We start from the raw sequence: 45,108 nt of genomic DNA, 5'->3' as shown, positions 1-45,108 counted from the left end.
ACGGAGCGGGCGCAGTTTATTATGCGGTCGTTGTTGCAGCGTGCTGGTGCGCAGTCGGTGGGGGTGCCGATGGTGACGACGACTGATTATGTGAATACGATTCCGGTGGATCAGGAGCCGGTGTTTCCCGGGGATGAGGAGATTGAGCGGCGGTATCGGGCGTGGTTGCGGTGGAATGCTGCGGTGTTGGTCCATCGTGCGCAGCGGCCCGGTATTGGGGTGGGGGGTCATATTTCGACGTATGCCGGTGCGGCGACCCTGTATGAGGTGGGGTTGAATCATTTCTTTCGGGGTAAGGATCATCCCGGTGGTGGTGATCAGGTGTTTTTCCAGGGTCATGCTTCGCCGGGGATGTATGCGCGGGCGTTTTTGGAGGGCCGGCTGTCTCAGGAGGATTTGAACGGGTTCCGGCAGGAGGCCTCGGCCGGTGAGCATGGGATTTCGTCGTATCCGCATCCGCGGTCGATGCCGCATTTTTGGGAGTTTCCCACGGTGTCGATGGGGATCGGGCCGATGAATGCGATTTATCAGGCCCAGTCGAACCGGTATCTGCACAACCGGGGGATGAAGGACACCTCCCAGCAGCAGGTGTGGGCGTTCCTGGGGGATGGGGAGATGGATGAGCCCGAGTCGCGGGGGTTGTTGCAGCTGGCCGCCAATGAGCAGTTGGATAATCTCACGTTCGTGGTCAACTGTAATCTGCAGCGTCTCGATGGGCCGGTCCGTGGTAATGGCAAGATTATGCAGGAGTTGGAGGCCTTCTTCCGCGGGGCCGGCTGGAACGTGATCAAGGTCGTGTGGGGCCGCGAATGGGACGAACTGTTGGCCAAAGACTCCGACGGGGCGCTGGTCGATATTATGAATTCGACCCCGGATGGGGATTATCAGACGTATAAGGCCGAGTCCGGCGGGTTCGTCAAGGAACACTTCTTCGGCAAAACACCGCAGACCAAGGACATGGTCGCGGACATGTCTGATGAGCAGGTGTGGGGTCTGAAGCGCGGCGGCCATGACTACCGCAAGATCTATGCCGCGTACAAGGCCGCCACCGAGGCCACCGGGCAGCCGACGGTGATCCTGACCAAGACCGTCAAGGGATACGGGCTGGGCACCAACTTCGAGGGCCGTAACGCGACCCACCAGATGAAGAAACTCACCGTCGATGACCTCAAAGACTTCCGCGACCACCTGCGGATCCCGATCAGCGACGAAGCACTCGAGGCCAACCCCAAGGAACCGCCCTACTACCACCCCGGGGCCGACGCGCCCGAAATCAAATACCTCACCGAACGCCGCCACAAACTCGGCGGCTACGTCCCCGAACGCCGCGAACAGGTCAACGAGATCCACCTTCCGGACGAGAAGGCCTACGAGGCTGCCTGGCGCGGCTCCGGCAAGCAGGAAGCAGCCACCACGATGGCGTTCGTGCGGCTGCTCAAGGACCTGATGCGGGACAAGGAATTCGGCAAACGCATCGTGCCGATTATTCCGGACGAGGCCCGCACCTTCGGGATGGATTCCTTCTTCCCGACGGCGAAAATTTACAACCCGAAGGGGCAGAACTACCTGTCGGTGGACCGGGAGCTGGTGCTGGCCTACAAGGAATCAGAACAGGGCCAAATCCTGCACCTGGGAATCAACGAAGCCGGTTCAATCGCCGCGTTCACGGCCGCCGGAACCTCCTACGCCACCCAGGGCGAGCCGCTGATCCCGATCTACATCTTCTACTCGATGTTCGGATTCCAGCGCACCGGCGACTTCATCTGGGCCGCAGCGGACCAAATGACCCGCGGCTTCCTGATCGGAGCGACCGCCGGCCGGACCACGCTGACCGGTGAAGGGCTGCAGCACGCCGACGGACAGTCTCCCGTGCTGGCCTCCACCAATCCCGCCGTCGTCAGCTACGACCCCGCCTACGGGTACGAGATCGGCCACATCATGCGGGATGGCCTGAACCGGATGTATGGACCGGACTCGGAAGACCGGAACCTGATCTATTACCTCACCGCCTACAACGAACCGATCGTCCAGCCGCCCGCGCCTGAGGAAACCGATGTGGAAGGAATCCTCAAGGGCATTTACCTGCTGAAGCCGGCAGACATCGACGGACCGCGCACCCAGCTGCTGGCCTCCGGCGTCGCCGTGCCCTGGGCCGTCGAAGCCCAACGGCTGCTGGCAGAGGATTGGGGGGTTTCGGCCGACGTCTGGTCGGTCACCTCATGGACCGAATTGCGCCGCGACGGACTGGCCGCCGAGGAAGAAGCCTTCCTCGACCCATCGGCCGCGGCGCGCACTCCCTTCGTGACTCAGCAGATGGCCGGCGCCACGGGTCCCATCGTGGCCGTCACGGATTTCATGAAGGCCGTTCCGGACCAGATCCGCCAGTTCCTGCCCAATGAATTCGCCACTTTGGGCGCCGACGGGTTCGGCTTTGCCGACACCCGCGCCGCCGCCCGCCGCTACTTCAAGATCGACAGCCACTCCATGGTCGTCCGCGCCCTGGAGATGCTCGCCCGCCGTGGCGAAGTCGATTGGCGCGCTCCGGGTGAGGCTATGGACAAGTACCAGCTGCTCGACGTCAACGCGGGCAGTTCGGGAGCCGCCGGCGGAGCCGAGTAGGGAGCAGGAGTAGCCGGGCTTCAGGCGACAGGCTCAGGCGCCCGGCTCTTCCAAACGTTGGTTTCTCGAATGCAGCGGTCTGGCTCCCAGCTGCGTGCCTTCAACGCTGTCGCTATGAGGTGCAGCGCCGCCTGCCCGCACCCATAGCAGCAGCGCACCGGCTGCAGCGACGGAACCCAGCGCCCCGGCCAGGAGGTCAGCCATGGTATCCAGATAGGTCGCTGGCGGATCGTCGGTGTTGATGTCCTTGTAGATCCACTCCATGATTTCCCAAATCAGCGCGACGCTCATCCCCAGCGAGGCCGTCTGCACCGTGACGCGGGTCCGATAGAGCGGCCGGTCGGATTCGAACAGACGGTCGACCAGCCCCCAGGCAGCCACCATCAGGGACAGCATGGCGGCAGCGGAACCGGTTGTGACAAAGTGGGCCACCTTGTCCCACCACATGACATGTTCGTACCAACCGATCGCCCCGGTCAGCGTTGAGACAAGCATCGTCAGGGCGAGAGCCGCGTCGAAAGGCCCCGGCATCCTCATCACACGAGGAATCAGCAAAATCCCGGTCACAGCCAGGAACGCAATGACTTTGTCCGGCCCCCAAAAGACCAGAGCCAATCCGGCGCATAGCAACGTCACAATCCGGCAGATATCTGCGCAGATGACCCAGGCCCCCGGCCACGGAGTCAAAAACGATTGGCTCATGCGTCCACCCTATCGGCACCGACTTTGCTTGCCGGCAATTGTAGGCTTCGCACAAATCGCGATTGGCCCGCCTCAGGACGTAAGCTCGGGGCATGGATGCTTCCCGCCGTACAACGCAGTCGGCACCCAAGTCTCAAACACTGGCACGACTGCGGTCCAATATCGGGTCCTTGTCCACCACCACATTGCGGCAATTGGACGCGTCGCTGCCGTGGTACCGGCATCTCCGCGCCGATGAGCGCTCTGCGCTGGGCCTGATCGCCCAAAAGGGAATATCGTCCTTCGTCAGCTGGTATGAGCATCCGTCGTCACCGGCGTGGGTGCTCAGTGACGTGTTCGGCGCCGCACCGACGGAGCTGACTCGTTCGATTTCCCTGCAGAAGGCGCTCCAGTTGATACGCACCGTCGTCCAGGTTGTCGAGGACCAGGTTCCGGATCTGGCCCCGGAAGCCGACCAGCCTGATCTGCGCGAAGCCGTGCTGCGCTATTCCCGCGAAGTGGCCTTCGCCGCCGCGGATGTCTACGCACGAGCCGCCGAAACGCGCGGCTCCTGGGATACGCGGCTGGAAGCCCTGGTGGTCGACGCCATCCTGCGTGGAGAGAGTTCCGACGCGCTGCGCTCCAGGATCGCCGCTGTCGGATGGACCGCGCAATCGGCCATCACCGTCATCGTGGGCTCCTCCCCTTCCGATCCCAGTCCCTCCTTTGTCAGCGAGCTGAGGCGGGCGACTGCACGCTTCGCCACCGACACCCTGGTGGGTATCCAAGGCGACCGGCTGATTCTGGTGCTGGGCGGGATGAAAGGACACGAATCGGCTTACCAGCGGATCAGTGAACTCTTCGGGCCGGGGCCGGTGGTGCATGGCCCGATCGCCGATTCGCTCGCTGAGGCCAGCGGATCGGCGCAGGCAGCATTCGCCGGGTTGGTGGCGGCCCGCGGCTGGCCCATGGCGCCCCGCCCGGTGGCGGCAGACGACCTGTTGCCGGAGCGCGTGATGTCCGGCGATGACGCCGCAGGCCGGGCCTTGGTGGCCGGCATCTACCGCCCCCTGCTTGCCGCTTCGAACGGGTTGGTTGAAACGTTGTCCAGCTACTTGAGCCTGGGCCATTCGCTCGAAGCCACCGCCCGGGAACTGTTCGTCCACGCCAACACGGTCCGCTACCGGCTGCGCAGGGTCACCGAAGTCACCGGTTGGGATCCACTGCTGCCCCGCGAGGCCTTCGTGCTGCAAACAGCTCTCGTCATGGGCCGGCTGGCCACGGTGGAAGAGGCCCAACACGAACGGCAAAACGGCCGCAGTAAGTAGCGTGAAGTTGTAGACTTCCTACAACGTGTCCGGATCAGCTTCGTCATCCGAAACACGCGCCGTCCCTCTATTGTTTGGAAAGCTTGAATGGTGCTTGCAATTGTCTGTCCCGGCCAGGGCTCCCAAAGTCCTGGTTTCCTCGCCCCGTGGCTCGAGCTGCCCGGCGTCGCCGATCACCTGCAACAGTTGAGCGATATGGCGGGAATCGACCTCGTCCTGCACGGGACAAAGTCGGATGCCGAGACCATCAAGGACACCGCCGTCGCGCAGCCGTTAATCGTCGCCGCGGGACTGGTGGCCGCCAGAGTGCTGCTCGACGGCGAAGCTGTTTCCCACCCGCGGGCGTCCGAAATCGTCTTCGCAGGGCATTCGGTGGGCGAAATCACAGCCTCGGCATTGTCCGGCGCTCTCACTGAGGCCGACGCCATGGCATTCGTACGCCGGCGGGCCAACTCCATGGCTGACGCTGCAGCGCAGACACCAACCGGGATGAGCGCAGTATTGGGCGGAGATCAGCACGAAGTAGCAGCCGCCATCGAATCGGCCGGGCTGACAGCAGCCAACGTCAACGCTGCCGGGCAAACCGTCGCCGCCGGCACACTGGAACAGTTGCAGGCGCTGGCAGACAACCCTCCTGCAAAGGCACGTGTGATGCCGCTGAAGGTTGCCGGCGCTTTCCATACCGAACATATGGCACCCGCACTTGGTGCTTTGGAACAGCTGCGTCCCCAACTGCAGCCGCGCGACCCGGCAGTGACCTTGCTGTCCAACTACGATGGCGGGATGGTCGTTGATGGCCACGCCAACCTGGACAGCTTGGTAGCCCAGGTTTCCCGCCCGGTCCGTTGGGACCTGTGCATGGAGCGGTTCACGACCATGGGCGTCAATGGCCTGATTGAGCTTCCGCCGGCAGGTACACTGGCGGGTCTGGCTAAACGTGGCCTGCCCGGCGCCACCGCTGCCGCGGTGAAGACTCCCGACGACCTCACCGCAGCACGTGACCTGATGACGACCGAAGCCGCAGAGGAAGGCGCGTAAACGATGAAGCAAACACCCCTGCGGGAACACACCAGGATCATGGGGTTCGGCTCGTACCGCCCGAGCGTCACCGTGACCAACGACGACGTCTGCCAGTGGATCGATTCCTCGGACGAATGGATCCGTCAACGCACCGGAATCGTCACCCGCCACCGGGCGCCGGCCGACGTTTCAGTCATTGATATGGCCGAAGGTGCCGCCCGGGACGCCTTGGAATCAGCGGGCATTGAAGGTTCCCAGCTGGGAGCTGTCATCGTCTCGACGGTCACCCACCCGTACCCGACGCCATCGAGCGCATCCCTGCTGGCGGAGAAGCTGGGAGCCGCCCCCGCCCCTGCCTTCGATATCTCGGCGGCCTGTGCAGGATACTGCTACGGGGTCGCCCAAGGCGACGCACTGGTGCACAGCGGCATGGCTGAATACACCCTGGTGGTCGGGGTGGAGAAGCTCTCCGACTACATTGACAACTCCGAACGGAGCATTTCGTTCCTGCTGGGAGACGGCGCCGGCGCCGTCGTCATTGGCCCCTCCGACACGCCCGCCATCGGACCTTCGGTGTGGGGCTCCGAAGGCAGCAAGTGGGAAACCATCAACATGACCGATTCCCAGCTGGTGCTGCGCGACCACGGGCCGGCCGGCAAGGCCGCCGGCAGGAGCGCTGCCGCCAATGGTGGCGACGAGAGCCGCTGGCCAACCCTGTACCAGGACGGGCCAAGCGTGTTCCGCTGGGCCGTGTGGGAGATGGCCAAGGTGGCACAGCAAGCCCTCGACGCCGCTGAGGTGAGGGCCGCCGATCTCGCTGCGTTCGTCCCCCACCAGGCCAATATGCGTATCATCGACGAACTGGCGAAGCAGTTGCAGCTGCCCGATTCCGTAGTCATCGGACGTGACATTGCGGATGCGGGCAATACCTCCGCCGCTTCCATCCCGCTGGCCACACACCGCCTGTTGAACGAAAATCCGGAGCTGTCCGGAGGTTTGTCGCTGCAGATTGGTTTCGGGGCAGGGCTCGTCTATGGTGCCCAGGTGGTGGAACTGCCCTGAGCAGAAGCTGCATCAGTCTTTCCACAGCAGACCCTGGTTTGTGAACAATATCCACGTCAATAACGGCAAAGAAAGAAAAGGAGCCATCCATGGCCAGCAATGAAGAAATCCAGTCCGGACTCGCAGAGATCGTCAACGAAGAGACCGGGCTGGCCCCTGAGGCCGTAGAGGCCGACAAGTCCTTCACCGACGATTTGGACATTGACTCCATCTCCATGATGACCATCGTCGTCAACGCTGAGGAGAAGTTCGGCGTGCGCATCCCCGACGAAGAGGTGAAGAACCTCAAGACCGTCGGTGACGCCGTCAACTACATCTCCAACGCCCAGCAGGGCTAAGGACTGGCTTCGGCCAACGACTGGCTTGATATGTGCCGGGCCGACCGATGCACCCAGATGCCCGGTCGGCCCGACAGCGCAGTTTGTGACTGGCCGGTACCAGCCCCTCCACATAATGTGTGACGGGCGGGTACCGGCCAGTCATTCCATAGAGTTTTGAAACCGCCGGCGAAGCGGCCGGCACACACATCGGCGGAGAGAGTGAATTAATGGCACGCAAAGTAGTCATTACCGGCCTGGGCGCCACGAGTCCCATCGGCGGTGATGTCCCGACAACCTGGAAGAACTCCTTGCAGGGTGTCTCCGGTGCGCGCACCCTGGAAGACGATTGGGTCGAGGAATACAATCTGCCTGTCCACTTCGCCGCACGGGTCAGTACGCCGGCCTCCGAGGTTCTCAGCCGCGTCGAGGCCAAGCGCATGGACCCGTCCACGCAGTTCGCCATCATCTCCGCACGGGAGGCATGGAAGGATTCCGGGCTGGAAGAGAACCTGGACCAGGAACGCTTCGCCGTGTCGTTCGCCACCGGTATCGGAGGCGTATGGACGTTGCTTGATGCCTGGGACACGCTGCGGGAAAAGGGACCGCGGCGGGTGCTTCCGATGACGGTCCCCATGCTGATGCCCAACGGCCCCGCTGCTGCGGTGAGCCTCGACCTGGGTGCGCGTGCGGGCGCGTTCACTCCGGTGTCTGCCTGCGCTTCAGGAACTGAGTCCCTCCATCAAGGGCTGGATCTGATCCGCTCCGGTCGTGCCGACGTCGTCGTATCCGGCGGCGCCGAAGCTGCCATCCACCCCATGCCTTTGGCAGCGTTCAACTCCATGCAGGCGCTCTCCCGCCGCAACGACGACCCGGAGCACGCGTCGCGTCCGTACGACGTTGACCGCGATGGGTTCGTGATGGGTGAAGGCGCCGGCGCACTGGTGCTGGAGGCTGAAGAGCATGCCAAGGCCCGCGGCGCGCGCATTTACGGCGAGCTCGCCGGTACTGCAGTCACCTCCGACTCGTACCACATCACCGCACCGGATCCGGAGGGTCTGGGCGCCACCCGGGCGCTTAAGGCCGCCATGTTCGATGCTCGGGTGCAGCCGAACGACGTCGTTCATGTCAACGCCCACGCCACTGCCACGCCCGTTGGCGACAAGCCAGAGTACACAGCCCTGCGGGAGGCCCTGGGCAAGCACGTTGACAACGTTGGTGTCTCGGCGACCAAGTCGCAGACGGGGCACCTGCTGGGAGCTTCCGGTGCGGTGGAGGCTGTGCTCACGGTTTTGGCGGTCCACGAACGCCAAGCGCCGATGACCATCAACCTCGACAATCAGGATCCCGAGATCCCGCTCGACGTCATCACCTCCGAACGACAACTGCCCGACGGCGACGTGGTGGCACTGAGTAATTCGTTCGGATTTGGTGGCCACAACGCGGTGATTGCAATCCGCAACGCATAAGGGACAACGGCCCAGCAGGCCACCTGCCTCGAACTGGTGCACCTCGCCCTCGCGCGATTCCGGAAGATGTGGTGCCAATGGGATCCGGACTCATCACGTCCGGGTTCAACACAGGCGACACGCGTAAAGGACGGCCGGATCCGCCAGGACCGGCCGTCCTTCTTGCTATGGAGTCATTGCGCGTGCATGTGCATCAGGCATCAACCGACCTGATGAAGCCACCGTACGGGCGCCCCTTCGGCGGCGTGGCGGAACGGTTCGAGCTCTTCGTCCCATGCCTCCCCTAAAGCAAGGGAAAGCTCGTGGTATACAGCTGACGGATCCCCGGCACCATTCTCATAGGCGTAGCGAATGCGGTCCTCGGAGACCATGATGTTGCCGTGCACATCCGTTGTGGCGTGAAATATGCCAAGTTCGGGTGTGTGGGACCAGCGTCCACCATCGACACCCGCGCTTGGCTCTTCAGTCACCTCATACCGCAAATGTGCCCATCCGCGCAGGGCCGACGCGAGTCGTGACCCGGTGCCCTGCTTGCCCGTCCAGGACAGTTCGGCACGGAACATTCCCGGAGAAGCCGGTTGCTCGGTCCACTCAAGATCCGTTCGCTTATCCACGACGGATCCGATGGCCCACTCGACATGCGGACATAACGCAGTCGGGGCCGAGTGCACGAACAAGACACCGCGCGTCGCTGCAACAGACATTCCATCCTCCATAGCTGTAGGTACGTCTTCCCCAACGACCTTCAGCTCTCGATGAAGTTCTGCGCTATCGTGCGGTCCGTTTCAATTCAGCCCACAGTCCTGCTCTCCCATATTCTGCCGTACAAACAGGAATTGCGCCAGTGCAATTAGCACCACTGACAAATTTAGTCGACACGCTCGAGTATAACGCGCTTCGGCAATGTCGACGCCGCATTTAGGCCGCGCATTGTTGCCACTGCTGTCACGGGTTAGCGTATTGCCATGGCCGGATACATGAAACACCGCCCGAATGCCCCCTCAGGCTTCTTTCCCTATGAGGCCGCATCTCTGCAATGGCTGGACGCGGCGCCAGGGGGCGCAGCCTGCGCGCAGGTAATCGCGGTGGACGAATCATCCTTGGAATTGGAGCGATTGACTGCCGCCAGACCCACTCGGCAAGCGGCCAAACTATTCGGCCGACAGCTTGCGCACACCCATGATGCAGGTGCCACGGCATTCGGAGCCGCACCGGAACATTGGACGGGCGATGGCTACTTCGGCCCACTGTCAGAGCCACTTCCGGTATCACTGGAGCACTACGACCACTGGGGTGACTTTATGTCCAACTCCCGCCTCCGGCCAATGATTGATACAGCGGTGCACAGGGCTGACATGGATGCCCGGGAACGCAGGGTGCTGGAATCAGTGGCCGACCGTCTTGCGGGCGGCGATTTCGACGACGGCGACGGCCCGGCACGAATCCATGGCGATTTATGGTCCGGCAACGTTATGTGGACGGAGTCAGGGGTGGTCTTGATCGATCCGGCGGCACACGGTGGACACCGTGAGTCCGACTTGGCGATGATGGCGCTGTTTGGTCTGCCCCACCTCGAAACCGTCGTCGACGCCTATCAGGAGGTCCATCCGCTGGTGGACGGTTGGGAGGATCGGGTGGAACTTCATCAACTGTTTCCGCTACTGGTACACGCCATCCTCTTCGGCGGTGGCTATATGCAGCAGACCGTCGCGGCAGCATCCCGGTACGCCTGAATCGCGTCGCGAAACGACGGAGTAGCGTACCCGGGATGCGTGACTGTTGAAAGGTGCAAGCGCTCCTCTTCACCAGACAAGAGGCGATTGTCCGGGCTGCCTTCACCGGCTGGAGTGCCGTACCAGCTGAACCATCTGACCTCGCGTCGTGTTTATCCGGTGTCGGCGAGTTCGATTTTGGTTTGCCGGTGGTTCGGCCGGTGGGGTGTGCGGTTGAAGTAGTGGTTGCGGATTGGTCGTCGGTCGGGGTCGACGTATGCCGGTGGGGTGAACCAGGGAACCCCGTGGTGGACGGTGATGGCCCATTTTTCCTTGTGGATGAGGTGGTGATGGAAACTGCACAGCAGGCACCCGTTATCAGTCGAGGTCTCTCCGTCGTCGGAGGCGTATTGAATGTGATGAGCCTCGGTCCAGGGTGCGGGCATGGTGCAGCCCGGAAAGGCGCATCCGCCATCTCGGGCGACGAGGCCCCGGCGCAGGTTCGGCGGGAAGATCCGTCGGCCGGTGCCCAGGTCGAGGATTTGGCCGTTGCCGGCCAGCACGGCCGGGATGATCTCGGCGTCGCAGGCCAACTGGCGGATATTCGCGGCGTGGACCGGCCCGGAAAACACGTACGACCCGGTCCCGCCGGTGGCCCCGGCGCCGGCATCCGGACCGTAGCGTCCGGTGCTGAAGACTGTGCCCGTCCCCGCCCCGTCACCGCAGGTACCGCCTTTTGCTTCGGTAAGTTGGGTGAGGAGTTCCTGGTAGTCGATCACGGCCATGATTTGGGGCCGGTGCCCGCCGGTGTCGGGCAGCCCTCCGGTGGCCAGGGCGGCGTCGCAGGCGGCGACCAGCCCGTCGAGGCGCTTCTGCGCTATTGCCCGCCGATCAACCGCCGCCACCGGCACCGGGCCACCATCTCCGGCATCCGAGCCAGTGCCATCGCCGGCGCCAGTGTCGCCGGTGGGGGCCGAACCGGTCGAGGCACCGGTACCGTCTGAGTTGTTGCTACCGGCACCATCTGTGCTCTCCACGCCGCTGGTGCTTTCCGTGGCGCTGCTGCTACTGGCGCTGGTGGTTCCCGCGCCGTTTCCGGGACGGATGCCGCTGTCGCTGTTTCCGCCCTCACCGCTGGCGGCCCTGTTGCCGGTGTCGGTGTTGGGTCCGCAGCCGCGGGCTCTGGGGTTGGCGGCGGCATTCATGGTGGTGATCAGATGTTCGTATTGGTCGTCGGTGGCCAGGATCTCCATCCGGTGCAACCCGGACCGCTTACCGCGCAGGAACACTCCCTGCCGGTGGCGTAGTTCGGCCTCGCAGGGTTCGGGCCCGTCCTGATCAATATGGTTCAACCACCTCGCGGCGGCCACGGCCACGAACTGCGGATCCCGCTCGACAGCCACCCGGGCCAGTGATTCCTCCATTGCCTCCAGTGTTTCGGGCCAGCCCCGGTAGCCTTGGCCTTACCCAGCGCAGTCTGGGCGGCCACCGCGGCGGCGGCCGGGACCCGCCCGTGGGCCATCGCCACCGCCAACTGCTCATGAGCCGGCGGCACCGGCTGACCCGCCAACCCCGCCGCCGGCAACAACCCGGCCGCCAACTTCAGCCGCCTGGCCGCCTCGGGACGGTTCACCCGCACCACGTCACGCAAATAATCGGCAGTATTGCGGTACTCGCCCTGCCGCTTGCCTTCCGGCGTCACCCAACAATCAGCCGTACCCGATGTTTCGGCCTCATCGCGGACCTGCTCCAACCGGCCCGCGGCCACCACCTGCAAATGCTCCACCGTCCGCGAGAGCTCCTCAACCGAGGCCGCGAACCGCGCCGCAGCCTCCGCCGTGACCACACCCGACTGCCCCGACACCGCCCGACGGGAAAAGTTCTGCAGCGCGGCAGTGACCTCAACAACCAGACCAGACTCAGACCCAACCGGTGCCCGAACCCGGCCGGCAGCAGCATCCGCCGCCGGGGACCCCGACGACGAAACCACTGCTGCAACTGACCTGTTCTCCATACCACCAACACTAGAACCGACCACCGACAAAATAGGAACAGATGCCTGATTAGAGATAACAGACAGATAACGTATTGGCGATTCCCATCCCCGTGTCGACCGATGGCTACGAGCTGATGCAATCGCAGGGCAATACCTCGCGTAGCTACGGATTAAGCTCGTGGATGGGCCTGCTGGTAACTCTGCCGCAATCTCTCAACCGACACATGCGTATAGATCTGCGTGGTGGCGAGACTATTGTGGCCGAGGATCTCCTGAACTGCTCTCAAATCCGCGCCACCGTCGAGCAGATGCGTTGCGGTACTGTGCCGCAAGGCATGAGGGCTCGTTGCTGCCGTATCGCCAAGCGCGCTCAGGTGCCGTTCCACGACATCCCGCGCTTGCCGTTGATCGATTCTCCGCCCCCGCTTTCCCAGGAATATCGCCGCACCGCTATTGCTGGTGCTAAGCGCAGGGCGCCCTCTCCGGAGCCAATCATCCATCGCCACCGCTGCCGGAACGCCGAATGGAACCGTCCGCTCTTTGTCTCCCTTACCCAGCACCCTCACGGTGCGGCGTTCAGGATCCACATCGTCGATGTCCAAGCCCGCCATTTCCCCGACCCGGAGCCCCGTAGCATACAACAATTCGACAAGCGCACGATTCCGGACCGCAAGTGGCTCTCCGCTTTCCGCGGCATCCGCCAAGGACCCAAACATGCGTGACATTTGCTGTTGGTGAAGAACGTGCGGCAACGGGCTGTTCTTTTTCGGCGCCTTCAAACGTATGGAGGGGTCGACCTCAATGAGACCCTCCCTCAGAGCCCAGGACATAAAGGTCCGGACTGTGGCCGCCCGGCGCGCGAGGGTGGATCGGGCAAGTCCAGAACTGCTGAGTTCGCCCAGCCAGCTACGCAGCACGGACAGGTCGATATCCGGGAGCCTTGCCACTCCCCCGACGGCCGCATAGCCGAAAAGACTATGCAGGTCCGTGGCATAGGCCCTGGCAGTGTGTTTGGACCGACCGCGTTCAGCAGTTATATACCTGCCGAATTCATCGACGGCTTGCTGGAAGGGGTGCTCGGCCGCCGCTGCACCGTGACTGCCGGCGTCGCCGGTGCCTGCGGCCATGCCCCGGCCGTACCCCGTGGCACCCATATCCGCACCTCCCGTAAATGCCCTTGGCTTCATCATATGTGCCATGTCGGCGCTGGTGTTGAAGCCGGCCTCCGGCATGCCGGTATTCGTTCATCCGGCGCGCTTGATCCGTCGCCATGCTCCGCCGGCTGACTCAGCCAAGCCTGCCAACTGCAATCGCCCCAAGCCCGCCAGTACGGCGTCATGGCCCAACCCGGCCACAGAGGCGAGCTTTTCGGACTGTGCTGCTGCTCTGACGGGCAATGCGTCCAGCAGCAAGAGATCCTCCAAGTTCAGCCCATCGTGGTCGGCAGTCTTGCCTTTTGGCTCCGAGGGCAATTGCTGTCCCATCGATCCAGCCAACTCCGCGATTTCGCCGGCGTCTGTCACGCAGATGGCGGATCCCTCCCGAAGCAAACGATGACAACCTGCTGAATTAGCCGAATGAACTGAGCCGGGAACGGCGGCGACTTGCCGGCTTAAATCAGCGGCATGGTGTGCTGTATTCAGCGCACCTGAACGCCAGCGTGCTTCCACGACCACCGTGACCGAGCACAAGGCCGCGATCAGTCTGTTCCGCTGCAAGAACCGCCACCGCGTTGGCGAGGATCCTGGAGGGACTTCCGCCAGCAACATACCTTGATGGCTGATGGCCCGCAGCAGATCCTCGTTTCCGGACGGGTAATACCGATCGAGCCCGCAGGCGGAGACCGCGATGGTTGGCAGCTCGTCCGACCTGCCCGCGACGGTGAGGGCGGCCCGATGGGCCTGCGAATCGATTCCGTAGGCTCCCCCTGAGACGACGCTCATACCGCGGTGAGCCAGTCCTGCTGCTAAGTCCCCGGTGACGCTGTTGCCGTAGTTCGTGCTGTCACGGGACCCAACCAACGCAACGCTCCGTTCCTCAGCGGGAACCGTAAGCCCGCCCCCGCCGCGGGCCCACAGGCAGATCGGTTGACGGAGCCCGAGATCAAGCAGTGCATCCGGCCACTCGTCGTCTTCGGGTATCAGGAAGCGCCCGCCGAGCCGCTCAATGGTTGAAATGTCCCGTGCAGGGGCGAGGTCGGCTGCCCGCGGTGACCAACGCTTGAGCGCCTCCGGCAGCGAAGCACGGACCGGACTGGCCCCCTCCATATTCAGGATTTCGGCAATATCCTGTTTGGTTTTGGTGCTTGGTTTGATCGCACCAGTCGCTATGCGGAGTGCATCAACAGCGCCGGCACTTTCAATCAGCGCCATACCAACCAGGTCAGTTGGTTCCATCAGCCGTGACAATGCGGCCCGTGCTGTTCGTAGAGTCCAATCGGTCATCATGAGCCTTTCGTCTATGCCGCATTCACGTTTTGGCGGAAGGCCAAGGCACGTCCGACGTCGTCGCGGTCCGGGCGTTTGCCATCCTGCAGATCCGACAATGTCCACGCCAGGCGCAATACACGGTCGTATCCGCGCGCTGTCAGTGTGCCCCGTTCCAGGGCCAGATCCAGATCCTTGGTCGCGCTCCGGTCAAGCGTCAGCTCATTGCGCAAAACGCGACCGGATACTTCCGCGTTAGTGGTGCATCCAAAGCCGGCCAGTCTTTGCTGCTGGCGGTTGCGCGCGCGCTGGACCCTGGCAGCGACGGCGTGGGTGCTTTCGGAACGATGCCCACTGGAGAACTCCGCGAGACTCACACGCGGCACGGACAATTGAATATCCACCCGGTCCAATAGCGGACCCGAGATGCGGGAAAAGTACTGTCTGCGCTTGAGCGGCGTGCACGTGCAGTCGATGCCCTTACCCGATGCCTGCCCGCATGGACACGGGTTGGCGGCAAGCACCAGCTGGAACCGTGCCGGATATGCTGCTGTTCCTGCCGCCCGTTGAATCACGAGCCGTCCGTTCTCCAGTGGCTGCCGAAGGGCGTCGAGCACTCCCCTTTGATATTCCGGCGCCTCGTCCAGGAAGAGTACCCCACGGTGGGCCCTCGAAGCCGCGCCGGGTCGTGGTATCCCGCTACCGCCACCAATAATCGACACGGCCGAAGCGGTGTGATGCGGGCTCTCGAACGGCGGCCGGCGGACCAGGCTTGACCGTTGTGCGGCAGTTCCTCCCAGTGAATGAACCGCTGTCACTTCCATGGCGGCCGAATCGTCCAGACTCGGAAGCAGACCTGGAAGCCTTTCGGCCAGCATAGTTTTGCCTGCACCCGGCGGACCGGTGAGCAGCAAATGGTGGGCGCCGGCCGCAGCCACCTCCAACGCGAGGCGGGCATCAGGCTGTCCGGCCACATCTGCCATGTCCGGCGCTTCAGCCGGATTCTCCTGGTCGGCTCCTTCTGCAGGTAGTTGCGCTGTTGTGGCCGCAGAATCGGATTCTGCCGGAAGTACGAGAGTCGATGGGTCGGCGCCCAACGCAAGCGCAACTTCCGATAACGTGCGGTAGCTGTTCACGTGCGCACCAGGGACCAAACGTGCTTCATCGGCATTGGCAGCGGCAACCACCACCTCTCGATGGCCTGCCTGCACGGCAGCCATCACGGCCGGCAATACGCCCCGGACTGGCCGCAAACGCCCATCCAGTCCGAGTTCTGCAATGAACACCGTGCCGCCGGGACTGCGAATATCTCCGGCGGCCCGCAATGCTGCCGTCACGATGGCCAGATCGAAGCTGGACCCGCGTTTTGGCAGTGTCGCCGGAATCAGATTAACCGTGATCTTCCGCCGGCTGAGCGGAATGCCGGAGTTTTGGGCAGCCGAACGAATCCGGTCCTTGGCCTCATGAAGCGAGGCGTCCGGAAGGCCAAGAAGCACAAAAGCCGGAAGCGTTTGGCCGATATCAGCCTCAACCTCAATCACGTGTCCGGTCAGTCCGACCAGAGCGACCCCGTAGGTTCTTCCCAGCGGCATTATCCAACCGCCTTCAAATATTCAACTGTTGCCGAAGCATCCGCCGCTTCGATCACCGCAACGGCATCAATGCGGTGATTCCGGATACGCAGATGATGAAACCTCCGCCAGGCAGCCGACAACCGCTGGAGCCGTTGCAACTTGGGCTCATTAATCGCTTCGAACGGGTGGCCGTAGTCCAACGAGCTACGTGTTTTGACCTCCACCACGACCAGCACATCCCCATCGAGGGCAACGATGTCGATTTCCCCGTCGCTGCAGCGCCAATTACGGTCGATGACTCGCAGACCGGACTCTTCCAAATAGCGTGCGGCCGTTGCTTCCCCGCGCTGACCCACTTCGTCTTTCGCTTTCATTGATAACCTCCGCTACCAGCTTTGGTGGCAGCGAAGGAGACCGAAAGTGCCCGACCGGGCTATGTGGACGCAGGCGGGTGGCCGCCAGCCTGTGGAGGACGGGTAAAGCCGGGAATGATTAGAGCGAGGCGCCCGGATCCTTCGGAACTTCGAGCTCGTCATTCTTCACGAGCTCTTCCACATTGACGTCCTTGAAGGTGATCACACGGACGTGTTTGACGAACCGGGTCGACCGGTACACGTCCCACACCCAGGCATCCTGCAGATTCAGGTCGAAATAGACCTCGCCGTCGGCGGATCGGGCCTGCACATCCACTGTGTTGGCCAGATAGAAGCGACGCTCCGTCTCAACCACGTACGAGAACAGTCCAATGACGTCCCGGTATTCACGGTAGAGCTGCAGCTCCATATCGGTTTCGTAGTTTTCCAGATCCTCGGCGCTCAAAGCTCAACCGCCATCTCATCGCTGGTCTCTTCGACCTGTGGTGCCATCAGGTTCCAACTACGGCGGTGCACCATGGCGGGGCCGTATTCGTTGAGGGCCTTGCGATGGGCCGGAGTGGCGTAGCCCTTGTTCATCTCCCATCCATACTGGGGATATGCCGTCGCGAGTTCAGCCATGTGCGCGTCCCGCTCCACCTTGGCCAACACACTCGCCGCCGCGACACTGAGGCATTGCATATCGGCCTTGATCTTCGTGTAGACGGGGGCTGTGCATTCGGCCCCGGGGAGGACGTCGCCGACGTCGGCCGCATCACTAAGGTCGCCGACGGCGCCCACGTCACCACGGAAGCCTCCGTCATCCGCGTCAGTCATGCCGCCGGCCACGCCATCCGGATCCGCCAACGACTCGAACAAGGCGGCTTGATCCTTAGCCGAGAGCCAATCGTGATTGCCATCGAGCACCACCGCATCCGGCCGCGCGTGCAACTGCAGTGCCGCCCACGCCCGGTTGCCGGCACGCCGCAACGCCACCATCAGGCCGACGTCGTCAATCTCTTGCGGACCCGCATGTCCGACGCCGTAGGAGACGGCCCAGCGCCGGATCCTGGGCACCAGTGCTTCGCGGTCGGCCACAGTGAGCAGTTTGCTGTCCCGCACGCCCTTCAGGGCACGCACGGCCGTCACATCGACCACCACCATGCCAACGCTGACCGGTCCGGCAAGCGAGCCACGTCCAACTTCGTCACAACCGGCGACCAGCCGGTGTCCCGACGACTTAAGTGAACGCTCATAACGAAGGGTTGGACTCTTGCTCATGGCGATCCCGTCGGCAGCGCCCCGGATTGCGGATTGTCCGGAACATCCTCGAACACGTCGGGATAGCTGCCCAGAATGTCGAAGTGGCTCAGGGGCCAGGCAACCACTACGGCTTCACCCAGGACCGAGTCCAGATCGACGAAGCCGGTGCCCTCAGCACGCTGATGCTCCCGGGAATCGGCTGAGGCATTGCGGTGATCACCCATCACCCAGATTTTACCCTCGGGCACCATCACGTTAAAGGGCATTTCGGACGGCGTCGCGCCAGGATATAAATAGGGCTCTTCGATGGGCTCGCCGTTAACTGAGATCCGCCCCTGCGCGTCACAACAAACGACATGGTCCCCGCCGATCCCAATGACTCGTTTGACCAAGTGCTGCTCCGAATTGTCAGGCAGCAGTCCCACGAACGTCAGGAACTCGTTTAGCCAGTTGGTCCCGCCCTCCGCCTGCGCAGGAGTTTCCGGGAGCCATCCCATGTTGTCCTTGAACACCACGATGTCGCCGCGTTCAATCTTCCCGGTCTCTTGTGCCAACAGATTAACGAAGATCCGGTCATCGATCCGGAGCGTGTCCTCCATGGACCCGGAAGGGATGAAGAATGCCCGGAACAGGAATGTCTTAATCAGAAACGACAGCACAAGCGCAATCGCGATGATCACCACGATTTCGCGCAGCCAGCCCCAATTGCCGCCTTTCTTCCGTCCGGCGTCGGCCCGGCGCGCCGAACGACTGCCCGGGCCGTCCGAATGCGTCTCGTCAGCGGGAGTTTTGCCTGGATCGGCGCCGTCATCGGCATGATTGGCGGTACTGTCCGGCATTACGCACCCTTCGTAGTTAATGCTGTCGCCCCGACGGTGGGAGCCTCTTCAACGGGACCGATTCGGTCCCATGGCCAAATGATAGTCGCGGGACGGCCAATCACCCGGTCAATCGGGATATACCCGCCGCCCGGGGCACCCATCAGCGACCGGGAATCGACCGATACCGAGCGGTGGTCCCCCATCAACCACAATTTACCGTGCGGGACCCTCACGTCGAATTCCAGCTCACTGGGTGCATCCTGAGGATACAGGTATTCCTCCTGCAGCGGCGTTCCATTGACCATCAGCCGCCCTTCGTCGTCGCAACACGTGACCCTATCGCCGGGCAGGCCAATGACCCTTTTGACGTAGGTGGTGTCGCTGCCGAGCACTCCGAGCCATTCGCCAACGGTCCGCAACGCCTGCACGGGCAAGGGAGCATCGCTGTGCAATGGCGCAAACGAACCCCTGCCGTCGAAAACCACCAGGTCCCCGCGCTCGATCGCTTCGTCGTCGTAGGCCCGGTGATTGACCAGCACCCGGTCGCCTTCCTGCAACGTGGGAGCCATGGATCCGGAAGGGATGAAATAGATCTCTACAAAGAGAGCCCGCACGACGGCGGCAATCAGCACTCCGGCAATGAGGGCCGGGACAACAAAACGCCAGCCCAGCTTCCGGGACCGGCGTTTTGTGGACTTCCCGGAGCTGTTTCCGTATCCGTTCAGCCTGGGATGCACTCGTGATGGACGAGTGCTTAGCGCTTCTCGGGGATCCTGGCGGCCTTGCCCTTGCGATGGCGCATGTAGTAGAGCTTCGCACGGCGGACATCGCCACGCGCGGCGACCTCGATCTTGTCGATGATCGGCGAATGGACCGGGAAGGTACGCTCGACGCCGGTTCCGAAGGACACCTTGCGCACGGTGAAGGTCTCACGCACGCCGTGGCCCTGGCGGCCCACCACATAGCCCTGGAAGACCTGCACACGGGAACGGTTACCTTCAATAATGTTCACGTGAACCTTGAGGGTGTCGCCGGCGCGGAACTCGGGAATATCGTCACGCAGCGAGGCTGCGTCTACACTGTCGAGAATGTGCATTTAGTCGCTCCTGGTGAACGCCACAGGTCGCCCACGTTGGTCACGGCAACGAAGCCCGCTCGCGGCGGAAAACCTTGCCGGAAAACTGAGATCTACCGTCCGGCGGATAGGCCGCCGGGTCCGGTGTGTTTGCCTGTCGGCTGCACTCCCCCTGTGGCAGGGGCGAACCCAGGAAACACGAAGCTTAATTCTGCCACATAGCGCGCCGATGCCGAAATCCGGACAAACCCGGCTGGCCAGGCGCCTGACGGGTCAGTCCCCGGAGGCCCGGACCACACGCCCGGACTGCACCTCGAAGCCCAGCTGCAACAGAGCGTCGACGTCGACGCCGGTGAGAGCATCCGGATCCAGCCGGGCAATCAGGTCCGGTCGCCGCGCCGCGGTGCGGATGAGCTGCTGCTCGCGACGGTACCGGGCAATTCCGGCATGGTTACCACTGAGCAACGCCTCCGGCACGTCACGCCCCCGCCAGTTAGAGGGTTTGGTGTACACGGGGTATTCCAGCAGGCCGTCGGCGTGCGACTCTTCAACCAGCGAATCGGGATTGCCGACGACGCCGGGCAGCAGCCGGCCAACCGCTTCGACGATGGCCAGTACTGCAACTTCTCCCCCGTTGAGCACGTAATCGCCGAGGCTGACGGGCCTCAGATCGAACTGTCCCGACGCCCAGTCGAGCAGCCGGTCGTCAATGCCTTCATACCTCCCGCACGCGAAGACCAGGTGCTCCCGCGAGGCGAGTTCATGGGCCATACGCTGGTCGAATACTTCCCCTGCCGGGGACGGGACGATCAACGTCGGAGGCCGGTTGGACTGCACAGGTGAGGAGCCGTCTGCCGCCGCGTTATCGGCCGGCGGGTGCCCGTTGGATGGTCCGACGGCGTCCAGCACCGATTCGAGCGCCTGCGCCCACGGCTCGGGCTTCATGACCATACCGGCACCGCCGCCATAGGGAGTGTCGTCAACCGTGCGGTGGCGGTCCGTGGTGAACGTACGCAGGTCATGCACCCGCAGATCGAGCAGCCCCTCCTGCCGCGCTTTGCCGATCAGCGACAACTCAAGCGGGGCCAGATACTCCGGAAAGATACTGATGGCATCGATACGCACTAGCTGCCGTGCCCTCCGCCCTCGGCCGGACGGTTGACATCAAAAAGGCCTTCGGGCGGATCAACGAGGATGAACCCGTCGTCGATGTTGACCTCCGGGACCAGCTGGGCCACAAAGGGCACCAGCACCTCTTCGCCGTCGGAAGTTTCGATGACCAACAGATCCTGAGCGGGAAGCACCCGCAAGGCCGTGACGACTCCGACGTCGTCATATCCTTCACCGGTGGCCGCACGCACCCTCAGGCCGACCAACTCGTGCTCGTACCAGGTGTCCTCATCGTCATCGTCGGCGGCTTCGGCATCGAGCAACAGCTTCGCACCGCGCAGTTGTTCGGCGGCATTGCGGTCTGTGATTTCCGCAAAGCCGAGCAGCAGGATCTCCTTGTTCCAGCGCGCCTTTGAAACAGTCAGCGGCCCAAGCCCGGCCGGCTCGACGTCGAATCTGGCACCTGCAACAAACCGGCTTTCCGGTTCATCAGTCATCAGCTGGATGGTTACTTCACCACGAATTCCGTGCGGTTTGCCGATTCGTGCCACCTGTACCTGCATCGGCCCTCCTGTCCCGTTGTGCCTTGAATCCGGCGTTGTACGCGCCTTGAAACAGCTTCGGCCCCGCACACCATCATCTGGTGCCGGGGCCGAAAGCCACGAATATCGTCCGGTGTGAATCAGCGGCGGCGGTCTGTGTCGACGACGTCCACACGTACCGGATCGCCGTCAGCCAGTGCGCCAATCACCGTGCGCAACGACCGGGCGGTCCGCCCTTGCCGGCCGATCACGCGCCCGAGGTCATCCTGATGGACGCGGACCTCGAGGGTGTCGCCGCGGCGGTTGGTTTTCATCGACACATCGACATCATCGGGACTATCAACAATGCCACGGACCAGGTGTTCGAGCGCATCTGCCAGCAAAACTACTCGGCCTTCTCAGCTTCTGCGGCCGGAGCCTCTTTGGCAGCGTCCTTCTCAGCAGCGGAGCTGTCCTTCGGGGCCTCTTCCGAAGCCTTTTCCGAGTCGCCACCCTTCTTCTTCGGGGTAATGGCCTCGGTAACGACCGACTTCCCCTCCGGGGCGACAAACGCTTCCTTCTCCTTGGGCTGCTTCAGCGTTCCTTCGGAGCCCGGCAGACCCTTGAACTTCTGCCAGTCACCGGTAGCCTTCAGGATAGCCTGAACCTGCTCGGTCGGCTGCGCACCTACGCCGAGCCAGTACTGGACACGCTCGGACTTCACCTCCATAAACGAAGGCTCCTGCATCGGCTGGTATTTGCCGACCTCTTCGAGGGCATAGCCATCCCGCTTGGCCTTGCTGTTCATGACGACAATGCGGTATTGCGGGTTGAACTTCTTGCCGAAGCGCTTTAAACGAATCTTTACGGCCACTTGTGTGGTCACTCCTTGGTAAAATCTTCAGGCGAACCCGGTTCCTGCACCCGTGGGGCGGGGCCATTAATGGGGGTTCTGAGGACACAATGCGCACGCGGTGAGAGGGGCCACGCCGATCGAGTACGGGTTCCATTGTGCCAGACAACCGCGGCCTTCCGCGAGTTGACCGGTTCGGCCGCGGCTCCCACAGTTTGACCGGGCATGACGGCCGACGCGCCCGGCAGGCCCCGGCAGACCCGGCCGGCGCGCCCGGCAGGCCCCGGCAGACCCGGCCGGCGCGCCCGGCAGGCCCCGGCGGACCCGGCAGGGGCGCCCGGCACACCCCACTGGCGGAGGTTCAGGCCGCGGCCACCCGCAGGGTGTTGCGCCAGGGATCCTCGAAGCGCAATTCCTCGCTATCGTGATTGGCCGTGATCCCCCGGTGGGCCAGCCGCTCGCCCAATGCGCCGACGTCGTCGGTGTCCGGGACAGTGATCAGCACCTCGCCCAGCCCCAGCGTGTTCTTCCGCGGCCCCGCACCGGCGCTGTTCCAGACGTTCATGGCCATGTGGTGGTGGTATTTGCCGGCTGAGACGAACAGTGCCTGCCCGTGCCATCCCGCGGTTTTCTCGAATCCGAGCGTATCGATGTAGAAGTCCTGGGCGGTCTCGACGTCGCCGACCTGCAGATGGACGTGTCCCACGCCGGCACCCGCCTGCCGCCTGCCGGTCACCGAAGCTTCGGTCAGGTGGGAATTGAGGTACTCCTGCGGGCCCAGGTAGTTCGAAGCCATTGCGACCGTGCCGTTCTCCCACCTCCAGGTGTCACGCGGGCGGTCGTAGTAGAGTTCGATCCCATTGCCTTCGGGGTCGGTAAAGTAAAACGCTTCGCTGACCAGGTGATCGGCGCTGCCCACGAATCCGCGCGGGTCGTACTGGACGGCGCTGGCCACTGTAGCCGCCAGCGATGCCTGATCCTCGAATAGCAGCGCAGTGTGGAACAGGCCGGCATCCCCTCGGGAGGCCACCGGCAAGCCTGCAGCCGGCGCGAGATGAATCAGCGGAGTACTTCCCCGGCCCAGGTAGAGGCCGCCGTCGGCTTCGGCGACGACGTCGAGACCGAGCGCCTGTTGGTAGTAGGTCGACATCTTGTTCATGTCGCCGACCTTGAGCATCACAGTACCCATCGAGAGGTTCGCGGGAAGAAGGTCCTGGTGCCTTGCTTGAAGGTTCATGCAATTAATACTACTTGAAGCTTCACCTTTATTCCAGCCCGGCGCCGGGGCTGTCGCCGAGGCAGGGGTTTCCGCCGAATTAGGGGGCCGTCGCCGAGGTAGGGGGTTTCCGTCGAGGTAGCCCGTTGCAACCCGCTACCTCGGCGCTAACGCACTACGTCGAGGGTGAACACCCATCGCCACGGCGGGGCACGCACGACGTCAGGGATGAACACCCATCGCCACGGCCGGGGCACGCACTACGTCGAGGGTGAACACCCATCGCCACGGCGGGGCACACACTGTGTCCTGCCCTTACTCTTCGAGGCGCATTACTCTTCGATGCGCATCGCCTTCCGCAGGCTGAGCGCCCCGCCGGACTGCAGCACCGCACGCTGGTAGATCTTCTCCCCCAGCCGGATCAGCACGACGGCGGCGAGCAGCGCCACCACGATGGACAGCAGTGGTTCCCACAAGGCGACATTGCCCTCCAGCAGTCGAACGGGCATGGCCACCGACGACACCACCGGAACGTAGGACGCGACGGTCAACCACGTGCCCTCAGCGAAAATCCCGGCGAACAAGGCGGCGAAGATCACTGCCATGACCGGCGTGGTGCTCGACTGCAGGTCCTCCTGGCGGCTGGCCAACGATCCGACCACGGCAAAACCCGCGGCGAGGATCAGGAATCCAATCAGGAAGTAGACAAAGAACCACCCCGACGCGGCGATAATGCTGCCCACCATGGTGGTGTCTCCTAGCAGGTTCACCATCACCAACGCCGCCCCGCCATACAAGGCGAGTTGCGCCATCGCCAGGATCGTATTGCCGATGACCTTCCCGTAGAGCAGCTGCCGGATCGGAATGGCCGTGGCGAGGATTTCCACCACCCTGTTCTGTTTCTCCTCCAACACGGACTGGGCGATCGCCATGCCGAAGATGATCGCTGACATATAGAACAGGAAGCTGAAGACGAAGGACACGATGCCATGCAGCGCCTCGTCGTCCATACTTCCCTGCAGGACTTCCTCGTCCAGTTCGCTGCCGGCCGTCAGGTCCTCGGCAGTTGTCCCGGCGGCCTGGGCGTTCATCTGCAGGACATAGTCGGACAACGACTGCCCCACGGCTGTGCTGAGCCCGTCGTCGACGGAGTCCTTGCCGACCAGAGTCCAGCCGTCCTCGGAATTCAGCAGTGCCACATCGGCTTGCTCGGCGTCCACCGCTGATCGCGCAGCCTCTGCCGTCTCGGTCTCCATGGTGTCGACCGTCAGTCCCCCTTCGCCGGACTGGTCGGATCCGGTTCCCTGGACGATCTGGCCGGCCTGTGGGCTGACGACGGCCACGGTGAAGCTTTGTGATTGATTCTCGATGAAGGCGCTGGCCCCCATTCCGCCCGCGATGAGCAGCAACGTGACAAGCGTGGAGATGATGAAGCCGCGGTCGCGGATCTTGACGATGACTTCGCGCAGGGTCACGATCGACCAGGCGTTGGTGACATGGGATGCCGACGATGCCGGCGCGGTGCGGTTTTGTTCGGTGGTGGCGGGGGCGCTCATTGGGTTACCTCCCGGTAGATCTCGCTGAGGCTCGGCACAAGAGGGGTGAACTCGTCGAGTCCGCCCCGCTTCAGTGCTTCTTCGACGACGGTGCGGCGTGTCGCCGCGTCAACGATTTCGACGACGGCCTTGGGACCTTCGACGTCGAGAACGGTGACGCCGCCCAGCTCACGCAACCAGCCGGCGTCGGGCTCCGTCACCACCCGGTGACGCTGTTGTTGCTGGTGTCGCAGCTCGGCGACGTCGCCGGCGGCCACCAGCCGGCCGTGGGAGAGTACGACCAGGTTGTCGCACAGCCGCTCCATCAGATCGAGCTGGTGGCTGGAGAAGAGCACCGGGGTGCCTTCGGAAATGCGTTCGCGCAGCAGGTCGGCCATGGAATCCACGGCCACCGGATCGAGCCCGGAGAATGGTTCGTCAAGGATCAGCGCCGTGGGGCGGTGCAGCAACGCCGCCACAATCTGGACTCGTTGCTGATTGCCCAGTGACAGCGACTCGAGCTTGTCCTTCTGCCGGCCCTCCAGTTCGAACCGGCCAAGCAAGCGGACTCCTTCGCGGCGGGCATCGCCCTGGCTCATGCCGCGCAGCTGGCCGAGGTAAACCAGCTGGTCCAGCACCTGCTGCTTGGGATACAGCCCGCGTTCTTCGGGCATATATCCAAAACGTGTCCGGTCCGCCGCGGTGATCGGGCGGCCGTTCCATTCCACCTGTCCGGAATGGATGGCCAGCACGCCCATAATCATCCGCATCGTGGTGGTCTTGCCGGCTCCGTTGGCTCCGACAAATCCGGTCATCCGTCCGGGTTCGACAGTGAAGCTGACGTCGTCGACCGCCGTCACGTCTCCAAAAGTCCGCCTCAGATTTTCTATCCGCAGCATGATGCCCCATCCTGTTCTGTCGGATCCTGGCTTCACCAGGTTCCGGTGTGCTTCGCGCTTCGAAGAAGCATGCCTCAAGCTTAGGAAGAGTGTGGCACCGTCCGGATCGGCCGCGGGACCGATTTAGGGGCCGTGCGGCTCCGTCGTTCGGACGAACCGGCAGCGGCCGTGGCGGCCTGACGATGCGGTCATACGCGTCCTGACGAATCAGTCAGGCCCCTGGACGGACGAGTCCGGATTCATACGCGAAGACAACGGCCTGCACCCGGTCGCGGGTCTGGATCTTTCCCAGCAGGTTGGAAACATGCGTCTTGACCGTCGTTTCGCTGAGGAACAGGCCGCGGGCGATCTCCCCATTACTATGGCCACGTGCCATCTGCTGCAGCACTTCACGCTCCCGCTCGGTCAGCCGCTCCAATAGTTCAACACCACGGGCGGGCGCCTGCTCCTGCTGACGGGTCTGCTCGGTCAGCTTCCCGATCAACCGCACGGTCATTTCCGGAGCCAGCAGCGCGTGCCCTTCCGACACGGCGTGGACAGCCCCGACCAGTTCGTCCGGGTCCGCGTTCTTGAGCAGGAAGCCGCTGGCTCCGGCGCGCAATGCATCGAACAGGTAGTCGTCCCGTTCGAAAGTGGTCAGGATGACAACCTTGCCGCGTCCGGCGTCGACAATTTGCTCTGTCGCCTCAATCCCGTCGAGCTGGGGCATTTGGACATCCATCAGCACCACGTCCACATCGTGGGTGGCGGCGAATTCAACCGCTTCGGCACCGTTTCCGGCCTGCCCGACCACCTCGATGTCATCTTCGACCGATAGCATCACGGCAAACCCGGAGCGGACCAGCGCCTGGTCGTCCACCAGCAGTACCCGTATGGGCGTCATAGCGTTCCCCTGCCTGTCATCGACGTCTCGGCCTGGAGCATGTACCTCACCCGCACCCGCCAACCGCCGCCGTCACGGGGGCCGATGTCGGACGTGCCGCGGTGCAACGATACTCTCTCCTGGATACCCCGGAGTCCGTAACCGGAGCTGTCCTCCGCCGGTGGCTTCGGCCGCCCGTTATCCACGGTTTCCAGTTCGATCCATGTCCGACCTTCCGATTCGCCGGTGCGCAGCGTCATGGTCGCTCGGGTGGCGGTTGAGTGCCTGCGGATATTGCTGAGCGACTCCTGCGCTGTGCGGTACACGGAAAGGGCCACAGGCGCTGACACCTCCGAGAGTGCACCGCTTTCGTGCTCGACGTCGGTGTATTCGATGTCCAGGCCGAGAGCGCGATGTTCCTCCACCAGCGCCGGCAGGTCCGCCAGAGACGGATCGGCACGACGGCGGCTGGAGGCAGGCGTGTCCGGCAGGTGGTTGCCGGCGGCGGGTTCCGCGCCGTCGCCGGCGCTTCCACCGGCAGCCATGGCATCCCCGGCGGGCGTGACCCCGGCCGCGACCCCGCCGTCGTCACTGCCACCAGCGGCGCCGGCGGCGGCCGCTCCATCGGTGCCACCTGGGGCGCCGCCGTCGGGCAGTTCCGTATCGGTGCGCAGCACTCCGAGCAGGCTGCGCATTTCGGACACCGCATCCCGGCTGGAGTTCTCGATCACCTGCAGCGACTCGGCACTGACCTGCGGGCGCCTGTCCAGTACCCGTCGGGCCGCCGCGGCCTGCACGCCAATGAGCGAAATATGGTGCGCCACCACGTCGTGCAGCTCCCGGGCAATGCGAAGCCGTTCGTCAACCACTGCACGCCGGGCCAGCTCGACGGACTGGCGTTCAATCCTCGCCGCCTGCCCGGCCAGCTGGTCCCGCTGCAACGCATTGCGCCAGGAGACCTGCCCGGCCATCACGGCACCGCCGAAGTAGCCAATATTGATCAGGAAGTTGTACATGGCAGCCGAAACCACCGGCGGCCACGGTCCCGGTGGTTGCCCGTTTTCCATGGCCTGCTCCATGATCTGGTCCACGGCTGAGGCCACCGTCATCGACAGCACCAGCCAGGTGAACATCGCGGTAATCACCACCCCGGTGGCCAACCACAACAGCCGACGGTCCTTCGCCCACGCCACCGCGGTATACAGCGAGGCGAAATAGGCCACCTGGAAGGGCAGCTGCATGGATATCGCCGGGATCCACAGGGCAAGCCCGATGAACAGCACCGAGAGCACCAGCATCACTGACAGCGGATACCGCCGACGTACGGTCAGCGGCAGCGTCATCAGCAGGATGGCAAGGTATTGCTGCCAGACGGCGTGGTCGTCCGAGTTGAGGGCCCCGAAACTGCGGGTCAGCTCCAGCAGCAGGACGCTGGCCAGGACAAAAATCATGGCACCGACGACGTCCCTCCGCAGCTGGGCAGGCGTCGGTGCGGGACGTTCCCACTGGCCGGCGTCGGACCACCAATGAGCCAGGCCATCGGGGATCAGCGACTTCAAGCGTTCCATATCAGCGCACCACGTTTCCGCGCAGCACCACGTGTTTCAGCGATCCGGCATGCCGGATGTCGGCGCGCGGGTCGCCTGAACAAATCACGACGTCGGCACTGGCACCTTCGCTGATCGCCTCGGCTCCCAGCCAGCGGCGGGCGGACCAGGTGGCGGCATCCAGCGCGGCGGCCGCGGGCAGCGATGCCCTGGTCAGCTCCGCCAGCTCGTCGGCGATCCGGCCGTGGGCAATGCTGCTTCCGGCATCAGTGCCCGCGAAAATCCGGACCCCGGCCTCATAGGCCTTGGCGATGGTGTCGTGCCGGCGGCGGTGCATATCGCGCATATGCGCGGCGTACGTGGGGTACTTGGCTTCGGCCGAGCCGGCGATGTCGTCGAAGGTGTCGATATTGATCAGCGTCGGCACAATCGGCAGGTCTTGTTCGACAAACCGGTCGATATGCCTGTGGCGCATTCCGGTGGCGTGCTCGATGCAGTCGATGTCGGCGTCGAGCATGTCATCCAGCGACTGTTCCGAGAAGCAATGGGCCGTCACCCTCGCACCCTCTTCGTGGGCGGCCGCGACTGCGCGCTTGACGGCCTCGGCGGGGAACGACGGCGTCAGGTCACCTTCGGTGCGCTCGATCCAGTCCCCGACCAGTTTGACCCAGCCGTCACCGGCCCTTGCCTGCTCCCGGACCGCTGCGACCAGCTCATCGGGCTCCACCTCAACGGCGAAGTTTCGGAAATAGCGGCGGCTGCGGGCAATATGCCGGCCGGCGCGGATCAGCCGGGGCAGGTGCTCGCGGTGCTGCACCCAGCGGGTGTCGTTGACGACGCCGGCATCGCGGGCGAGCAGGGTGCCAGCGTTGCGGTCGGTCAGCGCTTGCTCTTCAGCCACTTCGTCGGGAACCAGGCCCCTGTGGTCGAGGCCGATGTGGCAGTGCGCATCGACGAACCCGGGCAGCACCCACCCTTCCAGCGTGCGAAAGTCTCCCCCGGCGGGTTTCGTAAAGGTGATTCTGCCATCATCGACCCACATCTGGCCCAGCACTTCGTCGGGGCCGGTGAGAATGTGGCCCTTGATATGCAGTCGTTCGCCCATGCCGTTCAGTTTAAGGGGTCCTCGCCGCCTGCGCCTTCGTCGCGCGGACGACATCGGACCTCCGGCCGGACGAGCGGGCAGCAGTGCGCGCCCCATAAACCGATGGGATTGCGGTGACCCGGCGTGCGTTGCTTTGTGCTTCACGTGGGACGGATCGACCAGCATAGCCGCTGCTCGGCAAGTGGAGATCCGGCCACGTTAGGTGATTCTGCGGTGGTAGGCGCCCATGGCGAGGGCGTACCCCACGATGAGGATGCCGACGCACCAGGCGAGGGCGATCCAGATGTCGACGCCGACCGGCTGTTGGGTGAACAGGTCACGGATCGTATTGACGATGGAGGTCACTGGCTGGTGCTCGGCGAAGGCGCGCACCGGGCCGGGCATCGTTTCCGTTGGCACGAACGCCGAGCTGATGAATGGCAGGAAGATGAGTGGGTAGGAGAACGCGCTTGCTCCGTCCACGGTCTTCGCGGATAGTCCCGCGATGACCGCCAGCCATGTCAATGCCAGGGTGAATAAGACCAAGATGCCGGCCACGGCCAGCCACGCCGGCAGTGTCGCCCCTGAGCGGAAACCCATGAGGAGCGCGACACCCATGACGATTATAAGTGAGATCAGATTGGCGGTCACTGATGTGAGCACGTGCGCCCACAGCACCCCGGACCTGGAAATCGGCATGGATAGGAAGCGTTCGAAGACGCCGCTCTGCATATCCATAAACAGCCGATAGGCGGTGTAGGCGATGCCTGAGGCGATCGTGATCAGCAGGATACCGGGCAGCATATAGCTCACGTACGAATCCGACCCGGTCTCGATCGCGCCACCGAACACATAGACGAACAGCAGCATCAGAGCGACCGGGGTCACCGCGGTGGTGATGATGGTGTCCAGGCTGCGAGTGATGTGGCGCAGCGACCGGCCCGTCAGGGCGGCGGTATCGGCGAAGAAATGCGTGGCCATCGTTGTTCGTTACCCCTTGGTCGACCTGGTTTTGTGCTCTCGAGTGCCCTGACCGGCGGTGCTGCTCTTGTTGTTTCCGCCGGTGTCGCCGACGACGGCGAAGAAGATGTCTTCGAGGCTGGGCTGCTTCTCGACGTATTCGACCTCGGCCGGCGGCAGCAGCGCCTTGAGCTCGGCCAGGGTGCCGTTGACGATGATCCTGCCCTGGTGCAGGATCGCGATCCGGTCGGCCAGTTGTTCGGCTTCGTCCAAGTACTGCGTGGTCAGCAGCACTGTCGTCCCGCGCCCGGCGAGATCCTTGACGGCTTCCCACACCTCGATGCGGGCCTCGGGGTCGAGTCCGGTGGTGGGTTCGTCCAGGAAGATCACCGGCGGGTCTCCGATCAGGCTCATCGCAATATCGAGCCGGCGGCGCATACCGCCTGAGAACGTCGCCACTTTCCGTCCTCCCGCGTCGGTCAGCGAGAAGCGATTCAGCAGCTCATCGGCGATCGCTCCGGGGTCTTTGAGGTGCCGCAGCCGGGCCACGAGCATGAGGTTCTCCCGCCCGCTGAGGATTTCGTCGACGGCGGCGAATTGACCGGTCAGGCTGATGGCTTCGCGCACATTGCCCGGTTGGGTGGCGACGTCGACGCCGTCGACGCTCGCGGTACCCCCGTCGGCTCTGAGCAGCGTCGACAGGATCCGCACCAGCGTGGTCTTACCTGCGCCATTCGATCCAAGCAGGGCGAAGATGCTGCCCCGCTCGACGGTGAGGTCGACGCCGCGGAGCACGTGCAGCTCCTTGTACGATTTCTCGACGCCCTTCACGCGGATGGCTGGTGCGGTGGTCACTTCAACTCCTTCCGCTCAGCGTCTTCAATAGCCTTGACCAGGCGGGCGCGCTCCTTATCGATCCACTGCTTGCCGGCGTAGGCCCGGGCAAAAGTCTCAGCGAACTCGACCGGGTCATCGCCGACCATCTCGCCGACGGGAGTGCCGTCGACGGCCGCGCGCTCCCACAGGTCCGCCAAGTCGACGAACATCTGCACGACGGTCTCGCCATCGGTGACGCCGCCGTAGTACATCACGTACCGATTAAGGGCGTTCGCCACGGTCAGGTACGGTTCAGGCAACGCATCCAGGCGTGCCTTTGCCTGTTTGTACTGCTTCTTCTGCTCGAGCGACCCCGTCAGCGTCTCGATCCATTTGCTGACCATAGCTACCTCTCTCCTTCTTCGCGCTCATATTCGGTATGGTCGCGAAGCTGTCCCAGTCGATCCGTGAGGAAGCTCCAGGTCCTCCAGAACTCTTCGAGATAGTCGCGCCCCTGAGCATTGAGTGTGAACACCTTGCGCGGCGGCCCCTTCTCGGACGGGACCTTCTCCACGTCGACCAGGCCGCGCTGCTCGATCCTGACCAGCAGGGCGTAGACGGTACCCTCGGCGATGTCGGAAAATCCCTGCTCCCGGAGCCATGCCGTGATCTCGTAGCCGTAGGCCGGCCGCCCGGTAAGGATCGCCAGGACAATGCCCTCCAGGACTCCCTTGAGCATTTCCGTCGCCTGTTTGCCCACGGCGCGTTGCCTCCTCGGTACTCAGTGTTACTTACTACTAGTACATAGTAACACTGAGTACAATCCAGCCAAGCCGCGAATATAACTGAAAGCTCACTACTGGCGAGCCGGCGGCCCTCGTAGAGCTGGTCAGCGACACCAGTGGCGTCGCACCCCGGCTGGTGCATGCCGTCATCGCTTACTGGGCGGCCTTCCCCGACCTGATCAACCATGGTGTCCTTTGGCTCCAACCCGCCCACCATGACCACGGCAGCATTTAGCACCAGGATCCTGACCCGGGATCCGAGGATCTTGGGATGCCTGCAGCCGGCCGCTTCCGCTCTGTCCGCGATCCGCTCATACTAGGGCGTGGGAGGCGCCGATGAGAGCAGCGGTCAACACCATGTACGGGCCGCCGGAGGTGGTGCGGATCCTCGACGTCCCGGCACCGGAACCGGGCGCCGACGAGGTGCTCGTCCGTGTCCGCGCCACCACGGTGAACCGCACCGACTGCGCCTACCGGGCCGCGCGTCCGTGGTTCATGCGCGCGTCCACCGGGCTCCGTCGCCCGTACCGAACGATCCTGGGCACCGAGTACGCCGGGGACGTCGTCGCCGTGGGCGGGCGAGTCACTGCCTTCGGTCCGGGTGACCGGGTCTTCGGCTACCTCGAGGGCCGGTTCGGTGCCCATGCCGAACTGCTGGCGGTATCGGAGACCTCCTCGATCGCGCGGATACCGGAGGGCGTCGACCTCGACCTTGCCGCGGCGAGCACCGAGGGCGCCCACTATGCACGCTCGGCGATCCGGCGTGCCCGGGTGCAGCCCGGTGAGCGGGTGCTGGTCAACGGCGCCACCGGCGGGATCGGCTCGGCAGCGGTGCAGCTGCTGGTCCACCTGCGTGCTCGTGTCACCGCCGTGTGCGCGTCCGAGCATGCCGAGTTGGTGCGCGGCCTCGGCGCAGACTTGGTCATTGACCGCTTCGCCGAGGATTTCACCGCCCGCCCGGAGCGGTACGACGTCGTCCTGGATGCCGTCGGCAAGAGCACCTTCGGACGCTGCCGGCGGATCCTGCTGCCCGGTGGCCGGTACGTGTCCACCGAGCCGGGGCCGGGATGGCAGAACCTCCCGTTGGCCGGTCTCACCGCGCTGCTGCCCGGACGATTGTCGGGCGCTCGGCGGGTGGTGTTCCCGTTCCCCGAGGACGGCAGGCACGTGGTCGAGGAGATCAAAGGACTGCTCGCCTCCGGGGCTTTCGTCCCCGTAGTCGACCGACGTTACGGGCTGGAGACAATCGTGGAGGCATACCGCTACGTGGAGACGGGCGGGAAGGTGGGCAACGTCGTGATACGCCCCGAACCGGCCTCGAACACGCGGCAGTGAACCCCACGTGCTGGATACACCGATGATGCCGGTTTACCCCCAAACAGTTCTTTGACAGGTGGTTCGGGATGCTGCAGACTCACTGCATGAGCGACGACGCCATCCCGGGCCTGCGGGTCCTCGCCCACCCGCTCCGGCTGCAATTGCTGTCGATCCTCGCCGGCACTGCTATGAGTGCCGCGGAGGCGGCCAGGGAGTTGAGCCAGACCCAGGCCAATGTCAGCTACCACCTGCGCCGGCTTCAGGCGGCAGGTCTGCTCGTGGCGACCGAAGGAATTCCGGTCCGCGGAGGAAGGGCCAAGCGGTACCGCCACCCCGGCGATAGCGGGGAGCACCTGACCGGTGGAAACGTCGCGGACCATCGGCAACTCGCCGCGGCGATGGCCAGCGAATTGATGCGCCGGGCGGGCAGCTACCGGCCGGGCACCGGGATCACCTTCACCGACGCCGAGTTCACCGTCCGGCGCCGGGATTTCGAAGAAGCCCGGAGCCTGGCACGCAGGCTCGGAGAGGTGCTGCACAATTCGGCCTCCGACGCTGCTGCCGCCGCGGCGGATCCGGACTCCGGAACTGGCACACCGGAACTGGTGAAGATCAGCTCGACGCTCTTCCTCTTCGAGCTCGCCGATGGCGGGACCTCCGGTGGCAGTCCGGACGACGACGGCCCGGCACCCGACGGCGGCACACCCGGTGACCCGGCACCCGGCGGCGGGAGCCGGCGATGAGCGGCCCGGCGGACTACCGCACTGTGCTCCGGTTGCCCGGTGCCCTGCGCGCCTTCCTTCCCTCGCTGACAGGGCGGATGTCCATCGCCACCGCGAGCCTGGCCTTGTTGTTCGCCGTCGAGCACGGCACCGGATCTTTCACAGCCGCCGGATCGGCACTTGGCCTGTTCGGACTGGCCAATGTGCTGACCTCACCGCTGCGGGCCCGGTTGGTCGACCGCTACGGCCAACGGCTCACGCTGCCGTCCATGGCCGCGCTGTATGCGATGTCGTTGGCAGCGCTGGTGCTGCTGCTCGGTGACGGCTCCCAAGTGGGTTTGGTCCTGGGGGTGTCCGCGGCCGCCGGCGCCACTCCCCCTCCACTGGGCCCGTCGATGCGCGTGCTGTGGTCGCGGCTTGCCGAACACCACCAGGGCCTGCTCACCCGCGCCTACAGCCTCGACGCTGTCGCCGACGAACTGCTGTACACCACTGGACCCTTGATCGTCGGTCTGGTCATTGCCGCCACCAATCCTGCGGCGGCCCTGGTGCTGACCGCTGCCCTGTCAGTCGCCGGCACCGTCGGGATGGTCACCAGCGGAGTATCCGGCCGGCAACTGCCCCGTCTCGCGCCACGGACCCGGCACAACAGTCCGCTGCGTCAGCCCGGCTTCGGCGGCGCACTGGTGGCACTGCTGGGTGTGGGCGCTGTGCTTGGAGCCATCGAAGTGGCCGCGCCGGCTTTCGCCCAGGGCCACGCGTCGGTTGCCGATCCCGCACTCTCGGCCGGCCTGCTGCTGGCGGCTTTCTCCGGTGGCAGCGCGGTCGGCGGACTGCTCTATGGGCGCCGTCACTGGAGCTGGCCACCGCATCGCCGGCTGGTGCTGATCACCGGGGCGCTGGTGTTGACCAGTGCGCTGCTGATTCCCGCGTCATCTCTGCTGCTGCTCGCCGGTGGGCTGGCCGTCGTCGGCTTCTTCCTGGCACCGTCACTGGTCACCGGCTACCTGCTGGCGGACGCGCTGACCACCAGCGAGGTCCAGACTGAAGCGTCCAACTGGATCAACACGGCCGTGAACGCGGGCGCTTCGCTGGCCGCAGCCGCGGGCGGACTGATGGTGGATGCTTTCAGCCCTGCGGCTGCCTTCGCCCTCGGAACGGGTGCGGCCGTGCTGGCCACGCTCACCGCCGTCGTCCCCGCTACGCGGTCCGGTCAGTTGTGGCCGGCGAGGAATTCCTCCAGCGCCTGATGCCCGGTCCCGGTGTCCTGCGGACGATGGTCGCCGCCGGCGTGCAGGTGCCGCGCTCCGGTGCCTTCCAGATATCCGGCGACTTCCTCGTAGAGCGGCTCCCAAGCACCAGTGACCACCAGGGTGGGTACGCCCGGGACAATGTCCAGCGGCGCTTCCCACGGGGGCCGCTGCATCCGCAATCTCGCCGCTGAACGCTGGGCGTCTTCGGTCTGCGGCGCCTGCGCTTCAGCGGAGAAGACCAGGCGGACGAATTCGTGGAGGAATTCCGTGTCGCTCATGCTCTGGCGGCGCTCGAACAGCGGACCGACGAGTGCACGGTGCTGCATAGTGGCCGGCAGGTCGGCGGTCAGCGACAGGCAGGCCGGTTCGAACAAGCTCAGCGACTTGACCAGATCCGGTCTGGCCACCGCCGCCATCATGGCGGAGATGGCACCTTGGCTGGCGGCCACCACGTGCCCGGGCCGGCCGTTCAGGTTCTGCAGCACAATCCTGGTATCGGCGTCGAAGTCGGTTGGTTCAGGTGCTGCGGCGGCATCGAAACCATGACGCTTGACGAACAGGCAGTCGTATCGACCCGCCAGCCGGTGCTGGACGGGCCACGCAGCCGCACCGAACTTGCCGCTGCCGTGCACAAAAACAACACGTTCAGCGGCCAACCTACCGGCCGCCGCCGAGGAACTTGTCGAAGCCGGACGGAAGGTTCGATGGATCGAAATCCTGGTCCTGGCTGCCGCCGAATGAGGTACCGGTGGGCACCGATTTGTTGCCGTTGGCCCGCCGCTCGGCCATCGCCTTCTCCTCGGCCGCCCGCTTGGCCGGGTTGCCCGAACGCGACTTCTTCTTGTTCTTATTCTTGTTCTGCTGCTGCTTCTTCCGGCTGCCGCCGTTGTATCCGCCTTGGCCCGGCTGACCCGGCATCCCCGGCATGCCGCCGCCCTTGGCCATTTGCTTCATCATCTTCTGGGCCTGGCCGAAGCGTTCCAGCATGGAATTGACGTCGGATACTGTCACACCGGAGCCGCGGGCAATACGCGACCGGCGGGAACCGTTGATGATCTTCGGGGCCGCGCGCTCATGCGGTGTCATGGACCGGACGATGGCTTCGACCCGGTCGATCTCCCGCTCGTCGAAGTTTTCCAGCTGCTCACGCATCCCGGCGGCGCCGGGCATCATCATGAGCATCTTCTTCATCGAGCCCATGTTCTTGATCTGGGACATCTGGGCCAGGAAGTCGTCGAGGGTGAAGTCTTCCTGGTCGGAGAACTTCTTGGCCATCCGGGCGGCCTCATCCTGGTCCCAGGACTTTTCGGCCTGCTCGATCAGGGTGAGCATATCGCCCATATCCAGGATCCGGTTGGCCATCCGGTCCGGGTGGAACAACTCGAAATCGTCCAGGCCCTCACCGGTGGAGGCGAACATCACCGGCTTGCCGGTCACCTGCGCCACCGACAGTGCGGCACCACCGCGGGCATCGCCGTCGAGCTTGGACAGTACGACGCCGGTGAAGTCCACGCCCTCTTCGAACGCCTGGGCGGTTGTCACCGCGTCCTGGCCGATCATCGCATCGATGACGAACAGCACTTCGTCGGGGTTGGTGGCCGCACGGATATCGGCGGCCTGCTGCATCATTTCGGCATCCACGCCGAGTCGGCCGGCGGTGTCGATAATGACGACGTCGTGCAGCTTGGACTCCGCCTCGGCGACGCCATCACGGGAAACCTGCACCGGGTCGCCCGTGGGATTGTCGTGCTCTGAGGTGGCACCGGGATGCGGGGCGTACACCGGCACGCCGGCGCGTCCTCCGACCACCTGCAGCTGGTTGACGGCATTGGGACGCTGCAGGTCCGCCGCGACCAGCATCGGCTTGTGGCCCTGGCCTTCCAGGTATTTGGACAGTTTTCCGGCCAGCGTGGTCTTTCCGGCACCCTGCAGACCGGCCAGCATAATCACCGTAGGCGGATTCTTCGCCAGCCGGATCCGCCGCGTCTCGCCGCCGAGGATGTTGACCAGTTCCTCGTTGACGATCTTGACGACCTGTTGGCCCGGGTTCAGGGCTGCGGAGACCTCAGCACCGAGCGCCCGCTCCTTGATCCGCGCAGTAAAGGCACGCACCACGGACACGGCGACGTCGGCATCCAGCAGGGCGCGCCGGATCTCCCGGACTGTGGAATCAACATCGGCTTCGGACAGGCGACCCTTGCCACGCAGGTTCTTGAACGTCGATGCCAACCGGTCGGACAGTGAATTGAACACGCGGAGTGCACTTCTTTCGTCAAAGGTGGATATGCAACTGGCATTAAAGGGTATCAAGCCTTAGATGCCGCCGTCGTACCCGCCACTCTGTCAGAAGCAGGCCGATAGGTGGCATGCTGAAACTGTGACTGCATCGAACAGCTCCGTGGAGCACACTGAAACGGAAATCAACACACTGCTGATCCTCGGCGCCTCGGGCGACCTCGCCGGCCGGTTGCTGTTGCCCGGGCTGGGCCGGTTGATCAGCCGCGGCGGAGCGGGCTCGCTCAAACTCGTTGGCGCCGGAACCAGTGACTGGAGCCGGCACCAGTGGCAGGACAGAGTGCGGAAGTCGTTCGCCCAGGGGGCTGGTGACGCCGACGACGACGCCTGGCCGCGGCTGGAGGGGTATATCGCCGACTCCGAATACCATCAGCTCGACGTGACGGCCGACGGCGCCCTGGCCTCGCTGTTGAACAGTCTCGAACCGCCGGTGGCCGTGTATTTCGCGCTTCCGCCGTCGGTGAGTGAAGAGGCGTGCGGACGCCTCGGTCCCTCGGATGTTCCCGCCGGCACCCGGCTGGTGATGGAGAAGCCCTTTGGCTCCAGCGCCGAATCCGCCGCGCAGCTCAACGCCGACCTCGTCCGGCTCGTCCCCGAAGACCATATCCACCGGGTGGACCACTTCCTGGGCAAGGTCACGGTGCTGAACATTCTCGGGCTGCGGTTTGCCAACCGGCTGCTGGAACCGCTGTGGAACAACAACCACGTGGAGCAGGTGGAGGTGTTCTTCGACGAGGAACTCACTCTGGAGGGCCGGGCCGGCTATTACGACACCGCCGGCGCGCTGCGGGACATGATCCAGAGCCACCTGCTGGAAATCATGGCGCTGCTGGCCCTCGATGCCCCGGCGACGCTGGACGAGCGGGACCTGCGGGACCGGATCAGCGCGGTGCTGCGCGCCAGCACCATCGATCCGGCCGCCACCCGCCGGGCCCGGTACACCGCCGGAACCGTTGGAGACCGGAAGGTGCCCGATTACGCTGACGAAGACGGGATTGATCCCGGCCGCGGCACCGAGACCCTGGCTGAAGTGGAGGTGTCGATCAATAACTGGCGCTGGGCCGGTGTGCCGTTCGTGCTGCGCTCGGGCAAGGCGATCGGCCAGCCGCGCAAGGGCGCGGTGATCACGTTCAAACCGGTGCCGCACCTGCCCACCGGCTTCACTGGACCGGACGAGCCGACCCGCCTGGTCATTGGCTTTGGCCCGGGCGTGGTGCAACTGGAAATCGACGTCAACGGTCCCGGGGACATCTTCGAGCTGAACCGCGTCGACCTGAAGGCGGAACTCAACGAGGCGGAAGTGCTGCCCTACGGCGAAGTGCTCGAAGGCGTGCTGAACGGCGATCCGCTGCTGTCCGTGCGTGGCGACACCGCCGAGGAATGCTGGCGGATCGTCGAGCCGACCTTGGCCGCGTGGCAGGCCGGTGAGGTGCCGCTGGCCGAATACCCGGCCGGCTCACTCGGCCCGGACAACTGGGATACCTCCCGTCCCATCCGCCCGCTCTAAGACCGCGGCCCTGCACGACGGCGGATAACAGCGGAAGGCCACTCCGCGTAAGACGGCTTTAATATTCCGAGGGACGAGGAATTTCGTTGCCGTCGTCGCGGAGCGGCGCACCGCTGCCGTCTACGTCACCGGGATGCGGGCCTTGTTGTCGCCGCGGGTGGAGGTTTCGGCGTAGCCGTCGTCGAAGTCATAGGCCGATTCGGCGTGTTCGGCCAGGTCGACGCCGGTGACTTCGTGCTCGTGGCTGACCCGGAAGCCCATGGTGCGGTGGATGGCGAATCCGATGGCCGCTGTCAGCACCGCGGTAAACACCACGGCGACGACGACGGCGGCCACTTGGGCGAGCAGCTGGTCGAACCCGCCGCCGTAGAACAGGCCGCCACCTTCGCCGTCGTCGGGCAGCGCGATAAACCCGACCGCGATAGTCCCCACCAGCCCGGCCGCCAAGTGCACCCCGACGACGTCGAGCGAGTCATCGAAACCCAGCCGGTACTTCAGCCCAACGGCCAGCGCCGCGGCGACACCGGCCACCAGGCCAAGCCCCAAAGCCCCGACAGGACTGACGCTGGCACAGGCGGGGGTGATGGCCACCAGCCCGGCGACCACACCGGAAGCAGCGCCCACCGACGTCGGCCGTCCGTCGCGGATCCGCTCGGTCGCCAGCCAGCCCAGCATCGCCGCAGCCGGCGCGGCGAGCGTATTGATCCAGATCAGTCCTGCTTCGGCCGCTGAACCGGCTGCCCCACCGTTGAAGCCGAACCAGCCGAACCACAGCAGTGCCGCGCCCAGCATCACGAATGGCACGCTGTGTGCCCGGTGGAACGGACTGTTGGAGAATCCGTGCCGTTTGCCGAGGATCAGCGCGAGCACAAGTGCAGCCACACCGGCGCTGATGTGGACCACGGTGCCACCGGCGAAGTCGATGGCCGCGCCGAAGGTACGGCCGATCAGTCCGTCTTCAGTGAGCAGGCCGCCGCCCCAGACCATGTAGGCCATGGGGCAATAGACAGCAGTCACCCAGACCGGGACAAACACCGACCAGGAGGAGAACCTCGTGCGGTCGGCGATGGCGCCACTGATCAGTGCCACGGCGATGATGGCGAAGGTGGCACCGTATCCGGCCGAAATCAGCCCGTCCGGTGACAGCCCTTCCAGCCCGGCGGACGCCAGTGGATTGCCGAAGAGTTGCGCGACCCCTTCGCCGCCGGTCATCGAATATCCCCAGAGCACCCAGACAACCCCGACCAGCGCCACGGAGACAAAGCTCATCATCATCATGTTTACGGCGGCCTTGGCCCGGGCCATTCCCCCGTAGAAGAAGGCCAGTCCCGGTGTCATTAACAGCACCAGGGCGGCCGAGATCATGACCCAAATGTGGTGTGCGGTCAGTTCCATGTCGCTGCCCTTCGAAAATACCGCGGGAATTTCCCGCTGGTATCCGAGCATGCCCGGCCGATGTTTCAGGCAACGGCAGTTCTTGTTGCGCGCGTGTAAATTCTCGTCGGCAGACCACCCGCCGGCCGGGGGTTACGATGCCGGTCCTGCCGCGGGTCACGATGCCGGTCCGGCCGCGGGTCGTGCCGGCGGTCGTTACGCGAGCAACGCGTCGACGAACTCCTCGGCGTCGAACGGAGCCAAATCGTCGGCGCCTTCGCCCAGCCCCACCAGCTTGACCGGCACGCCGAGTTCGCGCTGGATAGCGACGACGATGCCGCCCTTGGCGGTGCCGTCCAGCTTGGTCAGCACGATTCCGGAGATATCCACCACCTCGGAGAACACCTTGGCCTGCGCCATGCCGTTTTGACCCGTGGTGGCGTCGAGCACCAGCAGCACCTCGTCAACGGTTGCCTGTTTCTCGACCACCCGCTTGACCTTGCCCAGCTGGTCCATCAGCCCGACCTTGTTCTGCAACCGGCCGGCGGTATCGATCATCACAACGTCGACCTCACCGTCGATCCCCGCCTTGACCGACTCGAAGGCCACCGACGCTGGATCGGCCCCTTCGACGTCGGATTTCACAGTGGGGACGCCGACGCGTTCGCCCCACGTTGCCAGCTGCTCCGACGCCGCGGCGCGGAAGGTATCGGCCGCGCCGAGCATCACGTCTTTGTTTTCCGCCACCATCACGCGGGCCAGCTTGCCGACCGTCGTTGTCTTGCCTGTGCCGTTGACTCCGACCACCATCATCACGGCGGGGCGATCATCGTGCCGGTCGTCGGCCAGTGAGCGGTCCATGGTGGGATCGACGAGCTTGATCAGTTCCTCGCGCAGCAGTTCCCGCACATGCTCCGGCGTGCGGCTTCCCATCACCTTGACCCGTTCGCGCAGCGCGTCCATCAACTGCATGGTCGGCTCGGTGCCGAGGTCGGCCATCAGCAGGGTTTCTTCGATCTCGTCCCAGACATCCTCGTCGATCTTGTCGCTGGACAACAGCGCGAGCAGGCCCTTGCCGAGGGCGTTATTCGACTTGGAGAGCCGCTCGCGCAGCCGTACCAGACGGCCCGCCACCGGCTCGGGGGCCTCGACTTCCAGCTGCTCGAGGCCCGTCAGGTCGTCTTCGACCGACGCGGTCCCGTCCAGGTCTTCGGCCGGCGGTGCCGGCTGCGAACGCGGCGGTGCTTCGCCGGGCCGTTCGAGGGTGTCGGTGCCCCCGCCTGGAGCGGGATCATTAGCGTCCCGGGTGGAGGTGAATGAGTCCTTGGTGCGCCGTGTCTTGATGAAGACGGCGGCGAGCACCCCCAGCACAGCGATGGCCAGCACAACGTACAAAATGATCGGAAGAATACCTGAGTCAGTCACGTGTTCCAGCTTCTCACACGGCCGGCGGCGAGTGCCCGCTGCCGGTGACGGGTGGGCCGGGTGCCAGTCCGCCCGCAGCCGAGTCCCCACCTGCAGCACAAGTCTGAGAGACTTTATCTGCCATGCTCAAATTCCCCCGCCTGCGCCGCAACGCCGGATCCACGGGCGCGGCGGCTCCGACGCCGGGCAATCCCGGCGACCCGGGCAATCCGACCGGCCCAGCCGATCCAGCCTCCGAAACCCATCAGGCCCGTCCGCCCCGGCTGCCGATCCCCCGGGAAATCCGAGTGCTGATCGCCGCGGCGTTCGTGATCGCCTTGGGCTACGGACTGGTCTCGCCCGTGCTGCCGCAGTTCGCCCAGAGCTTTAACGTGGGCGTCGCAGCCGCCTCCGTCATCGTCAGCGCATTCGCCTTCACCCGGCTGATCTTCGCACCCGTGGGCGGCCAACTGATCGGCAAGCTCGGCGAACGGCCGGTGTATATCACCGGGTTGCTGATCGTTGCCGCGTCCACCGGCGCCTGCGCGTTCGCCCAGGGCTACTGGCAGTTGCTGGTCTTCCGCGGTCTGGGCGGTATCGGCTCCACCATGTTCACCGTTTCGGCTATGGGTTTGATCATCCGGCTGGCGCCTCCGACGATCCGCGGCCGGGTCTCCAGCGCGTACGCCTCTGCCTTCCTGCTGGGCAGCATCGGCGGCCCGGTCCTCGGCGGTCTGCTGGCGGGCTTCGGGCTGCGGGTGCCGTTTGTGGTCTACGCGTTGGCACTGATAGTGGCCGCCGCCGTCGTCTTTTTCCGCCTCAAAGACGTCTCACTCGGTTCGAAAGACACAGCGAAGAAGCAGGAGCCGATGGGATTCCGGGAGGCGTTCGGCGACAGCGCCTACCGCTCGGCACTGGTCTCCAGCTTCGCTAACGGATGGTCCTCGATTGGAGTCCGAGTCGCGTTAATTCCGCTGTTCGCCGGTGCTGCACTGGGCGCGGGCCCGGAGCTGGCTGGTATCGCTCTGGCCGTTTTCGCCGCCGGCAACGCCGCGGCCCTGACGTTCTCCGGGCGTCTGGCCGACAGTATCGGACGCAAACCGATGGTGATCACCGGCCTGGTGGTCAACGGCCTGGCCACCGGCGCTATCGGTTTCACCACGTCAGTGTGGCCCTTCCTGGTCGTCTCGGTCATTGCCGGGCTGGGGTCCGGGTTGCTCAACCCGGCACAACAAGCGGTGGTCGCCGACGTCGTCGGTAATGACAAAAGTGGCGGCAAAGTACTCGCGGCCTTCCAAATGATGGCCGACACAGGAGGAATCCTGGGCCCGATTCTGGCCGGGTTCCTTGCCGACCGGCTCTCCTACACCTGGGCGTTCGGGCTGACCGGGCTCATCACCCTCGGCGCCGCGGGGATCTGGTTGAATGGCCGCGAGACCGTCTCCCGGGAGCCAGCCCGCGAACCAGACTGAGGCCCTCGTCGTGGTGTATGCCTGCCGCGCGGCCCGCACTTGGCACCTGTTCCGGGGCGAATCCAGCACAATAGAACTATGAGTGACGAGACACGGTGGGAACGCAGCGACAACGAAGGAATGCGCGATCAATACGACCAGCGGTTCCGCCAACTGCACGCCGAAGGCACGGACATCGCCGGTGAAGCCCGGTTCATCGATGCGTTGCTGGATAGGAACTCCACGGTGCTCGATGCCGGTTGCGGCTCCGGACGCTTGACCGCCGAACTGAACCTGCGCGGTCATCACTGTGTCGGCGTGGACAAAGACGCGGACCTGCTGCGGACGGCGCGGGATCTCCACGGACCGGGGCATGACTTCGTCCAGGCGGATCTGCTGGACCTGGCTCCGCAGTGGATGGAGGCAGGTGGATGCCCGGCCCGCTACGACCTCATTGCCGCCATCGGGAACGTGATGGTGTTCCTGGCACCAGGATCGGAACGGCAGGTGCTGCGAAATTTCGCCTCGCTGCTGGCCGCGGGTGGCCGATTGGTCACTGGTTTCGCCGCCGGGCACGAGTATTCGGTGGAACAGTTCGACGCCGACGCCGCTGCCGCGGGTTTCGCGCTTCAGCACCGATTTGGGACGTGGCAACTTGGCCCGTACGGCCGTGATTCGGGGTGGGCGACGTCGGTACTCGCCCGCTCGATCGGCTGACCCGCGGCTGCCATCAGGGACTTAACATCCACGGCGCCGTGGATGCACAATCCCGAAACGCAGCAAACCCCTGTCGGCGGTCCGGGGTGGTCCAAAACACTCCCGGATGGGACAAACGACCGCCGGCGCGCACGGCAGGATGTCCCAAAACGGAGCGGAATGCCTCCGGCGCAGGCAGCGAGGCGTCTACCCGGGCGGACGTTCCCCTGGGCCAGGCCCACGCCGGGGCCAGGCCCGCCGGTGCGGATGGCGTCAGGCGTCGGCGCCGATCCGCTGGCTGATGACGTTGGTGATCCCGTCCCCGCGCATGGACACACCATAGAGCGCGTCAGCCACCTCCATGGTGCGCTTCTGGTGGGTGATGATGATCAGCTGGCTGGAGTCGCGCAGTTCCTCGAACAGGGTGATCAGCCGCCCCAGGTTGGTGTCATCGAGGGCCGCTTCGACCTCGTCCATCACGTAGAACGGTGAGGGCCGCGCCTTGAAGATGGCCACCAGCAGTGCAACGGCCGTCAGTGAACGTTCCCCGCCCGAGAGCAGCGAGAGACGCTTGATCTTCTTTCCGGCCGGGCGTGCTTCCACCTCGACACCGGTATTCAGCATGTCGTTCGGATCGGTCAACACCAGACGCCCCTCCCCGCCGGGGAACAGCCGGTTGAACACGTGCTGGAACTGCTCGGCGGTGTCCTGGAACGCCTCGGTAAACACCTGCTCGACACGCTCGTCGACCTCGCGGATGATGTCGAGCAGGTCTTTCCGCGTTGCCTTTAGATCTTCCAATTGAGCGGTCAGGTATTGGTGTCGCTCTTCCAGCGCCGCGAATTCCTCCAGGGCGAGCGGATTGACCTTACCGAGCGCAGCCAGATCCCGTTCAGCCCGCTTCAGACGCTTCTCCTGCTCGGCCCGTACGAAAGGGACTCCCTCCGGAACCTCGGTGGCAGATACGTCCGAATCGTCACCTGGAGTATCCGTGCCCGTTTCGCCGCCGTCGTCGTCCGCCGCTGTCCCGCCGTCGTCGTCCCCATCGCCCGATTCCAGCGCGGCCTTCTCCTCATCGGTCAATGGAGCGTCGAGGGCCGCCCACTTGTCCGGCTTCGGCTTGGTTTTCGGCTTCCGCAGCGGCTCTGGTTCCTTCGGCGTGGGCACCAACTGGTCCGGCCCGTA

The 45,108-nt window shown here is 64.5% G+C and carries 45 protein-coding genes (1 of these 45 running past the window's edge); 13 read left to right on the top strand and 32 right to left on the bottom strand.

Annotated features, from left to right (window positions below):
• On the top strand, window positions 1-2,619 hold a 2,619-nt coding region (gene aceE / locus H535_RS0102555), incomplete at its 5' end, for a pyruvate dehydrogenase (acetyl-transferring), homodimeric type (protein ID WP_026818298.1).
• Window positions 2,620-2,652: 33 nt separating this feature from the next.
• Here the strand turns inward: aceE and H535_RS0102550 are convergent.
• Window positions 2,653-3,321, bottom strand: coding sequence for a DUF2238 domain-containing protein (locus H535_RS0102550; RefSeq protein WP_026818297.1), 669 nt, complete (start codon window positions 3,319-3,321; stop codon window positions 2,653-2,655).
• 92 nt (window positions 3,322-3,413) lie between these two features.
• On the opposite strand from H535_RS0102550, the gene H535_RS0102545 reads away from it, so the two are divergent.
• The 5 genes from H535_RS0102545 to fabF all read left to right on the top strand — a co-directional run bounded on the left by H535_RS0102545 (window position 3,414) and on the right by fabF (window position 8,496).
• Window positions 3,414-4,628 (top strand): PucR family transcriptional regulator, encoded by a 1,215-nt coding sequence (locus tag H535_RS0102545; protein WP_026818296.1) that lies wholly within the window; start codon window positions 3,414-3,416, stop codon window positions 4,626-4,628.
• A gap of 90 nt (window positions 4,629-4,718) precedes the next feature.
• The gene (locus H535_RS0102540) at window positions 4,719-5,666 is read left to right on the top strand and encodes an ACP S-malonyltransferase (protein WP_026818295.1); all 948 of its coding nucleotides are present in this window, start codon (window positions 4,719-4,721) and stop codon (window positions 5,664-5,666) included.
• Window positions 5,667-5,669: 3 nt separating this feature from the next.
• The gene (locus H535_RS0102535; protein ID WP_026818294.1) at window positions 5,670-6,710 is read left to right on the top strand and encodes a beta-ketoacyl-ACP synthase III; all 1,041 of its coding nucleotides are present in this window, start codon (window positions 5,670-5,672) and stop codon (window positions 6,708-6,710) included.
• Window positions 6,711-6,799: 89 nt separating this feature from the next.
• Window positions 6,800-7,048 (top strand): acyl carrier protein, encoded by a 249-nt coding sequence (locus H535_RS0102530; protein ID WP_026818293.1) that lies wholly within the window; start codon window positions 6,800-6,802, stop codon window positions 7,046-7,048.
• A gap of 209 nt (window positions 7,049-7,257) precedes the next feature.
• The gene (gene fabF, locus H535_RS0102525; RefSeq protein WP_026818292.1) at window positions 7,258-8,496 is read left to right on the top strand and encodes a beta-ketoacyl-ACP synthase II; all 1,239 of its coding nucleotides are present in this window, start codon (window positions 7,258-7,260) and stop codon (window positions 8,494-8,496) included.
• A gap of 200 nt (window positions 8,497-8,696) precedes the next feature.
• Here fabF and H535_RS0102520 read toward each other — a convergent pair whose 3' ends face one another.
• On the bottom strand, window positions 8,697-9,200 hold the full coding sequence (locus H535_RS0102520; RefSeq protein ID WP_026818291.1) for a DUF3145 domain-containing protein: 504 nt from the start codon (window positions 9,198-9,200) through the stop codon (window positions 8,697-8,699).
• 261 nt (window positions 9,201-9,461) lie between these two features.
• On the opposite strand from H535_RS0102520, the gene H535_RS0102515 reads away from it, so the two are divergent.
• On the top strand, window positions 9,462-10,229 hold the full coding sequence (locus H535_RS0102515; protein ID WP_026818290.1) for a fructosamine kinase family protein: 768 nt from the start codon (window positions 9,462-9,464) through the stop codon (window positions 10,227-10,229).
• A 152-nt stretch (window positions 10,230-10,381) separates the two neighbouring features.
• On the opposite strand, the gene H535_RS23090 is transcribed toward H535_RS0102515, so the two are convergent.
• From H535_RS23090 to H535_RS23060, 25 genes are all read right to left on the bottom strand, one after another.
• The gene (locus H535_RS23090; RefSeq protein WP_051298371.1) at window positions 10,382-11,632 is read right to left on the bottom strand and encodes an HNH endonuclease; all 1,251 of its coding nucleotides are present in this window, start codon (window positions 11,630-11,632) and stop codon (window positions 10,382-10,384) included.
• Entirely contained in the window at window positions 11,557-12,222 is a 666-nt protein-coding gene (locus H535_RS27545; RefSeq protein ID WP_155838490.1) for a hypothetical protein, read from the bottom strand. The genes H535_RS23090 and H535_RS27545 overlap by 76 nt, the downstream gene beginning before the upstream one ends.
• A 152-nt stretch (window positions 12,223-12,374) precedes the next feature.
• Window positions 12,375-13,331, bottom strand: a complete 957-nt coding sequence (locus H535_RS0102505; RefSeq protein ID WP_051298397.1) for a tyrosine recombinase XerC — start codon at window positions 13,329-13,331, stop codon at window positions 12,375-12,377.
• A 117-nt stretch (window positions 13,332-13,448) separates the two neighbouring features.
• Window positions 13,449-14,600: a DNA-processing protein DprA gene (dprA, locus tag H535_RS0102500; protein ID WP_245580126.1), complete on the bottom strand. Its 1,152-nt coding sequence runs from the start codon at window positions 14,598-14,600 to the stop codon at window positions 13,449-13,451.
• Between the two features lie 62 nt (window positions 14,601-14,662).
• Window positions 14,663-16,222, bottom strand: coding sequence for a YifB family Mg chelatase-like AAA ATPase (locus tag H535_RS0102495; RefSeq protein ID WP_026818287.1), 1,560 nt, complete (start codon window positions 16,220-16,222; stop codon window positions 14,663-14,665).
• Window positions 16,222-16,578, bottom strand: a complete 357-nt coding sequence (locus H535_RS0102490; protein ID WP_026818286.1) for a YraN family protein — start codon at window positions 16,576-16,578, stop codon at window positions 16,222-16,224. The genes H535_RS0102495 and H535_RS0102490 overlap by 1 nt, the downstream gene beginning before the upstream one ends.
• A 118-nt stretch (window positions 16,579-16,696) precedes the next feature.
• Window positions 16,697-17,023 carry a DUF2469 domain-containing protein gene (locus tag H535_RS0102485; RefSeq protein WP_026818285.1) on the bottom strand — a complete coding sequence of 109 codons (327 nt, stop codon included), beginning with the start codon at window positions 17,021-17,023 and terminating at the stop codon, window positions 16,697-16,699.
• The gene (locus H535_RS23085) at window positions 17,020-17,838 is read right to left on the bottom strand and encodes a ribonuclease HII (RefSeq protein WP_035767984.1); all 819 of its coding nucleotides are present in this window, start codon (window positions 17,836-17,838) and stop codon (window positions 17,020-17,022) included. The genes H535_RS0102485 and H535_RS23085 overlap by 4 nt, the downstream gene beginning before the upstream one ends.
• Window positions 17,835-18,659 carry a signal peptidase I gene (gene lepB, locus H535_RS23080; RefSeq protein ID WP_051298368.1) on the bottom strand — a complete coding sequence of 275 codons (825 nt, stop codon included), beginning with the start codon at window positions 18,657-18,659 and terminating at the stop codon, window positions 17,835-17,837. Before lepB (H535_RS23080) ends, H535_RS23085 begins: the two co-directional genes overlap by 4 nt.
• The gene (gene lepB / locus H535_RS23075) at window positions 18,659-19,378 is read right to left on the bottom strand and encodes a signal peptidase I (RefSeq protein ID WP_245580124.1); all 720 of its coding nucleotides are present in this window, start codon (window positions 19,376-19,378) and stop codon (window positions 18,659-18,661) included. Before lepB (H535_RS23075) ends, lepB (H535_RS23080) begins: the two co-directional genes overlap by 1 nt.
• 17 nt (window positions 19,379-19,395) lie before the next feature.
• Window positions 19,396-19,737, bottom strand: coding sequence for a 50S ribosomal protein L19 (gene rplS, locus H535_RS0102465; RefSeq protein ID WP_026818284.1), 342 nt, complete (start codon window positions 19,735-19,737; stop codon window positions 19,396-19,398).
• A gap of 252 nt (window positions 19,738-19,989) precedes the next feature.
• Window positions 19,990-20,841 (bottom strand): tRNA (guanosine(37)-N1)-methyltransferase TrmD, encoded by an 852-nt coding sequence (gene trmD, locus H535_RS0102460; protein ID WP_026818283.1) that lies wholly within the window; start codon window positions 20,839-20,841, stop codon window positions 19,990-19,992.
• Window positions 20,841-21,389 carry a ribosome maturation factor RimM gene (gene rimM / locus H535_RS0102455; RefSeq protein ID WP_026818282.1) on the bottom strand — a complete coding sequence of 183 codons (549 nt, stop codon included), beginning with the start codon at window positions 21,387-21,389 and terminating at the stop codon, window positions 20,841-20,843. Before rimM ends, trmD begins: the two co-directional genes overlap by 1 nt.
• A 119-nt stretch (window positions 21,390-21,508) precedes the next feature.
• The gene (locus tag H535_RS0102450) at window positions 21,509-21,751 is read right to left on the bottom strand and encodes an RNA-binding protein (RefSeq protein WP_026818281.1); all 243 of its coding nucleotides are present in this window, start codon (window positions 21,749-21,751) and stop codon (window positions 21,509-21,511) included.
• 2 nt (window positions 21,752-21,753) lie between these two features.
• Window positions 21,754-22,221 (bottom strand): 30S ribosomal protein S16, encoded by a 468-nt coding sequence (gene rpsP, locus H535_RS0102445; RefSeq protein WP_026818280.1) that lies wholly within the window; start codon window positions 22,219-22,221, stop codon window positions 21,754-21,756.
• A gap of 340 nt (window positions 22,222-22,561) precedes the next feature.
• On the bottom strand, window positions 22,562-23,437 hold the full coding sequence (locus H535_RS0102440; protein ID WP_026818279.1) for a VOC family protein: 876 nt from the start codon (window positions 23,435-23,437) through the stop codon (window positions 22,562-22,564).
• 311 nt (window positions 23,438-23,748) lie between these two features.
• Window positions 23,749-24,972: an ABC transporter permease gene (locus H535_RS0102435; protein ID WP_026818278.1), complete on the bottom strand. Its 1,224-nt coding sequence runs from the start codon at window positions 24,970-24,972 to the stop codon at window positions 23,749-23,751.
• Complete coding sequence (locus H535_RS0102430; protein WP_026818277.1) at window positions 24,969-25,850, bottom strand: ABC transporter ATP-binding protein; 882 nt, start codon at window positions 25,848-25,850, stop codon at window positions 24,969-24,971. Before H535_RS0102430 ends, H535_RS0102435 begins: the two co-directional genes overlap by 4 nt.
• Before the next feature lie 211 nt (window positions 25,851-26,061).
• Complete coding sequence (locus tag H535_RS0102425; protein ID WP_026818276.1) at window positions 26,062-26,733, bottom strand: response regulator; 672 nt, start codon at window positions 26,731-26,733, stop codon at window positions 26,062-26,064.
• A complete protein-coding gene (locus H535_RS23070; RefSeq protein WP_051298366.1) occupies window positions 26,730-28,280 on the bottom strand; it encodes a sensor histidine kinase in 1,551 nt (516 codons plus the stop codon). Before H535_RS23070 ends, H535_RS0102425 begins: the two co-directional genes overlap by 4 nt.
• 1 nt (window position 28,281) lies before the next feature.
• Complete coding sequence (locus H535_RS0102415) at window positions 28,282-29,364, bottom strand: amidohydrolase family protein (RefSeq protein ID WP_026818275.1); 1,083 nt, start codon at window positions 29,362-29,364, stop codon at window positions 28,282-28,284.
• A 198-nt stretch (window positions 29,365-29,562) separates the two neighbouring features.
• On the bottom strand, window positions 29,563-30,324 hold the full coding sequence (locus H535_RS0102410; RefSeq protein ID WP_026818274.1) for an ABC transporter permease: 762 nt from the start codon (window positions 30,322-30,324) through the stop codon (window positions 29,563-29,565).
• 9 nt (window positions 30,325-30,333) lie between these two features.
• Window positions 30,334-31,158 (bottom strand): ABC transporter ATP-binding protein, encoded by an 825-nt coding sequence (locus H535_RS23065; protein WP_035767981.1) that lies wholly within the window; start codon window positions 31,156-31,158, stop codon window positions 30,334-30,336.
• A complete protein-coding gene (locus tag H535_RS0102400) occupies window positions 31,155-31,523 on the bottom strand; it encodes a DUF1048 domain-containing protein (protein WP_026818273.1) in 369 nt (122 codons plus the stop codon). Before H535_RS0102400 ends, H535_RS23065 begins: the two co-directional genes overlap by 4 nt.
• A gap of 2 nt (window positions 31,524-31,525) precedes the next feature.
• On the bottom strand, window positions 31,526-31,879 hold the full coding sequence (locus H535_RS23060) for a PadR family transcriptional regulator (RefSeq protein WP_051298364.1): 354 nt from the start codon (window positions 31,877-31,879) through the stop codon (window positions 31,526-31,528).
• A gap of 361 nt (window positions 31,880-32,240) precedes the next feature.
• Between H535_RS23060 and H535_RS0102390 the strand changes: the two genes are divergently transcribed.
• The 3 genes from H535_RS0102390 to H535_RS0102380 all read left to right on the top strand — a co-directional run bounded on the left by H535_RS0102390 (window position 32,241) and on the right by H535_RS0102380 (window position 35,193).
• Window positions 32,241-33,239, top strand: a complete 999-nt coding sequence (locus H535_RS0102390) for an NAD(P)-dependent alcohol dehydrogenase (RefSeq protein ID WP_026818272.1) — start codon at window positions 32,241-32,243, stop codon at window positions 33,237-33,239.
• An 86-nt stretch (window positions 33,240-33,325) separates the two neighbouring features.
• A complete protein-coding gene (locus H535_RS23055; protein WP_081416403.1) occupies window positions 33,326-33,964 on the top strand; it encodes a helix-turn-helix domain-containing protein in 639 nt (212 codons plus the stop codon).
• Entirely contained in the window at window positions 33,961-35,193 is a 1,233-nt protein-coding gene (locus H535_RS0102380) for an MFS transporter (RefSeq protein WP_026818271.1), read from the top strand. The genes H535_RS23055 and H535_RS0102380 overlap by 4 nt, the downstream gene beginning before the upstream one ends.
• Here H535_RS0102380 and H535_RS0102375 read toward each other — a convergent pair.
• The gene (locus H535_RS0102375) at window positions 35,157-35,852 is read right to left on the bottom strand and encodes an alpha/beta fold hydrolase (protein ID WP_026818270.1); all 696 of its coding nucleotides are present in this window, start codon (window positions 35,850-35,852) and stop codon (window positions 35,157-35,159) included. The two genes, H535_RS0102380 and H535_RS0102375, sit on opposite strands and share 37 nt — an antisense overlap.
• 1 nt (window position 35,853) lies before the next feature.
• Window positions 35,854-37,449 (bottom strand): signal recognition particle protein, encoded by a 1,596-nt coding sequence (gene ffh, locus H535_RS0102370; protein WP_026818269.1) that lies wholly within the window; start codon window positions 37,447-37,449, stop codon window positions 35,854-35,856.
• Window positions 37,450-37,573: 124 nt separating this feature from the next.
• Here ffh and H535_RS0102365 point away from each other — a divergent pair, with 124 nt between their 5' ends.
• The gene (locus tag H535_RS0102365; RefSeq protein WP_245580122.1) at window positions 37,574-38,998 is read left to right on the top strand and encodes a glucose-6-phosphate dehydrogenase; all 1,425 of its coding nucleotides are present in this window, start codon (window positions 37,574-37,576) and stop codon (window positions 38,996-38,998) included.
• A gap of 120 nt (window positions 38,999-39,118) precedes the next feature.
• Here the strand turns inward: H535_RS0102365 and H535_RS23050 are convergent, their stop codons facing one another.
• Together H535_RS23050 and ftsY are read right to left on the bottom strand one after the other, a co-directional pair.
• Entirely contained in the window at window positions 39,119-40,393 is a 1,275-nt protein-coding gene (locus H535_RS23050) for an ammonium transporter (protein ID WP_051298393.1), read from the bottom strand.
• 195 nt (window positions 40,394-40,588) lie between these two features.
• Complete coding sequence (gene ftsY, locus H535_RS0102355) at window positions 40,589-41,797, bottom strand: signal recognition particle-docking protein FtsY (protein ID WP_035767977.1); 1,209 nt, start codon at window positions 41,795-41,797, stop codon at window positions 40,589-40,591.
• Between the two features lie 122 nt (window positions 41,798-41,919).
• On the opposite strand from ftsY, the gene H535_RS23045 reads away from it, so the two are divergent.
• Both H535_RS23045 and H535_RS0102345 read left to right on the top strand, forming a co-directional pair.
• Window positions 41,920-43,248, top strand: coding sequence for an MFS transporter (locus H535_RS23045; RefSeq protein ID WP_081416384.1), 1,329 nt, complete (start codon window positions 41,920-41,922; stop codon window positions 43,246-43,248).
• 78 nt (window positions 43,249-43,326) lie between these two features.
• On the top strand, window positions 43,327-43,944 hold the full coding sequence (locus tag H535_RS0102345; RefSeq protein WP_026818266.1) for a class I SAM-dependent methyltransferase: 618 nt from the start codon (window positions 43,327-43,329) through the stop codon (window positions 43,942-43,944).
• 252 nt (window positions 43,945-44,196) lie between these two features.
• Here the strand turns inward: H535_RS0102345 and H535_RS0102340 are convergent, their stop codons facing one another.
• Window positions 44,197-45,108: the end of an AAA family ATPase gene (locus H535_RS0102340; protein ID WP_026818265.1), read on the bottom strand. Its footprint extends 2,904 nt past the window's final position; 912 of the gene's 3,816 nt are visible here — the last part of the coding sequence; its start codon lies off the right edge, out of view; its stop codon occupies window positions 44,197-44,199.

It is taken from the genome of Arthrobacter castelli DSM 16402, assembly GCF_000430705.1.
Taxonomy (GTDB): domain Bacteria; phylum Actinomycetota; class Actinomycetes; order Actinomycetales; family Micrococcaceae; genus Arthrobacter_C; species Arthrobacter_C castelli.
The sequence above is the reverse complement of the archived record's forward strand: the minus strand, read 5'-3'. Positions and strand labels throughout refer to the sequence as shown.

What these genes read in the sequence shown, in the direction of transcription:
- H535_RS0102550 (WP_026818297.1), bottom strand. Translation starts at nt 3,321, where the DNA reads ATGAGCCAATCGTTTTTGACTCCGTGGCCGGGGGCCTGGGTCATCTGC.
- H535_RS0102545 (WP_026818296.1), top strand. Translation starts at nt 3,414, where the DNA reads ATGGATGCTTCCCGCCGTACAACGCAGTCGGCACCCAAGTCTCAAACA.
- H535_RS0102535 (WP_026818294.1), top strand. Translation starts at nt 5,670, where the DNA reads ATGAAGCAAACACCCCTGCGGGAACACACCAGGATCATGGGGTTCGGC.
- H535_RS0102530 (WP_026818293.1), top strand. Translation starts at nt 6,800, where the DNA reads ATGGCCAGCAATGAAGAAATCCAGTCCGGACTCGCAGAGATCGTCAAC.
- fabF (WP_026818292.1), top strand. Translation starts at nt 7,258, where the DNA reads ATGGCACGCAAAGTAGTCATTACCGGCCTGGGCGCCACGAGTCCCATC.
- H535_RS0102520 (WP_026818291.1), bottom strand. Translation starts at nt 9,200, where the DNA reads ATGTCTGTTGCAGCGACGCGCGGTGTCTTGTTCGTGCACTCGGCCCCG.
- H535_RS0102515 (WP_026818290.1), top strand. Translation starts at nt 9,462, where the DNA reads ATGGCCGGATACATGAAACACCGCCCGAATGCCCCCTCAGGCTTCTTT.
- H535_RS23090 (WP_051298371.1), bottom strand. Translation starts at nt 11,632, where the DNA reads ATGGAGGAATCACTGGCCCGGGTGGCTGTCGAGCGGGATCCGCAGTTC.
- H535_RS27545 (WP_155838490.1), bottom strand. Translation starts at nt 12,222, where the DNA reads ATGGAGAACAGGTCAGTTGCAGCAGTGGTTTCGTCGTCGGGGTCCCCG.
- H535_RS0102505 (WP_051298397.1), bottom strand. Translation starts at nt 13,331, where the DNA reads ATGGCCGCAGGCACCGGCGACGCCGGCAGTCACGGTGCAGCGGCGGCC.
- dprA (WP_245580126.1), bottom strand. Translation starts at nt 14,600, where the DNA reads ATGGAACCAACTGACCTGGTTGGTATGGCGCTGATTGAAAGTGCCGGC.
- H535_RS0102495 (WP_026818287.1), bottom strand. Translation starts at nt 16,222, where the DNA reads ATGCCGCTGGGAAGAACCTACGGGGTCGCTCTGGTCGGACTGACCGGA.
- H535_RS0102490 (WP_026818286.1), bottom strand. Translation starts at nt 16,578, where the DNA reads ATGAAAGCGAAAGACGAAGTGGGTCAGCGCGGGGAAGCAACGGCCGCA.
- H535_RS23085 (WP_035767984.1), bottom strand. Translation starts at nt 17,838, where the DNA reads ATGAGCAAGAGTCCAACCCTTCGTTATGAGCGTTCACTTAAGTCGTCG.
- lepB (WP_051298368.1), bottom strand. Translation starts at nt 18,659, where the DNA reads ATGCCGGACAGTACCGCCAATCATGCCGATGACGGCGCCGATCCAGGC.
- rplS (WP_026818284.1), bottom strand. Translation starts at nt 19,737, where the DNA reads ATGCACATTCTCGACAGTGTAGACGCAGCCTCGCTGCGTGACGATATT.
- rimM (WP_026818282.1), bottom strand. Translation starts at nt 21,389, where the DNA reads ATGCAGGTACAGGTGGCACGAATCGGCAAACCGCACGGAATTCGTGGT.
- H535_RS0102440 (WP_026818279.1), bottom strand. Translation starts at nt 23,437, where the DNA reads ATGAACCTTCAAGCAAGGCACCAGGACCTTCTTCCCGCGAACCTCTCG.
- H535_RS0102435 (WP_026818278.1), bottom strand. Translation starts at nt 24,972, where the DNA reads ATGAGCGCCCCCGCCACCACCGAACAAAACCGCACCGCGCCGGCATCG.
- H535_RS0102430 (WP_026818277.1), bottom strand. Translation starts at nt 25,850, where the DNA reads ATGCTGCGGATAGAAAATCTGAGGCGGACTTTTGGAGACGTGACGGCG.
- H535_RS0102425 (WP_026818276.1), bottom strand. Translation starts at nt 26,733, where the DNA reads ATGACGCCCATACGGGTACTGCTGGTGGACGACCAGGCGCTGGTCCGC.
- H535_RS23070 (WP_051298366.1), bottom strand. Translation starts at nt 28,280, where the DNA reads ATGGAACGCTTGAAGTCGCTGATCCCCGATGGCCTGGCTCATTGGTGG.
- H535_RS0102415 (WP_026818275.1), bottom strand. Translation starts at nt 29,364, where the DNA reads ATGGGCGAACGACTGCATATCAAGGGCCACATTCTCACCGGCCCCGAC.
- H535_RS0102410 (WP_026818274.1), bottom strand. Translation starts at nt 30,324, where the DNA reads ATGGCCACGCATTTCTTCGCCGATACCGCCGCCCTGACGGGCCGGTCG.
- H535_RS0102400 (WP_026818273.1), bottom strand. Translation starts at nt 31,523, where the DNA reads ATGGTCAGCAAATGGATCGAGACGCTGACGGGGTCGCTCGAGCAGAAG.
- H535_RS0102390 (WP_026818272.1), top strand. Translation starts at nt 32,241, where the DNA reads ATGAGAGCAGCGGTCAACACCATGTACGGGCCGCCGGAGGTGGTGCGG.
- H535_RS23055 (WP_081416403.1), top strand. Translation starts at nt 33,326, where the DNA reads ATGAGCGACGACGCCATCCCGGGCCTGCGGGTCCTCGCCCACCCGCTC.
- H535_RS0102380 (WP_026818271.1), top strand. Translation starts at nt 33,961, where the DNA reads ATGAGCGGCCCGGCGGACTACCGCACTGTGCTCCGGTTGCCCGGTGCC.
- H535_RS23050 (WP_051298393.1), bottom strand. Translation starts at nt 40,393, where the DNA reads ATGGAACTGACCGCACACCACATTTGGGTCATGATCTCGGCCGCCCTG.
- H535_RS23045 (WP_081416384.1), top strand. Translation starts at nt 41,920, where the DNA reads ATGCTCAAATTCCCCCGCCTGCGCCGCAACGCCGGATCCACGGGCGCG.
- H535_RS0102345 (WP_026818266.1), top strand. Translation starts at nt 43,327, where the DNA reads ATGAGTGACGAGACACGGTGGGAACGCAGCGACAACGAAGGAATGCGC.